Annotated in this window: 52 protein-coding genes; 35 read left to right on the top strand and 17 right to left on the bottom strand. The window is 67.0% G+C overall.

Annotation, left to right across the window (positions count from 1 at the left end; all coding sequences use genetic code 11):
• The first annotated feature begins 3 nt into the window (after positions 1-3).
• Together C265_RS11580 and C265_RS11575 are read left to right on the top strand one after the other, a co-directional pair.
• On the top strand, positions 4-2,121 hold the full coding sequence (locus tag C265_RS11580) for an FUSC family protein (protein ID WP_010813473.1): 2,118 nt from the start codon (positions 4-6) through the stop codon (positions 2,119-2,121).
• Between the two features lie 112 nt (positions 2,122-2,233).
• Positions 2,234-2,512 (top strand): DUF1488 domain-containing protein, encoded by a 279-nt coding sequence (locus C265_RS11575; RefSeq protein ID WP_010813472.1) that lies wholly within the window; start codon positions 2,234-2,236, stop codon positions 2,510-2,512.
• Between the two features lie 54 nt (positions 2,513-2,566).
• On the opposite strand, the gene C265_RS11570 is transcribed toward C265_RS11575, so the two are convergent.
• Complete coding sequence (locus tag C265_RS11570; RefSeq protein ID WP_010813471.1) at positions 2,567-3,037, bottom strand: universal stress protein; 471 nt, start codon at positions 3,035-3,037, stop codon at positions 2,567-2,569.
• Positions 3,038-3,241: 204 nt separating this feature from the next.
• On the opposite strand from C265_RS11570, the gene paaA reads away from it, so the two are divergent.
• From paaA to C265_RS11535, 7 genes are all read left to right on the top strand, one after another.
• Positions 3,242-4,261, top strand: a complete 1,020-nt coding sequence (gene paaA, locus C265_RS11565) for a 1,2-phenylacetyl-CoA epoxidase subunit PaaA (RefSeq protein ID WP_010813470.1) — start codon at positions 3,242-3,244, stop codon at positions 4,259-4,261.
• Positions 4,262-4,288: 27 nt separating this feature from the next.
• Entirely contained in the window at positions 4,289-4,576 is a 288-nt protein-coding gene (gene paaB / locus C265_RS11560; protein WP_010813469.1) for a 1,2-phenylacetyl-CoA epoxidase subunit PaaB, read from the top strand.
• 10 nt (positions 4,577-4,586) lie between these two features.
• Positions 4,587-5,438, top strand: a complete 852-nt coding sequence (paaC, locus tag C265_RS11555) for a 1,2-phenylacetyl-CoA epoxidase subunit PaaC (RefSeq protein WP_010813468.1) — start codon at positions 4,587-4,589, stop codon at positions 5,436-5,438.
• 31 nt (positions 5,439-5,469) lie between these two features.
• Positions 5,470-6,030, top strand: a complete 561-nt coding sequence (paaD, locus tag C265_RS11550) for a 1,2-phenylacetyl-CoA epoxidase subunit PaaD (protein WP_011616170.1) — start codon at positions 5,470-5,472, stop codon at positions 6,028-6,030.
• A 27-nt stretch (positions 6,031-6,057) separates the two neighbouring features.
• On the top strand, positions 6,058-7,143 hold the full coding sequence (gene paaE, locus C265_RS11545) for a 1,2-phenylacetyl-CoA epoxidase subunit PaaE (protein WP_010813466.1): 1,086 nt from the start codon (positions 6,058-6,060) through the stop codon (positions 7,141-7,143).
• Between the two features lie 194 nt (positions 7,144-7,337).
• Complete coding sequence (locus C265_RS11540) at positions 7,338-8,141, top strand: DUF1835 domain-containing protein (RefSeq protein WP_010813465.1); 804 nt, start codon at positions 7,338-7,340, stop codon at positions 8,139-8,141.
• Positions 8,142-8,149: 8 nt separating this feature from the next.
• Positions 8,150-8,767, top strand: coding sequence for a TetR/AcrR family transcriptional regulator (locus C265_RS11535; RefSeq protein ID WP_010813464.1), 618 nt, complete (start codon positions 8,150-8,152; stop codon positions 8,765-8,767).
• Between the two features lie 27 nt (positions 8,768-8,794).
• On the opposite strand, the gene kefC is transcribed toward C265_RS11535, so the two are convergent.
• The gene (gene kefC / locus C265_RS11530) at positions 8,795-10,609 is read right to left on the bottom strand and encodes a glutathione-regulated potassium-efflux system protein KefC (protein WP_010813463.1); all 1,815 of its coding nucleotides are present in this window, start codon (positions 10,607-10,609) and stop codon (positions 8,795-8,797) included.
• Positions 10,606-11,160, bottom strand: a complete 555-nt coding sequence (locus C265_RS11525) for an NAD(P)H-dependent oxidoreductase (RefSeq protein ID WP_010813462.1) — start codon at positions 11,158-11,160, stop codon at positions 10,606-10,608. The genes kefC and C265_RS11525 overlap by 4 nt, the downstream gene beginning before the upstream one ends.
• Before the next feature lie 333 nt (positions 11,161-11,493).
• Between C265_RS11525 and C265_RS11520 the strand changes: the two genes are divergently transcribed.
• On the top strand, positions 11,494-12,192 hold the full coding sequence (locus C265_RS11520) for a GNAT family N-acetyltransferase (RefSeq protein WP_010813461.1): 699 nt from the start codon (positions 11,494-11,496) through the stop codon (positions 12,190-12,192).
• A 97-nt stretch (positions 12,193-12,289) separates the two neighbouring features.
• Here the strand turns inward: C265_RS11520 and C265_RS11515 are convergent, their stop codons facing one another.
• The 5 genes from C265_RS11515 to C265_RS11495 all read right to left on the bottom strand — a co-directional run bounded on the left by C265_RS11515 (position 12,290) and on the right by C265_RS11495 (position 16,529).
• Positions 12,290-12,784 (bottom strand): Lrp/AsnC family transcriptional regulator, encoded by a 495-nt coding sequence (locus C265_RS11515; protein ID WP_010813460.1) that lies wholly within the window; start codon positions 12,782-12,784, stop codon positions 12,290-12,292.
• Between the two features lie 404 nt (positions 12,785-13,188).
• A complete protein-coding gene (locus tag C265_RS11510) occupies positions 13,189-13,794 on the bottom strand; it encodes an EF-hand domain-containing protein (RefSeq protein ID WP_010813459.1) in 606 nt (201 codons plus the stop codon).
• 152 nt (positions 13,795-13,946) lie between these two features.
• Positions 13,947-14,648 carry a type II secretion system protein N gene (locus C265_RS11505; RefSeq protein ID WP_010813458.1) on the bottom strand — a complete coding sequence of 234 codons (702 nt, stop codon included), beginning with the start codon at positions 14,646-14,648 and terminating at the stop codon, positions 13,947-13,949.
• A 114-nt stretch (positions 14,649-14,762) separates the two neighbouring features.
• A complete protein-coding gene (locus tag C265_RS11500; protein ID WP_010813457.1) occupies positions 14,763-15,983 on the bottom strand; it encodes a globin domain-containing protein in 1,221 nt (406 codons plus the stop codon).
• 93 nt (positions 15,984-16,076) lie between these two features.
• A complete protein-coding gene (locus C265_RS11495; protein ID WP_010813456.1) occupies positions 16,077-16,529 on the bottom strand; it encodes an Rrf2 family transcriptional regulator in 453 nt (150 codons plus the stop codon).
• Positions 16,530-16,747: 218 nt separating this feature from the next.
• Here C265_RS11495 and gspG point away from each other — a divergent pair, with 218 nt between their 5' ends.
• From gspG to gspF, 11 genes are all read left to right on the top strand, one after another.
• Positions 16,748-17,215 (top strand): type II secretion system major pseudopilin GspG, encoded by a 468-nt coding sequence (gene gspG / locus C265_RS11490; protein ID WP_010813455.1) that lies wholly within the window; start codon positions 16,748-16,750, stop codon positions 17,213-17,215.
• A 29-nt stretch (positions 17,216-17,244) separates the two neighbouring features.
• Positions 17,245-17,745 (top strand): GspH/FimT family pseudopilin, encoded by a 501-nt coding sequence (locus tag C265_RS11485; RefSeq protein ID WP_010813454.1) that lies wholly within the window; start codon positions 17,245-17,247, stop codon positions 17,743-17,745.
• Positions 17,742-18,164, top strand: coding sequence for a type II secretion system minor pseudopilin GspI (gene gspI / locus C265_RS11480; RefSeq protein ID WP_011616178.1), 423 nt, complete (start codon positions 17,742-17,744; stop codon positions 18,162-18,164). Before C265_RS11485 ends, gspI begins: the two co-directional genes overlap by 4 nt.
• Positions 18,142-18,846, top strand: a complete 705-nt coding sequence (locus C265_RS11475; protein ID WP_010813452.1) for a type II secretion system protein J — start codon at positions 18,142-18,144, stop codon at positions 18,844-18,846. Before gspI ends, C265_RS11475 begins: the two co-directional genes overlap by 23 nt.
• A complete protein-coding gene (gspK, locus tag C265_RS11470; RefSeq protein WP_010813451.1) occupies positions 18,843-19,883 on the top strand; it encodes a type II secretion system minor pseudopilin GspK in 1,041 nt (346 codons plus the stop codon). The genes C265_RS11475 and gspK overlap by 4 nt, the downstream gene beginning before the upstream one ends.
• Positions 19,884-20,153: 270 nt before the next feature.
• Positions 20,154-21,581 (top strand): type II secretion system protein GspL, encoded by a 1,428-nt coding sequence (gene gspL / locus C265_RS11465; RefSeq protein ID WP_010813450.1) that lies wholly within the window; start codon positions 20,154-20,156, stop codon positions 21,579-21,581.
• Positions 21,582-21,599: 18 nt separating this feature from the next.
• Complete coding sequence (locus C265_RS11460) at positions 21,600-22,208, top strand: type II secretion system protein M (protein ID WP_052181617.1); 609 nt, start codon at positions 21,600-21,602, stop codon at positions 22,206-22,208.
• Positions 22,208-23,017 carry a type II secretion system protein N gene (locus tag C265_RS11455; RefSeq protein ID WP_010813448.1) on the top strand — a complete coding sequence of 270 codons (810 nt, stop codon included), beginning with the start codon at positions 22,208-22,210 and terminating at the stop codon, positions 23,015-23,017. The genes C265_RS11460 and C265_RS11455 overlap by 1 nt, the downstream gene beginning before the upstream one ends.
• Before the next feature lie 34 nt (positions 23,018-23,051).
• Positions 23,052-25,490, top strand: coding sequence for a type II secretion system secretin GspD (gspD, locus tag C265_RS11450; protein WP_010813447.1), 2,439 nt, complete (start codon positions 23,052-23,054; stop codon positions 25,488-25,490).
• Positions 25,491-25,498: 8 nt separating this feature from the next.
• Entirely contained in the window at positions 25,499-27,052 is a 1,554-nt protein-coding gene (gspE, locus tag C265_RS11445; RefSeq protein ID WP_010813446.1) for a type II secretion system ATPase GspE, read from the top strand.
• Between the two features lie 15 nt (positions 27,053-27,067).
• A complete protein-coding gene (gene gspF / locus C265_RS11440) occupies positions 27,068-28,285 on the top strand; it encodes a type II secretion system inner membrane protein GspF (RefSeq protein WP_010813445.1) in 1,218 nt (405 codons plus the stop codon).
• A gap of 81 nt (positions 28,286-28,366) precedes the next feature.
• Here the strand turns inward: gspF and C265_RS11435 are convergent, their stop codons facing one another.
• Positions 28,367-29,620, bottom strand: coding sequence for an NYN domain-containing protein (locus tag C265_RS11435; RefSeq protein WP_037024168.1), 1,254 nt, complete (start codon positions 29,618-29,620; stop codon positions 28,367-28,369).
• Positions 29,621-29,967: 347 nt separating this feature from the next.
• On the opposite strand from C265_RS11435, the gene C265_RS11430 reads away from it, so the two are divergent.
• Complete coding sequence (locus C265_RS11430; protein ID WP_010813443.1) at positions 29,968-33,561, top strand: indolepyruvate ferredoxin oxidoreductase family protein; 3,594 nt, start codon at positions 29,968-29,970, stop codon at positions 33,559-33,561.
• A 56-nt stretch (positions 33,562-33,617) separates the two neighbouring features.
• On the opposite strand, the gene C265_RS11425 is transcribed toward C265_RS11430, so the two are convergent.
• A complete protein-coding gene (locus C265_RS11425; RefSeq protein ID WP_010813442.1) occupies positions 33,618-34,229 on the bottom strand; it encodes an HD domain-containing protein in 612 nt (203 codons plus the stop codon).
• A gap of 138 nt (positions 34,230-34,367) precedes the next feature.
• Here C265_RS11425 and C265_RS11420 point away from each other — a divergent pair, with 138 nt between their 5' ends.
• From C265_RS11420 to C265_RS11400, 5 genes are all read left to right on the top strand, one after another.
• Complete coding sequence (locus C265_RS11420; RefSeq protein ID WP_010813441.1) at positions 34,368-34,787, top strand: GNAT family acetyltransferase; 420 nt, start codon at positions 34,368-34,370, stop codon at positions 34,785-34,787.
• A 32-nt stretch (positions 34,788-34,819) separates the two neighbouring features.
• Positions 34,820-35,170, top strand: a complete 351-nt coding sequence (locus C265_RS11415; RefSeq protein WP_010813440.1) for a GFA family protein — start codon at positions 34,820-34,822, stop codon at positions 35,168-35,170.
• A gap of 7 nt (positions 35,171-35,177) precedes the next feature.
• Entirely contained in the window at positions 35,178-35,597 is a 420-nt protein-coding gene (locus C265_RS11410; RefSeq protein WP_010813439.1) for a VOC family protein, read from the top strand.
• A 98-nt stretch (positions 35,598-35,695) separates the two neighbouring features.
• On the top strand, positions 35,696-36,985 hold the full coding sequence (locus C265_RS11405; protein WP_010813438.1) for an MFS transporter: 1,290 nt from the start codon (positions 35,696-35,698) through the stop codon (positions 36,983-36,985).
• Positions 36,986-37,072: 87 nt separating this feature from the next.
• Positions 37,073-38,296 (top strand): MFS transporter, encoded by a 1,224-nt coding sequence (locus tag C265_RS11400; RefSeq protein WP_037024166.1) that lies wholly within the window; start codon positions 37,073-37,075, stop codon positions 38,294-38,296.
• 6 nt (positions 38,297-38,302) lie between these two features.
• Here C265_RS11400 and C265_RS11395 read toward each other — a convergent pair whose 3' ends face one another.
• Complete coding sequence (locus tag C265_RS11395) at positions 38,303-39,187, bottom strand: class III extradiol ring-cleavage dioxygenase (protein WP_010813436.1); 885 nt, start codon at positions 39,185-39,187, stop codon at positions 38,303-38,305.
• 232 nt (positions 39,188-39,419) lie between these two features.
• On the opposite strand from C265_RS11395, the gene C265_RS11390 reads away from it, so the two are divergent.
• Positions 39,420-39,794, top strand: a complete 375-nt coding sequence (locus tag C265_RS11390) for a hypothetical protein (protein ID WP_011616191.1) — start codon at positions 39,420-39,422, stop codon at positions 39,792-39,794.
• 142 nt (positions 39,795-39,936) lie between these two features.
• Positions 39,937-40,953, top strand: a complete 1,017-nt coding sequence (locus tag C265_RS11385) for a hypothetical protein (protein ID WP_371258348.1) — start codon at positions 39,937-39,939, stop codon at positions 40,951-40,953.
• 59 nt (positions 40,954-41,012) lie between these two features.
• On the opposite strand, the gene C265_RS11380 is transcribed toward C265_RS11385, so the two are convergent.
• On the bottom strand, positions 41,013-41,369 hold the full coding sequence (locus tag C265_RS11380) for a hypothetical protein (protein WP_010813433.1): 357 nt from the start codon (positions 41,367-41,369) through the stop codon (positions 41,013-41,015).
• A 105-nt stretch (positions 41,370-41,474) separates the two neighbouring features.
• Here C265_RS11380 and C265_RS11375 point away from each other — a divergent pair, with 105 nt between their 5' ends.
• Entirely contained in the window at positions 41,475-42,092 is a 618-nt protein-coding gene (locus C265_RS11375) for a DNA-3-methyladenine glycosylase I (RefSeq protein WP_010813432.1), read from the top strand.
• Positions 42,093-42,476: 384 nt separating this feature from the next.
• Here C265_RS11375 and C265_RS11370 read toward each other — a convergent pair whose 3' ends face one another.
• On the bottom strand, positions 42,477-43,448 hold the full coding sequence (locus C265_RS11370; RefSeq protein ID WP_010813431.1) for a cation diffusion facilitator family transporter: 972 nt from the start codon (positions 43,446-43,448) through the stop codon (positions 42,477-42,479).
• A gap of 150 nt (positions 43,449-43,598) precedes the next feature.
• On the opposite strand from C265_RS11370, the gene C265_RS11365 reads away from it, so the two are divergent.
• Positions 43,599-43,850 carry a hypothetical protein gene (locus C265_RS11365; protein WP_010813430.1) on the top strand — a complete coding sequence of 84 codons (252 nt, stop codon included), beginning with the start codon at positions 43,599-43,601 and terminating at the stop codon, positions 43,848-43,850.
• Between the two features lie 57 nt (positions 43,851-43,907).
• On the opposite strand, the gene C265_RS11360 is transcribed toward C265_RS11365, so the two are convergent.
• Positions 43,908-44,585 carry an aspartate/glutamate racemase family protein gene (locus C265_RS11360; protein WP_010813429.1) on the bottom strand — a complete coding sequence of 226 codons (678 nt, stop codon included), beginning with the start codon at positions 44,583-44,585 and terminating at the stop codon, positions 43,908-43,910.
• 393 nt (positions 44,586-44,978) lie between these two features.
• Between C265_RS11360 and C265_RS31375 the strand changes: the two genes are divergently transcribed.
• The 3 genes from C265_RS31375 to C265_RS11345 all read left to right on the top strand — a co-directional run bounded on the left by C265_RS31375 (position 44,979) and on the right by C265_RS11345 (position 48,011).
• Positions 44,979-46,112, top strand: a complete 1,134-nt coding sequence (locus tag C265_RS31375; protein ID WP_081645121.1) for a site-specific integrase — start codon at positions 44,979-44,981, stop codon at positions 46,110-46,112.
• A gap of 139 nt (positions 46,113-46,251) precedes the next feature.
• On the top strand, positions 46,252-47,367 hold the full coding sequence (locus C265_RS11350; RefSeq protein WP_010813427.1) for a DUF262 domain-containing protein: 1,116 nt from the start codon (positions 46,252-46,254) through the stop codon (positions 47,365-47,367).
• Positions 47,364-48,011 carry an MAE_28990/MAE_18760 family HEPN-like nuclease gene (locus C265_RS11345; protein WP_010813426.1) on the top strand — a complete coding sequence of 216 codons (648 nt, stop codon included), beginning with the start codon at positions 47,364-47,366 and terminating at the stop codon, positions 48,009-48,011. The genes C265_RS11350 and C265_RS11345 overlap by 4 nt, the downstream gene beginning before the upstream one ends.
• Positions 48,012-48,811: 800 nt before the next feature.
• Here the strand turns inward: C265_RS11345 and C265_RS11340 are convergent.
• On the bottom strand, positions 48,812-51,550 hold the full coding sequence (locus C265_RS11340; protein ID WP_010813425.1) for a hypothetical protein: 2,739 nt from the start codon (positions 51,548-51,550) through the stop codon (positions 48,812-48,814).
• The gene (gene rdrA / locus C265_RS11335; RefSeq protein ID WP_144062245.1) at positions 51,550-54,246 is read right to left on the bottom strand and encodes an antiviral RADAR system adenosine triphosphatase RdrA; all 2,697 of its coding nucleotides are present in this window, start codon (positions 54,244-54,246) and stop codon (positions 51,550-51,552) included. Before rdrA ends, C265_RS11340 begins: the two co-directional genes overlap by 1 nt.
• Positions 54,247-55,131: 885 nt before the next feature.
• Here rdrA and C265_RS30985 point away from each other — a divergent pair.
• Complete coding sequence (locus C265_RS30985; protein WP_010813423.1) at positions 55,132-55,761, top strand: hypothetical protein; 630 nt, start codon at positions 55,132-55,134, stop codon at positions 55,759-55,761.
• A 347-nt stretch (positions 55,762-56,108) separates the two neighbouring features.
• Here the strand turns inward: C265_RS30985 and C265_RS11320 are convergent.
• The coding region (locus C265_RS11320; RefSeq protein ID WP_010813422.1) for an integrase core domain-containing protein at positions 56,109-56,367 on the bottom strand (259 nt) is incomplete at its 5' end.

The following is a 56,367-nucleotide window of genomic DNA, read 5'->3' as shown; positions in this document are numbered from 1 at the left end:
CGCATGTTCGACTCCGCCCTCCTTGCCCGCTACTGGCCTGACCCCGTCCTGCTCCGGCGCGGGATCATCTATGCACTGTCGTTCCTGGCCCTTGCCGGTATTGGCTGGCTGACCGGGGATGCAGGCTACCTGTGGTCGGCAACGGCCTCGATCTGGACCTGCCTGGCAGACCGGCAAGGCACGGCGTCGGCACGGCTATCCAGCCTGGGAGCGGTCGGCATTGGCGGGGCGGTAGCCAGCGCGCTGGGCGCGGCCGTCGCGCCTTCGCCCTGGCTGGCCGTACTGGTCGTGATGGCAGGAGGGCTTGCCGCAGGTCTGGCAGAGACGCGCGGCCCGGCCAGTGCGCTGGCGGCCAAGCTGCTCTATGTCGTGCTGGTGGCCGCGTGCCTGCAGCCTGCGGCCGGGCCTGAGCTCGCCGTGCAGGCCCTGCAAAGCGGGCTCGACTTCCTGCGCGGCGGCGTGTTCGCGTGCCTGGCTTGCCTGGCATTGATCCCGTCGACCCGCGACGACCGGCCACGCACCGAGATCGTGGCCGCATACGACGCGCTGGTCCGGCTCGCCACGGCACTCGCCGACACCCGCCACGGCAATGACCTCGCCACCTGCAAGCAGGACATCCGCAACCGCATCGAGGCTGCGCGCGGGGCCATCGAGGCCCGACGCAGCCTGCGCGACCCCAGCACGCTCCTGCACTATGGCTATGCCGTGGGTGTCGCCGACGCCCTGTTTGCGCTGCTGATCGTCGCGGGCGAGCTGCGCGAGCGCGCCGGCACCGCCCATGGCTTGCCGATGCAGCCGCCGTTGCGTCATATCGCACGCTGCATCGCCGACGCCCGCGAGCAAGTTGGCCAGGCCCTGGCGCGGCACGCGCCCGACCTGCCGGCATTGAGCGCGGCGCTGCGCCACGAACTGCGGCGCCTGACCGCGCCCGTGGCAAATGCCAGCGCCCCGCCCCCCTACCAGTCGGCACTATCCGCCCTGGCGCGCCATCCGGATTTCGACCGATGGCGCGCAAGCTTCCGCTGGCCGCGGCGCGGCATCGGGCACGGGCTGGCCCAGATGCTGCGCGGGCTGGCCGACCACGCCGCAGGCGATGCGCTGGCCACGCGCCACGCCCTGCGCCTGGCGCTGGCCGGCAGCCTCAGCCTGCTGCCGGCGCAGTGGTGGCGGCTGGACCATGGCTATTGGGTGGCGGTGACCGTGATCATGGTGCTCAGCCCCCAGTTGCAGACTACCCGGCAGGTTTCCGTGAAACGCTTTGCGGGCTCGCTGGCTGGCGCATTGTGCGCCTGTGTGATCGGCCTGCTCCATCCGGCGCCGGTGGTGGCGCTGGGCATCAGCGCGGCCTTCCTGGCCGGAGCCTATGCCAGCCGCCTTGCCGGGCAGCCCGGGGCGTTCGCGTTCTGCCTGACGCCGGCCGTGATCCTGTTCTCATGGGTGGGCGCGCCGGCCCTCGACAGCAGCCACTTTGCCGCGCTGCGCGGCATCGATACCGCGCTGGGCTGCCTGATCGCGCTGGCCACGTACTATGTGCTGGCACCGCGCGTGGAGATGTCGCGTGTGTTCCGCCATGCCGTCGACGCGGCGGCGGTCAACGCGGTCTACCTGCGAGCCGCCTTCGCGGCCAGCCGCGTGGCTGAGGCCGCGACGCCGCCTGCCGTGCCGCGGCTGGAAGCCTTGCGCATTGCCGCCGGACGGGCTTCCACCCGCGCCGAACTCACGCTGGCACAGACCGCCGGCGCGCTGGCGCCGGACTATACCGGGGCCTACCAGCGCGTGCATGCGAGCGCACGCCGCATGGCCGCGCTGGCCGGCGTGGTGCGAGCCGGGGTGGAGTCGGGCGTTTTCACGCTTCCCGCCGGGGCTGAAGTGCGCGCACTCCTGACGCAGCTGGAAGCCCAACTGGCCGAGCTGGCGATGCGGCCGGGCCTGGCAGACGCTGCCGGCGACACCGAGCGGCCCGCGCTGCCACCCGCTGGCGCGCTCGACGCCTTCCTGGCGGAACAGGCCGACTACGCCGCCGCGCATATCGCCGCCGCCCATGCCGCGGTGGCGGACCTGCGCACGCTGGGCGCGGCCGCGCGCAAGCCGCCGGTGCGCCGGCGGGCGCACAGCGGCTGAGAGGCATCAAGAAAGAAGCTTGCCGGCCCGGCCAGCGTACCGGCCGGGCTTTACGGAACGCGGCAATGGCCTATATTGATCTAATACGCTCGCCGCCAGCACGAGGCACGCCATGTCCGACATCACGTTCCCTCGCAGCCTCCCGACCTACTGCGCAGCCAGCCTCACGCTGTCCTGCCCCGCCACGGTCAACGGCAGTCCCACCCTGTATTCCGTCACCGCCGAGGCCCTCGAGGCCCATTTCGGCGCGCGTTCGCCGCGCGAGGAAGACCTGGTCGCAGCCTTCACCAGCAACCGCCAGCGCATCGAGCGCCTGGCCGAAAGCATGTTCGAGCTGACCGAGGCGCGCGAGATCGTGCTGCGCAGCGGCCATTTCCGCTTCGCCGGCTGAGTCCCGTCGGCTGCCCTGGCGTCCCCGATGGGGGCCACGATTTCATTCGGCCGTTCAGTCAGCCTTCGCCTCGCCGCGCACCAGCAGCACCGGCATGGTGGACTGGCGTATCACCGCCTCGGCCACGCTGCCCAGCACCAGACGGCGCACGCCGCGGCGTCCGTGCGTGCCGATCACCAGCAGGTCGGCGCCCCATTGGCACGCGGCCTCGTTGATCGAGGCCCCCATGTCGCCTAGCACCGGCGCTTCGGTCACCAGCCGGGTTTCATGCGCCACGCCGGCCGCGGCCAGCCGCTGCGAGGCGGCCTGCAGCGCGCGCTGCCCGCTTTCCTCGAACGCCTTCTGCAGCTGGCTCGGATCGTAGTACCCGGCATCGAACATGGGCGTGCCGGTGTCCACGACATAGAGCGCCAGCACGGTGGCGCCGCCCGGAGCCGCCACGCGTATGGCTTCGCCCAGCGCCAGGTCGGACGTGCTGCTGCCGTCCACGGCCACCACGATCTTGCTGTATGCCGCGCTAGTCATAGGAATTGCCTCCGTTGGAAAGGGATGGCGGCGGTAACGCCGCCTGACTTCGATACTACACGTGCGGCAGCCGCCACGAGGCGAGCGGGATCAAGCCACGGCCACGGTAGCGGGCCTTCCCTTAAATTGACCGACCGGTCGGCATATATATAATAGGGCCAGCACTGCCCGCGATCCGGGCGGCATCCCGTCAGAGGAGACACCATGTACACGCAGAGTCTTGACCTGCCCGGCCAGCACGCCGATACGGCACCGGCCAGCGCGCCCCAGGACGAAGCCGCCCGCCAGGCCGCGTTCGACGCCTGCATGGCCGCCGACGGCAAGATCGAGCCGCAGGACTGGATGCCGCAGGCCTACCGCAAGACCCTGGTGCGCCAGATCTCGCAGCATGCGCACTCGGAGATCGTCGGCATGCTGCCGGAGGGCAACTGGATCAGCCGGGCCCCGTCGCTCAAGCGCAAGGCCATCCTGCTGGCCAAGGTGCAGGATGAAGGCGGCCATGGGCTCTACCTGTATTCCGCCGCCGAGACGCTCGACGCCTCGCGCGATGACCTGGTCGACGCGCTGCACAGCGGCAAGGCCAAGTATTCGTCGATCTTCAACTACCCGACGCTGACCTGGGCCGACGTGGGCGTGATCGGCTGGCTGGTCGACGGCGCGGCGATCATGAACCAGATCCCGCTGTGCCGCTGCTCGTACGGCCCGTATGCGCGCGCCATGATCCGCATCTGCAAGGAAGAGTCGTTCCACCAGCGCCAGGGCTTCGACGCGCTGCTGGCGATGATGCGCGGCACCGAGGCCCAGCGCGAGATGGTGCAGGACGCGGTCGACCGCTGGTGGTTCCCGGTGCTGATGATGTTCGGCCCGCCCGACGCGGCCTCGACCAACAGCGCCCAGACCATGGCCTGGGGCATCAAACGCATCTCCAACGACGACCTGCGCCAGAAGTTTGTCGATGCCACGGTCGAGCAGGCCCGCGTGCTGGGCGTGACCCTGCCCGACCCCGGCCTGCAATGGAATGCCGAGCGCGCCCACTATGACTACAGCCCGCTGGACTGGGATGAGTTCTGGCGTGTGATCAACGGCGACGGCCCCTGCAACAAGGAGCGCCTGGCCACCCGCGTGAAAGCGCACGAGGACGGCGCCTGGGTGCGCGAGGCCGCGCTGGCGCACGCCGCCAAGGTGGCCGAACGCGAAGCCCGCGCCAGCCGCGCCGCGGCCTGACAACACGCCCGAGGACGGAGACAAACGATGCAACGCAAGGAATGGCCGCTGTGGGAAGTGTTCGTACGCAGCAAGCAAGGCCTGGAACACAAGCATTGCGGCAGCCTGCATGCCGCCGACGCGCAGCAGGCGCTGCACATGGCGCGCGACGTCTATACGCGGCGCCAGGAAGGCGTGTCGATCTGGGTGGTGCCGTCAGCGTCCATCACCGCGAGCGTGCCCGAGGAAAAGCCGGAGCTGTTCGACCCGATGGCCGACAAGATCTACCGGCACCCGACGTTCTACCAGCTGCCCGACGAAGTCAACCACATGTAAGGCCCGCACCATGACTGCGTCCCCACAGCCGACCGCGCCCGCCTCGCTCGACCACCTGCCGCCGGCACGCACTGCGGGCTTGCGCTACGTGCTGCGCCTGGCCGACAACGCCCTGGTCCTGGGCCAGCGCAACGCCGAATGGTGTGGCCACGGCCCGGTGCTGGAAGAAGACATCGCGCTGGCCAACATCAGCCTGGACCTGATCGGCCAGGCACGGCTGCTGTACGGCCGCGCCGGCGAACTGGAAGGCGAGCTGACCGGCCTGCCCCGCCATGAGGACGACTACACCTACTGGCGTGCCGAGCGCGACTTCCGCAACTGGACGCTGCTGGAGCTGCCGCACCGCGGCCCGCTGGCCGGCAACGCCGCAGCCGAGCGCGACTACGCCGTCACCATCATGCGCAACTTCCTGTACAGCGCGCTGATGGTCGAGCTGTGGGAAGCATTACTGGCCAGCCGCGACGACCAGCTGGCCGCGATCGCCGCCAAGTCGGTCAAGGAAGCGCGCTACCACCTGCACCACGCGGCTGGCTGGGTAGTGCGCCTGGGCGACGGCACCGAGGCATCGCACGCGCGCATGCAGCGCGCGCTGGAGCACCTTCTGCCCTATATGAACGAGTGCTTTGCCGAGGACGCGGTCGAAACCGAGGCCGCCACGCAGGGCATCGGCGTGGTCACGGCCACGCTGCGCCCGGCCTGGGACGCCACCGTCGCCGAGACGCTGCAGGCCGCCACGCTGGACTTGCCCCAGGCCACGAGCTTTGTCTCGACCGGCAAGCACGGCGTGCACTCCGAACACATGAGCTACCTGCTGGGCGAGATGCAGGGGCTGGCGCGGGCCCATCCGGGCGCGCAATGGTAAGCGCCCGCTTCGGCGCAAAGGGTTGACCAACATGAACATCGCCGCCCTCCCCCTGCGCAACGACCGCGCCACCGACGGCCGCATCGCGCGTGCATGGGCGGCGCTGGGGGCGGTGCCGGACCCGGAGATCCCGGTGGTATCGATCCGCGACCTGGGCATCCTGCGAGATGTTCTGACCGCCGCCGACGGCGCGCTTGAGATCGTCATCACGCCCACCTATTCCGGCTGCCCGGCGATGTCGCAGATCGCCGAGGACATCGGCCGGGCGCTGGACGGCGCCGGGCTGGCGCCGTGGCGCATCCGCACCGTGCTGGCGCCGGCCTGGACCACCGACTGGATCACCCCGGCCGCGCGCGAGCGCCTGCGCGCCTTCGGCATAGCACCGCCGGGCCAGTGCGGCACGCCGGCCGCGGCGCAGCCGCTGCGCTTTGTGCCTCGCGCCGCCCGCGCGGGCGCGCCCGATGCCGTGGCCTGCCCGCGCTGCGGCAGCATGCATACGCAGGAAATCTCGCGCTTTGCCTCGACCGCCTGCAAGGCGCTGTACCGGTGCCTGGACTGCCGCGAGCCGTTCGACTATTTCAAACCTTACTGAGCCCCGCCGGGCCGAAGCCAGGCTGCCATGACTCCACAGTTCCATCCGCTGCGCGTGGCGCAGGTGCGCCCCGAGACCGCCGACACGATTTCGATCGCCTTCGAGGTGCCGGACGCGCTGCGCGACGCCTACCGCTTCACCCAGGGCCAGTTCCTGACGCTGAAGGCGCCGGTCGAAGGCAAGGACCTGCGCCGCTCCTACTCGATCTGCTCGGCCGTGCAGGACTACGACGCGCACGGCGAGCTGCGCGTGGCGGTCAAGCTGGTCGAGGACGGACTCTTTTCCACGCACCTGCATGATTCCATCGCCCCGGGCCAGGTGATCGACGTGATGACCCCCGACGGTCGCTTTCACGTGCCGCTCGATGCCGGCGCCGCGCGCCACTACGTGGCATTTGCCGCCGGCAGCGGCATCACGCCGGTGCTGTCGCTGATCCGCACCACGCTGCAGGCCGAGCCGCACAGCCGCTTCACGCTGGTCTATGGCAACCGCAACGTCGACAGCATCATCTTCTCCGAGGCGCTGGAAGACCTGAAGAACCAGTACCTGGCGCGTTTCACGCTCTACCACGTGCTGTCGCGCCAGCCGCAGGAGGTGGACCTGCTGCATGGCCGGCTCGACCATGCCCGCGTGACCGCCTTCCTGCAGACCCTGATCCCCGTGGAAGACATCGACGCGGCCTTTGTCTGCGGGCCGGCCTCGATGATCGACGAGTCCGAGGCGGCGCTGCGCGACGCGGGCGTCGACCCGCACCGCATCCACGCCGAGCGCTTCGGTGTGCCGCTGGCCCAGGCCAGGCGCAAGCCGGCCCCGGCGCACGCCAACCATGCCGGCACCGCCGAGCTGGTGGTGGTGCTCGACGGCAAGCAGCACAGCATGCGCCTGCCGCTGGAAGACGCCGTGCTGGACACCGCGCTGGCAGCCGGCCTGGACCTGCCTTTTGCCTGCAAGAGCGGCGTCTGTTGCACCTGCCGCGCCAAGGTGCTGGAGGGCCAGGTGGACATGGAAAAGAACTACACGCTCGAGCCGTGGGAGATGGAAAAGGGCTTCGTGCTCACCTGCCAGGCGCGGGCGCTGACGCCGCGGGTGGTAGTCAGCTACGACGAACGCTGATCCGGGCACGCCGGGGCGTGTGTATTCAGACAATTGCCGACATTGGCCAGCACCGGCCGTGACTACAATGGCGGCAGGCGGCTTCGGGCTGGCGCGATGCTTGCAGGACAGTGACCGGGCGGGCGGCGATCGCGCCTGTCGCACCGCCGCCGCGGCGGTGCCAGCGAACCGTCCACCCATATACAATCACGGCCATGCAATATATCCACGTCGTCAACGGTGATGTAGCAGGCACGACCCTGCGCCAGGCCCTGGCCCAGGCTGCGCGGCCGGACCCTGTCGTGGTGCTGCGCGACGACCTGGCGGTAGGCCCGCTGGCCGACATCGACAGCACCGGCCTGATCCGCTCCGGCTTCTGGCAGCGGGTCGCCCCGCATACCGACATCGATTTCGGCGCCGAGATGCGCCAGGCGCTGGACCAGCTCCAGGGACTGCGCCAGGACAACATGGAAGTGGCCATCTGGCACGGCCAGAGCGCGGCTGACCAGCTGATGCTGCGCCGGGTGGTGTTCCACCTGTACCAGGCGCCGCAGCGGATCAATGAAGTCGCCATGGACCTGCGCGAGCTGGAAATGCCCGCGCAGGGCAACCTGGCGGCGATCGGCATGTACACGCCCGCGCGGCTGGCGCGGCGCTTTTCCACCATCGCCCCGGTCTCGGTGCTGCGCCTGGGCCGCCTCGGCTACGAGTGGCAGCAGAACGTCAAGGAAAACGCCGACGTGCGGCTCTGGAAGGGCAACACGCTGGTGCCGGCGGCCTACCACACCATCGACGAGATCATCATGGAACGCGCCCCGTCCGAGTGGACGCCCGCGGCGCAGATGGTGGGCAGCGTGATGGGCGCGATCGAGGGTCTGCTGGCCAGCGACTGGTTCGTGTTCTGGCGCTGCCGCGAGCTGATCGCCATGGGCCAGCTGGTGCTGCGCGGCAATGCTGACTCGCTCGATACCTGCGAACTGCGCCGCCATCTCGGCAGCGGTGGCACCGGCGGCGAATAAACGAGAATATGGCCCGTACCAAGGCACCCGATTTCGAGGCGCAGCGCGAGCAGATCCTGGACCTGGCCGCCGCCGCCTTTGCCAACAGCAGCTACCCCAGCACCTCGATGGCCGACCTGGCCGCCGCCTGCGGCACCTCCAAGGCGCGGCTGTACCACTATTACGAGAGCAAGGAAGCGATCCTGTTCGACCTGCTGGACCGCTACACGCGCCGGCTGATGCTGCTCGTCACTGAAGTGGAGGCCGACGCCGAGCGCCACGCGCGCACCGACAAGGAAGCCTTCGGCAACCTGATCCGCGCCTTCCTGGCCGAGTACGAGACCTCGCAGACGCGCCATATCGCGCTGATCAACGACGTCAAGTTCCTGGCCGAGACCCAGCGCGACCTGATCCTGGGCCGCGAGCGCGACGTGGTCGCGGCGTTCTCGCGCCTGCTGCGCCGGGCCTACCCGGAGCGCGTCACGCGCGAGAACCAGACCGCGCTGACCATGACCATCTTCGGCATGATCAACTGGACCTTCACCTGGCTCAAGCCGGGCGGCCGGTTGTCCTATGCAGAGTTTGCCGAGATGGTGGTCGACCTGCTCGAAGGCGGCCTGCCCGGCCGGGCCGCGGCCGCGCGCTGACGCGGCGCTGGCCCGCCGCCCTGCCGCTCACATCCACTCGGCCTCTTCGCGCTGACGCCGCTGCTCGCGGTCCTGGCGGAACATCTCTTCCAGTTCGTCGCGCGCCTGGCGCGCCAGCGAGACCAGCTTCTTCTGGTCGGTGTAGTGCGGATAGAAGCGGTCGATCGCCTGGATGTTGTGGCGCCGGAAACGCAGTGCCACGTTGCGGGCCTCGGCCGGATCGAAACCCAGCCCCTCCAGCACGCGGCGGCCCAGCATCAGCGAGCCCTCGAACATCTCGCGCTCGAACAGGTGCACGCCGCGGTCCTTGAGCTGGTAGACATGTGACACATGGCGCGCCCGGGCGTAGATCTGCAGTTCGGGAAAGCGCTGGCGCACGCGGTCGATCAGTTCCAGGCTTTCGTCCATGCCGTCGATCGCCACCACCAGGATGCGCGCGTCGGCAATGCCCGCGGCCTCCAGCAGGTCCAGCCGGGTGGCGTCGCCATAGAAGACCTTGAAGCCGTACTGGCGCAGGAACTCGATCTGGTCGGGGTCGTGGTCCAGCACCGTCACGCCCACGCCCTGGGTGTACAGCAGGCGGCCGACGATCTGGCCGAAGCGCCCGAAACCGGCGATCAGCACCGGATTGTGCTGCGGCGTGATGGCCTCGTCCGGGCGGGCCTTGCCGCTGCCCAGGCGCGGCGCCACCAGCCGGTCATAGGCCAGCAGCAGCAAGGGCGTGGCCACCATCGACAGCGCCACCACCAGCACCAGCAGGGCCTCGGTCTCGCGCGGCAGCAGGCCGGCGGTGCCGGCCACGCCGAACACCACGAAAGCGAACTCACCGCCCTGCGAGATCAGCAGCGCAAACAGCAGCCGCTGCCCGCGGGCGATGGCAAAATACCGCGCCAGCAGCGCCAGCACCGCGGTCTTGGCAACCACGAAGGCGGCCACCAGACCCAGCACCAGCCAGGGCGAGTGTGCCAGCACGGCAAAGTCGATCGACATGCCGACAGCCATGAAGAACAGGCCCAGCAGCAGGCCCTTGAATGGCTCCAGGTCGGCCTCGAGCGCATGGCGGTATTCCGAATCGGCCAGCAGCACGCCAGCCACGAAGGTGCCCAGCGCCATCGACAAGCCCACCGCGTCCATCATCAACGCAATGCCCACCACCAGCAGCAGCGCAAACGCCGTGAACATCTCGCGCATGTCGGTGCGGGCGATAAAGCGCAGCGCCGGGCGCACCAGGTAGCGGCCGCCGACCACCACCGCACCGATCACCGCCACCGCCTTGCCCGCCGCCAGCCAGCCGGCCGCGCCCGGACCCGCGCCTGCGGCGCCCTGCGTGGCCAGCAGCGGCAACAGCGCGATCATCGGGATCGCGGCGATGTCCTGGAACAGCAGGATGCCGAAGCTGGCGGCCCCCGCCGGCGTGCCGAACAGGTTGCGCTCGGTCAGTGTCGCCAGCGCGATCGCGGTGGACGACAACGCCAGTCCCAGGCCCGCCACCAGCGCCACCTGCCACGGCGCGCCCGCCAGCGCCGCGACCGCGCCGATCACCAGCGCGCACGCAGCCAGCTGCGCGCCGCCGTAGCCAAAGATGCTCCGCCGCAGCGCCCACAGCTTGCGCGGCTCCAGCTCCAGGCCGATGACGAACATCATCAACACCACGCCGAACTCGGAGAAATGCAGGATCGATTCGACATTGGTCACCAGGCGCAACGCAAACGGCCCGATCGCCGCCCCCGCCAGCAGGTAGCCCAGCACCGCGCCCAGGCCACTGCGCCGCGCCAGCGGCACCGCCACCACCGCCGCCACCAGGAACACCAGCAGCGCAATCAGGAAGTCGTGCTGGTTCATGCCTGTCCCCCCGCCGGCGCGGCGCCGGTGCCCAGCCGCCCGCAGACGTGGGCGATATGCTCGGCCAGCGCCTGGGCATCGGCATTGTTGGCGTCGTGCAGCACCACCGGCGGGAGCCAGCTCATGCCGCACAGCAAGGCGGTCTGTTCCAGCGGCAGCAGGAAGTCCCCGATCGGGTGGCCATGGGTGCCGTCCGGCCCGTAGGAATCGGCGGTGCCGCCGGTGCTCACCACCGCCAGCAAGGACTTGCCACGCAGCGCAGTGCCGCCGGGGCCATAGGCCCAGCCTGGCTCCAGCACCTCGTCGAGCCACAGCTTGAGCAGCGCCGGCACGCTGTACCAGCGCACCGGGAACTGCAGCACGATGGTGTCGGAGACCGACAGCACGCGCTGCTCGGCGACGACATCGATGTCATAGTCGACATAGCTGCGGTAGAGATCGCGTACCTGTACCTGCGGCAGCGCGGCCAAGGCATCGGCCAGCGGACGGTTGACGCGCGAACGGCTGGGCGTGGGGTGCGCGTAGATCACAACAATTGGGGGCTCGGTCATCAAAGGCGATCGGCTGGGCAAGGGGAAGTCAGACGGAGATGCGGGAGAACGCGGGATTGCGGCGTTGCACCAAATCCACATCTGGCACCACGCAACAATTCATCACATTTTCTCAAGCTTTTGATTTTATTCGATTTTTATTGATGCTGTGGTGAGACGGCGGCTTGCTGCGACGCGGGAAGCTTACGCCGAACTGACAATTCCACTACAATACTTTTGGCTCCGCATCAAGATGGTGTTTCCCCGAATCCTGCACCGAAGCAGGGAAAAGTGCCTGGAAAAACACCAACGCAGTGCTATGTTTATCTGTGATTGCACCTGGAAGGAAATAACGTGAATCCGCTCGAACTGAGCAAGGCCGTCGGCGCACTGACCGACGAAGATCTGCGCAAGGCAGCCGAAGCCGCACAGGCCACCCACCGCGCCACCGTACTGGTGCGCGAGCTGGCGGCCCACCACCGCTCGCGCCTGCTGAAGCATTTCCTCGCCCTGGGCGAGGAGGATCGCCTGCTCCGTTTTGGCCAGTCCGTGGGCGACCACGTGATCGAAGCCTATGTCGACAGCATCGACTTCGACCATGACAGCGTGTTCGGCGTCTACGACGACAAGCTCGAACTGATCGGCGTGGGCCACTTCGCCAACCTGCGCGACAACGCCCAGGGCCGCGTGGCGGAGTTCGGCGTGTCGGTGTCGGGCAGCGCCCGCGGGCGCGGCATCGGCAGCGCGCTGTTCGAGCGTGCCGCGATCCACGGCCGCAATACCAATGTGCGCACGCTGTACATGCACTGCCTGTCGCGCAACGCGGCGATGATGCACATTGCCAAGAAGGCCGGCATGAAGGTCCAGTACGCCTACGGCGAGGCCGATGCCTACCTGGAACTGCCGCCGGCCGACACCGCCAGCCGCCTGACCGAAGCGCTGGACGAGCAGCTCGCCGACCTGGACTACGCGGTGCGCCGCAACCTGCGCGACGCGCGCCGCTTCGGGCTGCGCTTCTGGCGCACCATGGTGCCGCAGAAGCACACTGCCTGAGTCCGCTGAACTCCCCGGGCCCGCTCAATGCGGGTTCCACGCCAACGGCGCATCGCAACGATGCGCCGTTCTTGTTTGCGGCCTCAGGTTCGCCGTATCAAGCCGCGCCGCCCACCGGCAGCGCCGTGGTGTCCTTGATGCTTTCCAGCGCAAAGCTGGAGCGCACGTCGATCACCGACGGGTGCGCCAGCAACTGCTCCTGCATGAAGCGCGCGAAGTGTTCCATGTCTTCCACGTAGACCTTGAGCAGCAGGTCCATCTCGCCGGTCATGGCGTGGCACGCGGCCACCTCCGGCCAGACCGCGATCGAGGCGCGGAACAGGTCCAGCGGAGCCTTGCCCTTGGGCGCGCCGCCATGCTTTTCCAGCCGGACATTGATATAGGCCAGCAGGCCAAGTCCGATCTTGTTGGGCTCCAGCAGCGCTGCGTACTGCCGGATCACGCCGATCTCCTCCAGCCGCCGGATGCGGCGCAGGCAGGGGCTGGGCGACAGGTTGACGCGCTCGGCCACCTCCAGGTTGGTCAACCGGCCGTTGGTCTGCAGCACTTCCAGGATCTTCCGGTCGATCTTGTCCAACTCCACCTTGCTCACGATATTGTTGCTCCGCAATATGTTTATTGGCAATTTTTTTGCGCAAATTTAGCAAGCCGTGCACAAGTACGCAATTTTTTGTGAAATTACGTCCGATTCAGGGCCGATTCTGATGAGCCGGTAGCCTTATCGGTCACTCGCGCGGCAGCCGGTCGGGCTGGGCAGACCTGTGGGGTGGCGCCACCGCAAATCGCGGCCGCGCGCTCCGCCGGCCGGAAGCAGGCAAGGATGGTGCCAAGCCCGGCAAACAGGGAAGCGGCATTCTACGGGCGTTTGCGGGCGAGGTCAGATTCTTCCCAGTGCGCGCACAAGGCGAACAGGCAAAGAAAAAGCGCGCGAACCCTAAGGCTCGCGCGCTTGGTGAGGCCTGGCAAGGTCCGCTGGCGCGGCCCTGCCTGGGCCGGTCAGCCGCCGCTGGTGGACGGGGCGCCCGGTGCCGCGGGCGCCGGCTGGCTGCCCGGTGCCGCCTGGCCACGCGGGCCGCGGTCGCCGCGGTGCGAATGGTCGCGGTGCATCTTTTCCATGCCGGCGCGGATTTCGTCGCGGGTCAGCTTGCCGTCGCGGTTGGCGTCGAGCTGGTCGAAGCGCTTGGCCAGGCGCGGCAGGCCGGCGTTGGCCTCAGCCTTGGTCAGCGCGCCGTCGCCGTTCTTGTCGGCAGCCTTGAACTTCTCGTCGAACGCTGCCTGCATGCGCGCATGGCGCTCGGCCATGGTGGCCTTGCGGTGCGCGTCCATCTCGGCCTTGTCGATCTTGCCGTCGCGGTTGGTGTCGAGCTTGTTGAACCAGGCGTCGGCTTCCGCCTTGGAGATCGCGCCATCGCCGTCGGTATCGATTGCCTTCATCCACATGCCGCCACCGTGGTGGTGGTGGTGACCCATGCCGGGCTTGCCGGCTGGCGCAGCGGATGGTGCCGGGGCGCTGGCCTGGGCAAATGCGCCACCGGCGACCAGGAGGGCGGCCGATGCGGCCAGGAACTGCTTCAGGATCTGCGGCTTGTGATTGCGTTGCATGTCTTGCTCCTTTTCATCACGTTTGGCATGTACGGATTAGAACGCAGACGATGCGGGGAAGTTGGCGCTTTTAATACGATGTTACCGGGCTCACAGAAAGGCCCGCGCGCCGTAAGGGAACGCAAGCAAGCGCGAATATTTCGCGCCCGGAATCAGTCCTTCGGCGCCAGCTGGCCTTCGCCGGCCGCCTGCGGCGCCATCGCCGGCTGGTACTGGCGCGGATCGACCGGTTGCGGCTGCGGTTGGGCGGGCTGGGCCTGCTGCGCTGGCGCCTGGCCTTGCGGCTGCTGGGCCGGTGCGGCGGGCTGGCTCACCACCGGTGCCGGGGGCGGCATCGGCGTTGCCATCGGTGCCGCGGCGCCGGCGGGCGGCGTGGGCAAGGCACCGGCCGCTGCCGGTGCGCCGCGCGTGGCACCGGCCTGCAGCGGCAGCACGATTTCCTGGCGCACGCCGCTGCGCTCGATCACCACCGCACGCTGGCGGATCTCCGCCAGCCGGATCTGCGGCGACAGCTCGGCGCCGGCGCGCACCGCCTTGGGCGGGCCGCCATCGATCGACACGATTGCCGCGCCCGCGCCGCCATCCACCTCGGCCACCACGCCGATCAGCTGCACGTCGCGCGGGCCGCCCTGCGCCGAGCCGCCGAACAGCGTCGCGACCGCGCCGGTCTCGACCGCCTCGGTCTGGGCCACGCGCGCGCTCTGCGGCACCGGGATGGTACGCATAGCGCTGAAGGTCAGCACCCAGTAGGTGGCGAGCGCACACAGCGCGATAAACAGCACCAGGCTGGCCAGGCGCGGCAGCCAGGGCGCGGAGGCATCGAAGCGGAGCGAAGGCCGGAGGGACAGTTGCATGGGATCGGGACCCTGGATACCCACAAGGCGGGCAATGGCGCGTGAGCGCAGACGCGCCAAGCGTACCAGAGCCCCATGACACTGTCTGCCGTGCCGGTGCCGCGCCGCCGCCCCTTAGAGCAGGTCGTCGAGCAGGTCCGGCCCGAACACCTCGCGCTCGATATGCGCCACCGGCACACCTGCGCTGACCAGCGCATGGCGCTGCGCCTGCATGAAGCCGAGCGGTCCGCACAGGTAGAAGCTGCCGTCGACAAAGCGCTGCAGGTCAGGCTGGCGCAGCAGTTCGGCCACCGGCATGGTGCCGGCGTGGTCGTAGTCGCGACCGGCGACGTCGCCCGCTTGCGGGGTTTCATAGCTGATGTGCGTGGCCAGCTGCGGCAGGCGCTCGCGCGCCCATTGCAGGTCGGCGCGATGGGCGTGGTGGCGGCCGTCGCGCGCGGCATGGGCAAACAGCACCTGGCGCTGCGAGCCTTGCGCGGCCAGCGTGCGCAACACTGACAGCATCGGCGTGATGCCGATGCCGGCAGACAGCAGCACCAGCGGACGGCGGCCGTCCAGCGCAGGCGTGAACTCGCCGAACGGCGCGCTCACCTTGAGTTCAGTGCCCTCCTGGGCATTGGCGTGCAGCCAGTTGGACACCGCGCCGGCCGGGGTGGCGCGGTCGCCGGCCTCGCGCTTGACCGAGATGCGCCAGGTCGGCAGCCCGCTTTCGGCAGACAGCGAATACTGGCGCAGCTGGCGCTGGCCGTCGTCCAGGTGCGCCTCGACGCTGATGTACTGGCCTGGGCGGAACGCGCGCAGCGGCTGGCCGTCAGCGGCAGCCAGCGTCAGCGCCACCACCTGGTCGCCCTGCGCCTCGCGCCGCACCACGCGCACCGGCGTCAGCTCGCCGGCGGCCACGCCAGTGCGCTGGTACAGGCGCGCCTCGGCGGCGATCAGCTCGCCGGCCAGCAACCAGTAGGCCTCGTCCCAGGCGGCCAGCAGCGGCGGCGTGGCGGCCTCGCCCAGCACCGCGGAGATGGCGCCCAGCAGGTGGCGGCCGACGATCGGGTAGTGCGAAGGCGTCAGGCCCACGGCCGCATGCTTGTGGACGATGCGCTCGAGCACCGGCCCCAGCGCCGCCGCGTTATCGATATTGGCCGCATAGGCGAACACGGCCGAAGCCAGCGACTGCTGCTGGCTGCCGTTGGCCTGGTTGCCCATGTTGAACATCTGCGTCAGCTCGGGCCGGTCCGCGAACATCTCGCGGTAGAAATGCGTGGTGATGGCCAGGCCGTGCTCGCGCAGCACGGGGACGCTTGCATCGATATAGGGGCGGGAAGCGGCGGACAGCATCAGGAAACACTCCGTTTTAAATCATGCAAATTAAATGCATGTTTTTGCTCAAAATAAAACCGGCTCTCGCCGGCCCGCACGGACAGGATCCGCTCAGGCCGAACGCCGGTTCAGGAAATCGCGATGCAGGCGGATGATCGACTCGGCCGTCTGGCTGCCGGTGACATCGGCCAGCGTGAGGTCGTCCAGGGCAAGGTAGAAAGCTTGCTCGGCCACGTCCAGCGCGCGCTTCAGGCGGCAGTTGCCGTTCAGCGCACAGGGCGGGTTGTCGCAGTCGATCACCGCCTTGTGCCCTTCCAGCTCGCGCAGGATGGTGCCGATGGTCAGCCGCTCGGCGCCGGGGCCCAGTTGCAGGCCGCCGTGGCGGCCGCGCGTGGCACTGATCCAGCCCAGCTTCGACAGCCGCGCCGCCACCTTGACGAGGTGGTTGTGCGAGATGCCGAACTGCTGCCCCACCTCGGCAATGGTGATCGGCCGGCTGCCGTCGCCACGGGCGACGTACATCAGCAGGCGCAACGCATAGTCGGAAAAGCGGGTCAGTTGCATCGTGACGCCATCTTAAAAAAGATGCATCCAGGATGCAAGTTATTTGACTGCCGGATGCCAGTTCTTAGTAACTGTGATCCGGATCAGACTTTGCCGAGGTGCCGAAGGGGCCGCCCATAAAACAGTCATGTGGCGCCGGTTATACTGACTGGCGAACCCGGCCCGACGCCCCCTCACCGGTGCGGGCCCAGCCATTCAAGCCAAGAGGTCCACCGACGATGCGCAGATTCACTCCCCAGATTGCCAGCCCCGCCCGTTCCGTGCGTGCCCGCCGTGCGCGCGGCTTCACCCTGATCGAGATCATGGTCGTGATCGTGATCCTTGGCGTGCTGGCGGCGCTGGTGGTGCCCAAGATCATGAGCCGTCCGGACGAGGCCCGCATCGTGGCCGCGCGCCAGGACATCTCGTCGGTCATGCAGGCGCTCAAGCTGTATCGCCTGGACAACAGCCGCTACCCCACCACCGAGCAGGGCCTGGCCGCGCTGGTGGCCAAGCCCACCACCGAGCCCGTGCCCAACAACTGGAAGGGCGGCGGCTACCTGGAAAAGCTGCCCAAGGATCCCTGGGGCCATCCGTACCAGTACCTGAACCCGGGCGTGCGCGGCGAGATCGACGTGTTCAGCTTCGGCGCCGACGGCCAGGCCGGCGGCAACGGCAACGACGCCGACATCGGCAACTGGGAATAAGCCCAGCCCCGCCGCCGCCCCCTGCAACCATGACCACGGCGCCGCGCCGCCGCGCGCCCGGCCCCCGGCGCCGCGGCTTTACGCTGCTCGAGCTGCTGGTGGTCATGGTGATCGCCGGCATCGTGATCTCGCTGGTGGCGGTCAACGCCTCGCCCAATGAACGGAGCCGCGTGCTCGACGACGGCCAGCGCATCGCGCGGCTGTTCGAGCTGGCGCAGGAGGAGGCGCAGCTTGGCGCCCGCCCGCTCGCCTGGGAGGGCGATGCCAGCGGCTGGCGCTTCCTGGAATCGACCCCCAACGGCTGGATCCCCATGCGTACCGACGTGTTTGCCCCGGGCCACTGGCGCCTGGCGCTGGACCAGGTCATCGTCGCCGAAGGGGGCCGCAGCACCGGCACCAGCAGCCCGCCCCGGCTGATCTTCGGGCGCGAGCTGATCGATGCCCCGCAGCGGCTGATCCTGGTGCGCGGCGATATCCGCGTGGACATTGCCGGCGACGGCAGCGGCCGCTATTTCGCCAGCACGCCATGAAACCCTGCCCTCGCGCTTTGCCCCGGCCGGCCCGGCGCGGGCGCCACGCCGGCTTCACGCTGATCGAAGTGCTGGTGGCGCTGACCATCCTGGCGGTCGCGCTGACCGCGGCGATGCGCGCGATGGGCTCGATGGTCGATGCCAGCGCGTCGCTGCAGGCGCGCATGCTGGCCGAGTGGAGCGCCGAGAACCACCTGGCCGCGCTGCGCCTGGCCAAGACCTGGCCCGAGCCCGGCGTCAGCGGCTATGCCTGCCCGCAGGGCGGCACGCCGCTGTATTGCGAGCAAGCCGTCTCGGGCACGCCCAATCCCGTTTTCCGCCGCGTCGAGATCGCGGTCTACCCGTCCGCCACGGACAAGTCCGTACGCCTGGCATGGCTGGTCACCATAGTCCCCAATGAAACCCGCAACGTGCTCTGAGCGCCGCCGCCAGCGCCAGCCCGGCGGCTTCACGCTGCTGGAGATGCTGGTCGCCATCACGCTGCTGGCGGTGATGGCGGTGATCGGCTGGCGCGCGCTGGACAGCCTGACGCGCAGCCGCGAGCGCCTCACCGACCACGATGCGCGCCTGGACGCACTGAAGCTGCTCTACGGCCAGCTCCAGGCCGATTGCGAGCACCTGGCCAACCCCACGCTGCTGCAGGCCAGCCCGGTCGAGATCGGCCAGAACCGGCTGCTGCTGGTGCGCGACCGCCGCGACGAAGGCCAGCCGCCGACCTGGCAGGCGCTGTCGTACCAGCTCGACGGCAATACCCTGGTGCGCGTGGCCGCGCCGCCGGTGAACAGCCGCGCCGGCCTGCAGTCGGCCCTGCTGGCGCTGCGCCAGGGCGGCAGCAACACCGCGCAGGTGCGGCGCGTGCTGGCCGACGTGGACGGCATCAGCACGCGCGCATGGGTGGAGCCCGCCGGCTGGCAGGCCGACAGCGGGCGCATCCGCAACGTGCTGTTCACAGGCAACGCCGCCAGCGCCGTGGCCGCCTCCGCGCCCGGCGCCGCGCTGCCCAACACCGCGGTGCGCGCGGTGGAACTGACCATCTTCGCCCGCATGGGCGACGGCGACGCGCCGCGGCAGTTCCAGAAGATCTGCATGACCGGGCTATGAGGCAAGCCAGCCGCCCGCCTCGCCTGGCGCAGTTGCGCCGCCGCCCGCGCGGCGCGGCCGTGGTCACCGCGCTGCTGATCGTGACGCTGGCCGTGGTGGTGGTGTCCGGCATGCTGTGGCGCCAGCAGGTGCAGATCCGCGCCATCGAGAACCAGCGGCTGCTGGCCCAGGCCACCTGGATCGAGCGCGCCGCCGTGGACTGGGCGCGGCTGATCCTGCGCGACGACCAGCGCCGCACCAACGTCGACGAACTGGGCGAGCCGTGGGCGGTGCCGATCGCCGAGACACGGCTGTCGGACTTCCTCGGCGCGGCACTGCGCACCGACGTCGCGGGCGAGACCTCGTTCCTGTCGGGCCGCATCCTGGATGCGCAGGCGCGCCTGAACCTGGCCAACCTGGTGATATGGACCGCCACTGGCGGCGCAGACGGCAAGCCAGGCCGCGCGGCCTCGGTCGACCCGGCGGCGCTGGCCGCATACCGCCGCCTGCTGCAGACGGTCGGCCTGAACCCGGAGCTGGCCGAGACCACGGCGCGCTACATGCTGCAGGCCGCGCAGGGCGGCAATGCCAGCGGGCAGCCGGCGCCGCGCCCGCTGGACAGCGTGCAGGGGCTGATGGCGCTGCCCGGCTACACGCCGGAGATGGTGGCGGTGCTGGAGCCCTTTGTCACCGTGCTGCCCGAGCGCACGCCGGTCAACGCCAACACCGCCGAGGCCGAGGTGCTGGCCGCGGTCATCAACAAGCTGCCGCTGGAGCGCGCGCGCGAACTGGTGCGCCAGCGCGACCGCGCCCACTTCAACAACCTGGGCAACCTGCAGACCCAGCTGGCCGCGGTGGCACCGCAGGCGGATGCCGCCAACCTCGGCAACCTGCTCGACGTGCGCACGCACTACTTCCTGGTCTATGGACTGGTGCGGCACGAGCGCGCCACCCGGCTGCAGGTGTCGCTGGTCTTCCGCGGCGAGCCGCTGGGTACGGCCAACACCACCCGCGTGGTCTGGATCCAGGATGCGGACCGGCTGCCGGACCTGCGCTAGGCGGCGCCCACCAGGCCAGGCGACAGGCCGAATCTGCACGCGCAGGCAACCGGGGAGAATGGTATTGACGCGGTTTAGTCACACAGGCAAGGTATGCTGCGGCGCTGGCGCGAGCGTGGCACCAGCCTACCCGCCGCCGTCCGGCCTTCCTGGCCGCCCGCCGGCGTCCCCGCACCCCGGCATGTTTCCGACTCCGGGGCGATCCAGGGCGCATCCCAACCGGCCATGCGCCTGCCCGAGCCGTTCCATTGACGCCAAAGCAAGGAAACCTTGAGCACCACCCTGTACGTCCGCCTGCCACACCGGCCGCATGACCAGCCGCAACCGTGGCAGTTCGGCACCCTGCCGTTCGCGCTGGTGCGCACTGCCACGGCCGATACGGCGCGGCGTGGCCAGGCCCGTGCGACGCCGGAAGTGTTGCGCGAAGGCCACGCCCGCATCGCTGACCTGCCCGCGGCCGAGCGCCTGGTGCTGATCCTCGCCGCCAGCGACGTACTGCTGACCACCGCCAGCGTGCCGCCGCTGCCGCCCGCCCGTTTGAAACAGGCGCTGCCCAACCTGGTCGAGGACGCGCTCGCGACCGAGGCGCAGCCGTGCCATATCGGCGTGGGCCCTGCCCTCGACGGCAGCACCGCGCGCGGACCGCGCCAGCGGCTGCTGATGGTGGCCGACCGCGCCTGGCTGCGCGCCGTGCTCGACGCCTTTGCCGAACACCGCCACCGGCGCCGCCATGTGCTGGCCGCGCAGCTGTGCGTGCCGCTGGCTTCCGCCGCTGAAGCCGGCACCGAGCCGTCACTGGCGAGCGCCGACGCGCCGCCGCCGGCGGCCGCGCTGGTGGTCGAAGCCGCCGCCAGCGCCCTCGCCCGGAGCGGCGAGTTGGGCGATGAGTTAGGCGGCGAGCTGCCCGGCACCGGCTCCGACGCCGCGCGCCAGTGGCAGCTGACCGTGCGCACCGGCGCACACGCCGGCTACGGGTTGCTGCTGGGCGACGATGCCTTGGCCGCGTGGCAGGCGCTTGCACCCGCCGGCACCTGGTATGCCGATGCCGACGCTGCCGCCGCGGCGCCGGTGCCCGACCTGCGCCAGGCCGCCCGCGCCAGCTGGCAGCTGTGGATCGAAGGCGCGCAGGAATGCCTGCGCGAGCCGGCGCTGGACCTGGCGCAGTTTGAATTCGCGCAGGGCCGGGCCGACCGCTGGAACCTGGTGGCATGGCGCGTGCCGCTGGCATTGCTGGCGGGCATCGTGCTGGTGCAGGTCATTGGCATGAACACGCACTGGCTGCTGTTGCGGCGCGAGCAGCAGCGGCTGGAAGCCGCGCAGCTGCAGGCGCTGCGCGGCGCCTTCCCGCAGATCCAGACCGTGCTCGACGCGCCGCTGCAGATGCGGCGGCAGGTCGAGCAGCTGCGCACCGCCAGCGGCCGCAGCACGCCGGAAGACTTCCTGCCGCTGGCCGACCGCTTTGCCCAGGCCGCGCGCAGGCTGCCGCCCGACGCGCTGCAGGCGCTGGAGTACCGCGGCCGCATGCTGGTGGTGACGCTCAAGCCGGGCACGGACACGGCCGGACTGCGCAGCGCCGCGCGCCAGGCCGGGCTGCAGATGGAAGAAGACAAGGCCGGAGGTGCCGCTGGCAGTACCAGCAGCAGCGCAGGCACCCCGGTGACGCCCGGCTCGCGCTGGACCGTCAGGCCCGGCCTGTAAGCGGGCCCACCAGCAAGCATGAATCCGATGAAAGACACAGCCCGAAGCCAGACGCCACGCGCCAGCCGGCCAGGCGCGACCTCTGCGCTGCGCACGCGCCTGGCGCGGCTGCGCCCGTCCGTGCCGCAGGCGTGGCAGGAGCGCTTCAACGCCTTCTGGTCGGCGCGCAACCCGCGCGAACAGGCCATCCTGGCCGGCGGCGGCGCCCTGCTGGCGCTGGTGATCGGCTACCTGGTGCTGTGGGAACCGGCCGCCGACGGCCGCGAGCGCCTGGCGCGCAACCTGCCCAAGCTGCGCGCCGACCTGGCCGAAATGGAATCCCTGGCGCAGGAAGCCCGCGGCCTGAAGGCCACGCCGGCGCCGGCGCTGCGCGGCGACGCGCTCACGCAGGCGCTGCAGGACAGCCTGGGCCAGCACGGCCTGAAGGCGACCCGGCTGGCCGCCGGCGCCGACAACAGCGTGCAGGTGCAGCTGGACAAGGTGCCGTTCGGCGCGGTCAGCGGCTGGCTGCAGGACGTGCGCCAGCAGCAGCGCATGAAGGTGATCGACGCCCGTATCGTCTATGTCGGCGCCACGGCGCTGGTGAACGTCAGCGCGACCCTGCAGGGTCCGGGCGGCCGCAGCTGATGGTACGGCTGGAAACGCTGCGCCTGCCGCGCCGCAAGCTGCGCCAGCCGGCCGCAGGGCGGCGCCTGCGCTGGCTGGGGCTTGGCCTGGCGAGCGCCGCGGTGACCGTGGTGGCGATGCTGCCGGCGGCATGGATCGCCGCGCGCGTGGCCACGCAGACGCAGGGACGGGTACTGCTGGCCGATGCCAGCGGCTCGCTCTGGCATGGCAGCGCCACGCTGGCGCTGTCGGCCGGCGCCGGCAGCCAGACCGCGACCGTGCTGCCGGGCCGGCTGCAATGGACGCTGGCGTTCTGGCCGCTGCTGGGCGGCAGCGCGCGCCTGGTGGTGAGCCACTCCGAGGCCATGGCCGCGCCGGTCGCCATCACCGTGACACCCGGCGGCTGGAGCGCACAGGCAGGCGCCATGCGGCTGCCCGCGGCGCTGCTCGAAGGCATCGGCGCGCCGTTCAATACGCTGCGCCCGGACGGCCTGATGCGCGTGGACTGGTCCACGCTGCAGGGCCGCTTTTCGGGCCAGGGCATGAGCGGCCATATGACGCTGCGCATCGAACAGGTGTCGTCGGCCGTGAGCCGGCTGCGCCCGCTGGGCAGCTACCGCGCCGAACTCGACTGGACCGGCGAGGGCGGCGGCAAGCTGCAGCTGAGCACCATCGCCGGGCCGCTGCACCTGGAGGGCAGCGGCACGCTGGGGCGGCAGGCGCGCTTCGAGGGCACCGCGCACGCCGAGCCCGAAGCGGCAACCCAACTGACCAGCCTGCTGAGCCTGCTGGGACGACGAGACAACCATGTGACAAGGCTGCGCTTCTGATGCCAGGCCAATCCAGGAGCGCCCGGAAATGACTATGAAAACCCACGCCATCCGACCTGTTTTCCATACCGCCTGCGCCCGCGCCGTGGCCCTGCTGTGCGGGCTCTCGCTGCTGGCGCCCGCGCCGCTGTGGGCCCAGTCCGGCGCGCGCACCGGCACCCCGCCCGCGCCACCCGACATCACGCCGTCCAACCGCGACCAGGTAGTGCTGAACTTCGTCAACGCCGACCTGGATTCGGTGATCAAGGCGGTCGGCCAGGCCACCGGCAAGAACTTCGTGATCGACCCGCGCGTGAAGGGCACGGTCAACCTGGTCACCGAGCAGCCGGTCTCGCGCGCGCAGGCGCTGCAGACGCTGGGTTCGGTGCTGCGCATGCAGGGCTATGCCATGGTCGAGAGCAACGGCTTCACCAAGGTCGTGCCCGAGGCCGACGCCAAGCTGCAGGGCTCGCCCACCGTGATCGGCGCCAGCCCCAGCCGCGGCGACCAGGTGGTGACGCAGGTATTCCGGCTGAACTATGAATCGGCCAACAACCTGGTGCCGGTGCTGCGGCCGATGATCGCGCCCAACAACACCATCACCGCCTACCCGGCCAACAACACGCTGGTCATCACCGACTACGCCGACAACCTGCGCCGGCTGGCGCGCATCATCGCCGCGGTCGATGCGCCGGCCTCGGGCGAGGTCGAGCTGGTGCCGCTCAAGCATGCGCTGGCCAGCGATACCGCGGCGGTGCTGCAGAAGCTGCTCGACCCCGCCGCCGCGGGCGCCGCCGGCGGCGGCGCACCGGGAGCCGATGCCAGCCTGCGCACCTCGGTGGTGGCGGAGCCGCGCAGCAATTCGCTGATGATCCGCGCCACCAGCCGCGCGCGCCTGCAGCAGGCGCGCCACCTGATCGAGAAGCTCGACCAGCCCTATGCACGCCCGGGCAATATCTGGGTAGTGCCGCTGAAGAACGCCGATGCGGTCAAGCTGGCGGCCACGCTGCGCGCCATCGTCGCCGCCGACAGCAGCTTCGCCAGCGCCACCCAGCCCGGCGGGCAGGCCGGCGGCATCGGCGGCGCGGCGGGCATGACCAATGTCTCGACGCCTGCCGGCGGGCAGTTCACCGGCGGCGCCACCGGCACCCAGGCCGGCATGCGCGGCGGCACCGGCGCGTCCGGAGGCACGGGCGGCGCCTATGGCAACTCGGCCTTCGCCGCGTCGTTCGGCACCAGCACCCAGCCGACCACCGGCGGCATCATCCAGGCCGACCCGTCCACCAACTCGCTCATCATCACCGCCAGCGAACCGGTCTACCGCAACCTGCGCGGCGTCATCGACGACCTCGACGCGCGCCGCGCGCAGGTCTACATCGAATCGATGATCGTCGAGGTGACCTCCACGCAGGCCAGCGAGCTTGGCATCCAGTGGCAGGGCCTGATCAGCTCGCCGGGCGGCAACAACAACGTCTTTGCCGGCACCAACTTCGGCACCGGCGGACAGAACATCCTGAACCTGACCCTGGCCGGGGCGCTGGCCGACAGCAACCGCACCGCCGGCATCGCCGCGGCGCAGGGGCTGGTGCAAGACATCGGCGGCCTCAACCTGGGCATCGTCAACAAGGCCATGGGGCTGGGCGCGCTGTTGCGCGCGCTGGGTTCCAACGGCAGCGTCAACCTGCTGTCCACGCCGAACCTGATCACGCTGGAGAACGAGGAAGCCAAGATCCTGATCGGCCAGAACATCCCGATCACCACCGGCTCCTATGCCCAGACCGGCGGCGCGGCCTCGGTCACGCCGTTCCAGACCTTCGACCGCAAGGACGTGGGCATCACGCTGCGGGTGAAGCCGCAGATCACCGACGGCGGGCTGGTGAAGATGCAGATCTTCCAGGAGTCGTCGAACGTGGTGCAGGCAACCGCCAACCTGATCCAGGGCCCGACCACCAATGTGCGCTCGATCGAGACCAATGTGCTGGTCGACGACGGCCAGATCATCGTGCTGGGCGGCCTGATCGAGGACTCGTACGGCGACGGCGTGCAGAAGGTGCCGCTGCTGGGCGACATCCCATGGATCGGCGGCCTGTTCCGCTACGAGAACAAGAACCGCGCCAAGACCAACCTGCTGGTGTTCCTGCGCCCCTATGTGATGCGCACGGCCGGCGCCGCCGACCGCCTGACGCAGGACCGCTACGACTATATGCGCGCGCAGCAGCAGGGCTTTGTTTCGCCTAACATGATGGTGCGTGATACCAACACGCCGTTGCTGCCGCCGGCCGACGCCCCGTCCACGCCGTTCGTCGATCCGCGTGCAAACGGTCCGCTTGCCGCCCCGCTGCCGCTGCAGCAGACCCTTCCGCAGAATGCCCCGCAGCCCGGCGTGCCGGGCCAGCCACAGCCCATGCAGCCGGCACCGCAGCAGCTGCCGCAACCACCGGCGAACGCATCCCAGCCGCTGAACCCGCGCGGCGAGTCTGCGCTCCAGAACTAAGCCCCGACATGGCCAGCGAAGTCCAAACTGCCCTGCCCGCCGGCACCAGCGCGCCGGCCGAGACCCTGGAGCCGCCCTCGCCGTTGGCGGCGCGGCTGGTCTCGTACGGCTTTGCGCGCGAGGCGCCGCTGCTGGTCGCGCACCAGCGCCCTGACGGACTGGAAGTCTGGGTGACCCGCGCCACCTCTCCGACCGCGCTGGCCGAGGTCGCGCGCGTGCATGGCGCGCTGCGCCTGCGCGTGCTGGAGCCCGACGCGCTGGAGCGCGCCATGGCCGATGCCTACAACCGCCAGGACGCCGGCAGCGCCGCGCAGGTGGTGGGCGAGGTCGAAGGCGAAGTCGACCTGTCGCGCCTGATGCAGGACATCCCGGCGGTGGAGGACCTGCTTGAATCCGAGGACGACGCGCCGATCATCCGCATGATCAATGCGCTGCTGACACAGGCCGCGCGCGAAGGCGCCTCGGATATCCATATCGAGCCGTTCGAGTCGTCGTCGGTGGTGCGCTTCCGCGTCGACGGCACGCTGCGCGACGTGGTGCGGCCGAAAAAGGCGCTGCACGGCGCGCTGATCTCGCGCATCAAGATCATGGCGCAGCTCGACATCGCCGAGAAACGCCTGCCGCAGGACGGCCGCATCACGCTGCGCGTGGGCGGGCGCCCGGTCGACGTGCGGGTCTCGACCCTGCCCACCGGCCATGGCGAGCGCGCGGTGCTGCGCCTGCTGGACAAGGAAGCAGGCCGGCTCGACCTGGCCAAGCTGGGCATGGCGCCCGGCACGCTGCGCGGCTTCGACCACCTGATCCGCCAGCCGCACGGCATCGTGCTGGTGACCGGGCCGACCGGCTCGGGCAAGACCACCACGCTGTATGCGGCGCTGTCGCGGCTGGATGCGCGCACCACCAACATCATGACGGTCGAAGACCCGATCGAGTACGACCTGGACGGCATCGGCCAGACCCAGGTCAACGCGCGCATCGACATGACCTTCGGCAAGGCCCTGCGCGCGATCCTGCGCCAGGACCCGGACGTGGTCATGATCGGCGAAATCCGCGACCTGGAAACCGCGCAGATCGCGGTGCAGGCCTCGCTGACCGGCCACCTGGTGCTGGCCACGCTGCACACCAACGACTCGGCCTCGGCGGTGACGCGGCTGGTCGACATGGGGATCGAGCCGTTCCTGCTGTCGTCGTCGCTGCTGGGCGTGCTGGCGCAGCGGCTGGTACGCCGCCTGTGCCAGCACTGCAAGCGCGAGGAAGTGATCGAGGTCACTGCCGCCGAGGCCGAGGTGCTGCACGCGCAGGGCAAGCCGCTGCAGACCGTGTGGCACCCGGTGGGCTGCGACAAGTGCGGCCAGTCCGGGTACCAGGGGCGCATGGGCGTCTATGAGCTGCTGACCGTCGGTGACGAGATCCGCACCATGATCCACCGGCAGGCGCCGGAGTCCGAGATCAAGCAGGTGGCACTGGCGCACGGCATGCACACCATGCGCGGCGACGCGCAGCGCTGGATCGACAGCGGCGCGACCTCGCTTGAGGAAGTGCTGCGCGTGACGCGCGACTAAAGCGGAGCCGCCCGGATGCCAGCCTTCCGCTATGAAGCCGCCGACGCCGCCGGCAAGACCGACCGCGGCGTGATCGAGGCCGACAGCCCGCGCCAGGCGCGTTCGCAGCTGCGCGCGCGCGGGCTGACACCGCTGACCGTCGACCCGCTCGCCGGTGCCGGCCTGGCGCCGCGCAGCGGCAGCCAGCTGTTTGCGCGCAAGCTGTCGACGCAGGAACAGGCGCTGTTCACGCGCCAGCTGGCCAGCCTGATCGTGGCGGGGCTGCCGCTGGACGAGGCGCTGGGGGCACTGGCCGACCAGGCCGAGCGCGCCTATGTGCACGAGCTGCTGGCCGGCATCCGCGCCGAGGTGATGGGCGGCAGCTCGCTGTCGGTGGCGCTGGCCCAGCATCCGCGCGACTTCCCCGACATCTACCGTGCGCTGGTCTCGGCCGGCGAGCACTCCGGCCACCTGGGACTGGTGCTGGAGCGGCTGGCGGGCTATATCGAGTCGCGCAATACCCTGACCTCCAAGATCCGGCTGGCCTTCACCTACCCCGCCATCGTCACGGTGGTGGCATTCGCCATCGTGATCTTCCTGCTGTCGTACGTGGTGCCGCAGGTGGTGAGCGTGTTCGCCAATACCAAGCAGAAGCTGCCGATGCTGACCATCATCATGCTGGCGCTGTCGGACTTCGTCCGGAACTGGTGGTGGGCAGCGCTGGCGGTGCTGGCGGCGGCAGCGTTCACGATCCGCAGCGTGCTGAAGCAGCCCGCGGTGCGGCTGGAATGGCACCGCTGGCTGCTGACCGCGCCGCTGCTGGGCAAGCTGATCCGCGGCTACAACACCGCGCGCTTCGCCGGCACGCTGGCGATCCTGGTGTCGGCCGGCGTGCCGATCCTGCGCAGCCTGCAGGCGGCGGGCGAGACGCTGACCAACGAGGCGCTGCGCGCCAACGTGGAAGACGCCAACACGCGCGTGCGCGAAGGCGCCTCGCTGGCGCGCGCGCTGGCGGCGCAGAATCAGTTCCCGCCGGTGCTGGTGCACCTGATCCGCTCCGGCGAGGCCACCGGCAATCTGCCGGTGATGCTGGACCGCGCCGCGCAGGGCGAGGCGCAGGAACTGGAACGCCGCACGCTGTTCCTGACCAGCCTGCTGGAGCCGCTGCTGATCCTGACCATGGGCGTGGTGGTGCTGCTGATCGTGCTGGCGGTGCTGATGCCGATCATCGAGATCAACCAGCTGGTGCGGTAAGGACCTCTGCCAAAGAAAACGCCGGCGCGAAGCCGGCGTTTTCTTTGGCGGGCAGGGCCGGCATGGCGCCGGCCGGCCACATCACTCCGCTTTCTTGGCCGGGCGCTTGCGCGTCTTCCTGGCCGGTGCCCGGGCGGGCGCCGCCTCGGCAGTGGCTGCCTCCGGCTGGGGCTGGGCCTCTGGCTGCGGTTCAACCTGCGCCGACAGCACTGTCGTGCCCGGCGCGGCAAAGATCGACTGGTCGATCGGCCACGGGGTTTCGCTCAGCGTCACGTCGGGGCGGCGCGTGGCGCGCTTGCGTGCGGGGCGGGCCTTGGACTCAGCCTGCGGCGCTGCCTCCGCCGCCGGCTCGGCCACTTCGGCGGCGACGACGGAAAGCTCGATCTCGGGTTCGCGCACTGGCACAGGCTCAGGCGCCGCCTCTGGCTGGGCCACGGCGGGCGCAGGCGGATCCGCGGGCACGGGCGCCGGTGCCGGCTGGCGGCGTGCTTCAGGCTGCGCCGGACGCTGCTGCTGTTGCGGTTGCGACTGCTGCTGGCCGCGGCCATCGCCCTCGCCACCGCCCTTGGCGCGCTTCTTCAGGCGCACCCAGATGGTCTTGTTGTTGCCGCCGTTGCGGGTCTCGACTTCGAACAGGCCGGTGGCCTGCACCAGCTCCGAAAGCTTGCCGTACCCGTAGTTGCGCGAATCGAATTCCGGCGCCTGCTTGGCGATGTGGTTGCCCATGCTGCCCAGCGTCAGCCAGCCATCCTCGTCCGACACCGCCTGCGCCGCACTCTGCAGCAGGCGCACCAGGCGCGAATCCTGGCGCAGCTCGCCGGTGCTGCGCTTGCGCGTGGGCGCGGCAGCCCCGTCGACGCCTTCGGTCCCTTCCGTATCCGCATCGGCGCGCAGGACGTCGGAGTAGATGAACTTGTCGCAGGCGGTGACAAAGGGCTTGGGGGTCTTGCGCTCGCCAAAGCCGTACACGGTCAGCCCCTGCTCGCGGATGCGCGAGGCCAGCCGGGTGAAGTCGCTGTCGCTGGAAACGATGCAGAAGCCGTCGAAGCGCCCGGTGTACAGCAGGTCCATGGCGTCGATGATCATGGCGCTGTCGGTAGCGTTCTTGCCCACGGTGTAGCGGAACTGCTGGATCGGCTGGATCGAGTGCGACAACAGCCGCTCCTTCCATCCGGCCAGGTTGGGCCGGGTCCAGTCGCCGTAGATGCGCTTGACGGCGGCCACGCCGTACTTGGCGACCTCGGCCAGCAGGCCTTCGACGATGGCGGGCGCCGCGTTGTCGGCATCGATCAGCACGGCCAGGGTCGCGGTGCCCTGGCGGGGGGAATTGGTCATGTTCAGGTAGTCACTGGTTTGCCCGTCCCATGCGTGCATCAGGACGGCAATCGGAAATCAGGTTGCACCAGGCTGGCTGTGCAGATGTGGCGCATCGCAGGCAGCCCGGCAGCGGCACGGGCCATCTCGATGCAACGCAGTGTACACGCGAACCCCTGTCCATACGGGAAATCACGGGCACGGCGGGCACGCTTTGTGCTGCATTGCAAGGTACCGCCGATTTTGTGGCGGTGCTACCATGCCGCGCAGAGACACGACCGTCCAACACCTTCACAAGAGGTCATGAGGCGGTCGCCCACAACTGTAGGTGTCGGTGATCCCGACAGCACGCCCATAGAGGAGCACCTATGAATGCCCCCCTGACCTCCCCGGTCAGCGACGCCATCCGCCGCGCGCTCGAAAACGTTTCCCTCGAAGACAAATACACGCTGGAGCGTGGCCGCATCTATATCAGCGGCACGCAGGCCCTGGTACGCCTGCCGATGCTGCAGCAGGAGCGCGACCGCGCCGCCGGGCTGAACACCGCCGGCTTTATCTCCGGCTACCGGGGCTCGCCGCTGGGCGCGCTCGACCTGTCGCTGTGGAAGGCCAAGAAGCACCTTGCCGCGCACAACATCGTGTTCCAGGCTGGCCTCAACGAGGACCTGGCCGCGACTTCGGTATGGGGGTCGCAGCAGGTGAACATGTATCCGGACGCCAAGTTCGATGGCGTGTTCGGCATGTGGTACGGCAAGGGGCCGGGCGTGGACCGCACCGGTGACGTGTTCAAGCACGCGAACTCGGCGGGATCGTCGAAGCACGGCGGCGTGCTGGTGCTGGCCGGTGACGACCACTCGGCCAAGTCCTCGACGCTGGCGCACCAGTCCGAGCACATCTTCAAGGCCTGTGGCCTGCCGGTGCTGTACCCGTCGAACGTGCAGGAATACCTGGACTACGGCCTGCACGGCTGGGCCATGAGCCGCTACTCCGGCCTGTGGGTGGCGATGAAGTGCGTGACCGACGTGGTGGAATCGTCGGCCTCGGTGGAGCTGGATCCGCACCGCGTGCAGATCGTGCTGCCGGACGACTTCATCATGCCGCCGGGCGGCCTGAACATCCGCTGGCCGGACCCGCCGCTGGAACAGGAAGCGCGCCTGCTCGACTACAAGTGGTACGCGGGTCTGGCCTATGTGCGGGCCAACAAGATCGACCGCATCGAAATCGATTCGCCGCACGCGCGCTTCGGCATCATGACCGGCGGCAAGGCTTACCTGGACACGCGCCAGGCGCTGGCCGACCTGGGCCTGGACGATGCCACCTGCTCGCAGATCGGCATCCGCCTGTACAAGGTCGGCTGCGTGTGGCCGCTGGAGGCGCATGGGGCGCGCGCCTTTGCCGAAGGCCTGCAGGAAATCCTGGTGGTCGAAGAGAAGCGCCAGATTATGGAGTACGCGCTAAAGGAAGAGCTGTACAACTGGCGCGACGACGTGCGCCCCAAGGTCTACGGCAAGTTCGACGAAAAGGACAACGCGGGCGGCGAATGGTCGATCCCGCAAAGCAACTGGCTGCTGCCGGCGCACTATGAGCTGTCGCCGGCGATCATCGCCAAGGCCATCGCCACCCGGCTGGACAAGTTCGAGCTGCCGATCGACGTGCGCGCGCGCATCACCGCGCGCCTGGCCATCATCGAGGCCAAGGAAAAGGCGCTGGCCACGCCGCGCGTGACGGCGGAGCGCAAGCCGTGGTTCTGCTCGGGCTGCCCGCACAACACCTCGACCAATGTGCCCGAAGGCTCGCGCGCGCTGGCTGGCATCGGCTGCCACTACATGACGGTGTGGATGGACCGCAATACCAGCACCTTCAGCCAGATGGGCGGCGAAGGCGTGGCGTGGATCGGCCAGGCGCCGTTCGCTGGCGACAAGCATGTGTTCGCCAACCTGGGCGACGGCACCTACTTCCACTCCGGTCTATTGGCGATCCGCGCGTCGATCGCGGCCAACGTCAACATCACCTACAAGATCCTGTACAACGATGCGGTGGCGATGACCGGCGGCCAGCCGGTGGACGGCCAGTTGTCGGTGCGGGACATCGCCTGGCAGGTGCATAGCGAAGGCGCGAAGAAGATCGTCATCGTCAGCGACCAGCCGGAGAAGTACAACGGCGCGATCAAGCTGCCCGAAGGCATCGCCATCCATCACCGCGATCAGCTCGACAGCGTGCAGCGTGAGCTGCGTGAGGTGCCGGGCTGCTCCATCCTGATCTACGACCAGACCTGCGCCACCGAGAAGCGCCGCCGCCGCAAGCGCGGCACGATGGAGGATCCGCAACGCCGCGCCTTTATCAACGACGCGGTGTGCGAAGGCTGCGGCGACTGCTCGGTCAAGTCCAACTGCCTGTCGGTGGAACCGCTGGAAACGGATTTCGGCACCAAGCGCCAGATCAACCAGTCGTCGTGCAACAAGGACTTCTCGTGCGTGAACGGCTTCTGTCCGAGCTTTGTCACGGCCGAAGGCGCGCAGGTGCGCAAGCCCGAGCAGCACGGCGTGTCGATGAACACCCTGCCCGCGCTGCCAGAGCCTGAGCTGCCGCCGATCCGCCGCGCCTACGGCATCCTGGTGACCGGCGTGGGCGGCACCGGCGTGGTGACCATCGGCGGCCTGCTCGGCATGGCCGCGCACCTGGAGAACAAGGGCGTCACCGTGCTCGACATGGCGGGCCTGGCGCAGAAAGGCGGCGCGGTGCTGTCGCACGTGCAGCTGGCCGCGCGCCCGGACGACCTGCACGCCACCCGTATCGCCATGGGCGAGGCGGACCTGGTGATCGGCTGCGATGCGATCGTGTCGGCCACCGACGAAGTCATCTCCAAGACCCAGGCCGGCCGCACCCGCGCCGTGGTCAACACCGCGCAGACGCCGACCGCCGACTTCATCAAGAACCCGAAGTGGCAGTTCCCCGGCCTGTCGGCCGAGCAGGATGTGCGCACCGCGGTGGGCGAGAAGTGCGAGTTCATCAACGCCTCGGGTCTCGCCGTGGCGCTGCTGGGCGACGCGATCTACACCAACCCGCTGGTGCTCGGCTATGCCTGGCAGAAGGGCTGGATCCCGCTGACGCTGCAGGCGCTGGAGCGCGCCATCGAACTCAACGGCGTCGCTGTCGAGAAGAACAAGGCCGCGTTCGACTGGGGCCGGCATATGGCGCACGACCCCGAGCACGTGCTGTCGCTGACCGGCAAGCTGAAGAACACCGCCGAAGGCGCGGAAGTGGTCAAGCTGCCGACTTCCAGCGGTGCGATGCTGGAGAAGCTGATCGGCCGGCGCATGGAACACCTGACGGCCTACCAGGATGCCGCGTACGCGCGCACCTATCGCGAAGCCATCGACCGCGTGCGCGTGGCCGAGAGCACGCTGGCTGGCAGCGGCAAGGCCCTGCCGCTGACCGAGGCCGCGGCGCGCAACCTGGCCAAGCTGATGGCGTACAAGGACGAGTATGAGGTGGCGCGGCTCTACACCGATCCTGTCTTCCTCGACAAGCTGCGTGCGCAGTTCGAAGGCGAGCCGGGCAAGGACTACCAGCTCAACTTCTGGCTGGCACCGCCGCTGACCTCAAAGCGCGATGACAAGGGCCACCTGGTCAAGCGCAAGTTCGGGCCGTCGACGATGAAGCTGTTCCGCTTGCTGGCGAAGATGAAGGGCCTGCGCGGCGGCATGTTCGATATCTTCGGCAAGACCGATGAGCGCCGCACCGAGCGCGCGCTGATCGGCGAGTACCGCGCGCTGCTGGATGAGCTGGTGGCGGGCCTGAATGCGGCCAACTACGACACCGCGGTGACGCTGGCCAACCTTCCGGACGATATCCGTGGCTTCGGGCATGTGAAGGAAAACAACCTGAAGGCGGTACGCGGGCGCTGGGCCAAGCTGCTGGAGCAGTTCCGCCATCCGGAGACGGCGCAGCGCGCGGCCTGACTGGCCATGGCATGACACAACGGCCTCGCTTCGCATGAAGCGAGGCCGTTGTGCTTTCAGGGCTGTGCCAGCGTCGCTTCTCCCGGCTTCACATACATCGAGTTGCGCGGCTGCGCCAGCACGCGCCGCACCATCGGCTCGAAGAACGACAGCGGCAGCGTGTCGTAGTCCGTCATGAAGGCGGCACCGTCGTACTTGCGGCAGAACTCCGCGGTGCGCTCGAACAGCTCGGGCTGGCTGCGGTACTGCTCGCGCAGGTTGCGGTCCAGGCCGAGGTGATGGAAGAAGTAGTAGCCCTGGAACACGCCGTGCTTTTCCACCATCCACAGGTTCTCGGGGCTGACGAATGGCTTGAGGATGGCGGCGGCAATGTCGGGATGATTGAAGCTGCCGAGCGTATCGCCGATATCGTGCAGCAGCGCGCAAACCACGTATTCCTCGTCCTGGCCGTCGCGGTGCGCCAGTGTCGCGGTCTGCAGCGAATGCGTGAGCCGGTCCACGGGGAAGCCGCCGCAATCGCCATCCAGCAGGCGCAGGTGCGCCAGCACGCGATCCGGCAGCGCCCGCGCGAACGGCATGAACTCGGCGGAGATGGCGGCCCAGTCCTCGCGGGTGCCGTGTTCCATATGGCTGAAGGTGGCGCGTGCAGGCGCGTGGGTGTCGCTCATGCGGGTCTCCTTTGGTGGCAGCGTGCGCGATGGCCGCGCGTCGTCTCGTCATGTCTTGCAGGCATTGTGGCACCCGCAGCGGCGCTACACTGTCAAAAAGCTAACAATGTGCCGGCATATTGCGGCGCACCAACAAGCATGCTGATCCGTCCTTTCCGCCCGGAAGACCAATCCTGCGTCATTGCCTTGTGGCAGGCCTGCGGCCTGACCCGTCCGTGGAACGACCCGCAGCGCGATATCGCGCGCAAGCTGACCGAGCAGCCTGAACTGTTTCTGGTCGGCGACATCGACGGCCGACCCGTCGCCACTGCCATGGTGGGGTTCGACGGGCATCGCGGCTGGGTCTACTATCTGGCGGTACAGCCCGACCTGCAGGCCAAAGGGTACGGGCGCATGCTGATGGCGCATGCCGAGCAGTTGCTGATCGAGCGGGGCTGCCCCAAGATCAACTTGCTGGTACGCGCAGGCAACCGCGCCGTGATCGATTTCTACGACAAGCTGGGCTATGCGCCCGATGAAGTGGTCAGCCTGGGCAAACGACTGATTCCAGATATTTAGTGGGCACGCCGGACCGACCTCAAGGAGACGACATGACTTTCCACGGAAGCTGCCACTGCGGCGCCATTGCCTTCGAGGTGGAGGCCGACGGCATCCCCAGCGTGATCCGCTGCAACTGCTCGATCTGCCGCCGGCGCGGCCACCTGCTGTGGTTCGTGCCGCGCGCGACGTTCAAGCTGGAAACGCCGGAGAGCAATGCCTCCACCTACCGCTTCAACACCATGAAGATCGCGCACCGCTTCTGCCCGGTGTGCGGCTGCGGTCCGTATGCGGACGGGCAGGACAAGGACGGCAAGCCGATGGCCGCAGTCAATGTGCGCTGCCTGGACAATGTCGACCTGGACAGCCTGAAGGTCATCGACTACGACGGACTGCACCACTGAGGCCGCCATGTTCCGCATCCTGGGCATCGACCACCTGGTGTTGCGCAGCGCCGACGTGGACGCGCTGCGGCGCTTCTATGTCGAGGTGCTCGGCTGCAGCGTTGAGCGCGAGCAAACCGAGCTGGGCCTGACGCAGCTGCGCGCGGGCAGCGGGCTGATCGACCTGGTCGCGCTCGACGGCCCGCTCGGCCGCGCCGGCGGCGCCGGACCGGGAGCGCAGGGCCGCAACCTGGACCATTTCTGCCTGCGCATCGACCCGTTCGATGCCGACGCGGTGCGGGCGCACCTGGCGCGGCATGGCGTGGACGCCGGCGAGGTGGCGCAGCGCTTCGGCGCCGAAGGCAAGGGACCGTCGCTCTATGTGAGCGATCCGGACGGCAACGTGGTCGAGCTCAAGGGACCGCCCGCGCCGGTGACCGCACAGTAACGCGCGTGCCCCGTGCGCGCAGTGCGCGCGGGATCGCTACAATTTCCGACTGGCCCAACGCGCCGCCGTCTATGGCGACTACCCCCGCCGGGCCCGCCATGACAACAATAGAAGCCAGCTCCGACGCGGACGCCGCCAGCACCGACCCAGACGCCAGCCCGGCACGCACCGGACCCGCGCACCCCGCCACGCCGCCGCGCCGGCTGGTCTGGATCCTCGGCCTGACCGAGACCATCTCCTGGGGCACGCTGTTCTTCGCCTTCACCGTTTTCATCGACCCCATGATCCGCAGCCTGGGCTGGTCCAAGCCCTTCCTGGCGGGCGGCTATTCGCTGGGGCTGCTGGTATGGGCGCTGTGCTCGTTCGCGGTGGGGCGGCTGCTGGACCGCGCGCCGGCGCGCAAGGTGATGGGCGCGGGCTCGGTGCTGGCCGGGCTGGGCCTGCTGCTGTGGGCATGGACGCCGTCGCAGCCGGTGTTCCTGCTGATGTGGGTGCCGATCGGGCTGGCCATGGCGACCACGCTGTACGAGCCCGCCTTCGTGGTGCTGCGCCAGGCCTATGGCGACCAGTACCAGAAGCCGATCGTGGTGGTCACGCTGATGGCCGGCTTTGCCAGCACGATCTTCGTGCCGCTGGCGCAATGGCTGGTGATCCATCTGGGCTGGCGCCCGACGCTGATCGGCTTCGCCGCGCTCAACCTGCTGGTCTGCGCGCCGCTGCACGCGCGCATGCGCTACGCGCTGCATCCCACCTATTCCGGAATGACCCCCGCCGACGGCCAGGCCGGCAGCCGCGACATTGCCCGCGCCACGCTGCGCCAGCCGGTGTTCTGGGCGGTGGTGCTGGCCTTTACCGCGACCGCGGTGGTGGCCTCGCTGCTGGGCGCGCACCTGATCCCGATGCTGACAGAGAAGGGCATGCCAGTGGCGCAGCAACTGGTGGTGGCGGCGCTGATCGGCCCGGCCCAGGTAGCGGGCCGCATGCTGATGATGCGCGCGGGGGTGCGCCACCCGGTGCGGCTGTCGCTGCCGGTCTATGCGCTGATGGGCGCCGGGCTGCTGTGCTTTGCGCTGGGGCACGGCGCCTGGCTGATGGTGGCCGCGGTGCTGTACGGCTGCGCCAACGGCGTCAACACCATGCTGCGCGCGATGGCCATGCCGGAACTGATCTCGCGCCATCACTACGCCACGCTCAACGGCCTGATGATGACGCCGGTGTTGCTGATGCAGGCCGCCGCGCCGTGGCTGGGCGCGCTGCTGTGGCGTGCCGCCGGCGGCTACTGGCTGATGCTGTGGGTGATGGTGGCGCTGGCGCTGGGCGCGCTGCTGGCCTTCGGCTACGCGCTGCACCGGCGCGGACTGCTGCGCGTGGATGGCGCCGGCCGGTAGCACGGCGTTGTCATACCCGCCTCACGCCGATGCGGGACAATGACGGCCTTTGCAGGGGCACCGCTGCCCCGCCTGCCGCACCCTCCCATGCCTGATCCGCACTCCCCGACGGCTTCCGCGTCCTTGCCGGCCGCGGTGTCGCGCGCCACGCGCGGCACCATGGCGCTGTTCTTCGTCAATGGCGCCACCTTTGCCACGTGGGGCGTGCATATTCCCACCATCAAGGCACGCTTCGGCCTGTCCGACGCGATGCTGTCGCTGGCGATGCTGGCCGTGGCCGGCGGCGCCATCCTGGCGATGGGCCCGGTCGGGCGCTGGGTGGCGCGCGCGGGCAGCGCACGGGCGTCGATGACGGGCGGGCTGCTGTTTGCGCTGGCCACGGTGGCGATCCTGGCGATGCCGTCGTTCTGGCTGCTGCTGCCCGCGCTGGTGGCGTTCGGCATGGCCAATGCGGCCTTCGATGTCGCCATGAACGCACAGGCCGCCACGGTCGAGGCCAGCCGCACGCGGCCGGTGATGTCGGCGCTGCACGGCATGTTCAGCCTGGGCGGCATGGCCGGTGCGGGCGCGGGCGGCCTGATGCTGTCGCTGGACGTGGCGCCGCTGGCACATGCGGCGATGATGGCAGGCGTGACCGCGGCGGTGGCGCTGGGTACGCTGCCCGGGCTGCTGTCGGACCATCCGGTGCTGCCATCGGCGGCCCACCACCGCGACCACGCGGTGCGCGCGCTGTGGCTGCTGGGCCTGCTGGCGTTCCTGGGCCTGGTCGGCGAAGGCGCGATGTACGACTGGACCAGCGTCTATATGCGCGACGTGGCGCAGGCCCCGGATGGCTGGATCAGCCTGGGCTACGCCGCGTTCTCGGGCGGGATGGCGTGCGGACGCTTCGGCGGCGACCGCCTGCGCGCGCGCCTGGGCGACGGCGCCACGCTGACTGGCAGTGCCTGGCTGGGCTTTGGCGGCATTGCGCTGGCGCTGCTGGTGCCGCTGCCGCTAGCCGCGCTGGCGGGCTTTACGCTGATGGGGCTGGGCGCGGCCAATATGGTGCCGATCTTCTTCGTTGCCGCGTCGCGGCTGCCGGGCGTGGCGCCGGCCGAAGCAATTTCGCGCGTGGCGCGCTTTGCCTACCTGGGGCTGCTGCTGGGGCCGGTGCTGATCGGCGGGGTCGCGCACCTGTCCAACCTGCGCATCGGGCTGGCGCTGGTGGCGCTGACCATGGGCTGGATCGCGCTTGCGGGCGCGCGCTCGGCACGGCGCTACCTGCCGGCGCGCGCCGGCACGCCGGCGGCGCACGCCCCGGCCGAACGGTAAGGCGCGTCAGGCCGCCGCGCGCAGCGGCGCGCCGGCGCCCAGGCCCTCGAACACGAAGCTGTCCATGGCGAGCACGCCATAGGTCACCTCATCGGCAACCCGCGATACGCTGGCCGGCGCCGGCCCTGCGCCACTGGCAGCCTGCGGCCCCAAGGCCGCGCCCAGCGCCACGAAGAACGGCAGCAGGTGCTCGTCGGTCGGGTGCGCGCGGCGCGCATACGGCGCCTGGGCGCGGTAGTCGGCAATGCGGCTGGTATCGCCGCTGGCCAGGGCCTCGTCGAGGGCTTCCGCCATCCAGCCGCGGAAGGCTTCCACATACGGCTCGGCCTGCGGCCCATGCTGGTCGCGCCGGCCGCCGCCAAACACTTCCTGCAGGTTGTGCGTGAAGCTGCCGGAGGCCAGCACCAGCACGCCCTCGTCGCGCAGCGGGGCCAGCGCGCGGCCGATCTCGATCTGCGTTGCGGGCGACAGGTAGGGGTTCAGCGCCAGCTGCACCACCGGCACGTCGGCATCCGGGAAGAAGTGGCGCATCGGCATCCAGGCGCCGTGGTCCAGCGGGCGTTCGTCGTCCTGGCCGACAAACCCGGCACCGGGGACCGCTGCCGCCTCGACCAGGGCCTTGACCCGCCCGGCCAGCGCCGGCGAACCCGGGGCGTCGTAGCGCAGTGCGTACAGCTCGCGCGGGAAGCCGCCGAAATCGTGCCAGGCTTCCTGGCGCTCGCGGCTGGAGACAGCCAGCGTGCTGTAGATCCAGTGCGCCGAGATCACCAGCACCGCGCGCGGGCGCCGGGTGCGCAGTTGCCCGCCCAGCGCATCGAAGGCGGCGCCGGTGGGGCCGGGATCGATGGCGAGCATCGGGGAACCGTGGGAGATGTAGAGCGAGGGAAGCATGGCAGGACCACCTTCAAACTGTTTGTGTACCTGCAACCAGTTTGGCAAAGATCCGCGCTGGGCACGGGCGCCATTTGCGGACACGTCGTGCAAAAAAGTTGAACGGCCGGGCCCAGCGTGGCGTGGCGCACACAGCGCCTCGGTCACCGGCAACGCAGCCAGGGGCGATCGGCCTATGATGCAACCGTGAGCCCCCGGCGGTGTCGTCGGGCGGGGCTCCTGCAACGCCTTGATGCCACCGGCACGCCCCGCGCGCCATGCGTGGCCGGAGACTTCGGTGGTACCGCGCATCCCGCGCCGCCCCGGGCGGCACCCTCCCTTCCTGGCCCACTGGTGGCAACCGGGCGTCTACGGCAGCGTGCCCGCCGTCGCCCTGTGGATCCTGGCGCGCCTGCCGGCCGGCTTGCTGGCATCGCTGGCCGGCACGCCCGCTGCGGCAACCTGGCTGAACCATGCCGGCGACACCGTGTTCGTGACCGGCTGGGCCGCCAGTGCGCTGCTGCTGTGGCTCACGCGCCGCCGGCCGGCGCCCACCCATCCGGCCATGCCGGCTACGCCGCCCTCCCCGCCCTCCGGACCGTCGACCCGGCGCCATCCGGCCGCATGACCGGCGCCGCGCCGATTTAAGGCGGCAGCAGTCCGATCTGAAAGATTTCGCGCGACGCTCCCTCACAATCCTGCGCCGCTAGAATGCGCGGGAGATTGCCGCACGGCAGCGCGCTGCGGCACTGACTGCACAGAGATTGTCCATGTCCGCACGCCAGCGACACCGCCGGTTCCACCCCGCGCCTAGCCGCCGCTCGCGGCCCCTTTGGCGGGCGGCCCTGGCCGCCATGGGCGCGGCGGCGCTGCTGGCAGCCGGCGCGGCACATGCCCAGAGCGCGCCCGGACTGCGCCTGGCCGGGGCCAATGTGCAGCGGCACGCCAACGCGGTGCTGTCGCTGATGGCGTACTCGGTGGTGCCGGACCTTACCTCCAGCTCGCTGTCGATCAACAACACCAGCACCGACGATCCCGGCATCGTCATGTCGCAGCTGGGCGGCGGCTTCACCATCAGCAAGTCGTTCCCGCTCTACCTGGAAGGCGCCATCGCCTACAGCCGCTACGATCCCACCTTCATTGCCACCAATGGCGCCGAATCCCGCGCCATCCCGACCCGCTGGAACACCTTTTCCGGCACCATCGGCGTGGGCTGGGACTTTCCGCTGACGGCCAACAAGGAACTGGTGTTCCGGCCGATCTTCAACGCCTCGCTGGGCAATGTCTCCAGCGACCTGTCAATCGGCAAGTTCGCGGTCGAGCAGGTCACCGACCGCCAGCTCAACTTCCTCGACGGCGGCAGCCTGAATGCCTACGGGCTGGGCGGGTCGGTGATGCTGGACTGGGAGCACTACCGCGAGAACTACGAGATCGACGTGGAACTGCGCTACACCAATATCCACCTGCAGAGCTTCGGCGGCACGTCCAGCGCGGTCACGGGCACGGCCACGGCGCAGACCGCCAACCTGTGGGCGCGCTGGCGGGCCCCGACCGGGATGCATGCGTTCGACCGGCCGGTACGATACGTGCTTGAGCTATCACATTCGCACTATCTTGGCAGCCAGGCCGGCATCCTCGGCTTCAACTACCTGACCACGCTCGGCACCGGGCTGGAACTGGACACCAGCGCGCACGAGGTCTTTGTCACGCGGATCCGGGCAGTGTTGCGCTATGTGTTCGGCAACAACGTGTCGGGCGTCTCGCTGGGGCTGGCGGTCAGCTTCTGAGCCTGGCCTGGCCTTATTGGGTTGGCGCCGAACCAAACAGTGCGCGCGGACAACCCAACCTAGCTCGCCTCGTGCTCGTCCCGGTGGATATTGATCACATGCCGAGCCTCGAAGCACAGCGGCATGCCCGGGTTCATCTCCTCGGTGCAATACGGCTGGTTATCGAGCTCGCCGGTATAAAGGCTGCCCTCGCGCCCGGTAACGATCACCCACATCCGCTCCACGTGAACCTCTTCGCTGCCCGTCTCGTCCGCGACCAGGATGCGGAAGATCAGCTTGACCAGCTGGCCGGGTGCGAGTGCATCACGCTCCTCGCGCGGCGGCATCCAGAAGGTCTCGGGATGGGCGGCGGCGATGGGCTCGGCGTCGTCGAGCTCCCATCCGTCTTCGTCCAGGGTTGTCAATCGCATGTCCATTTTCAGCCTTCCGCAATCTCTCAGGTGCGGGCATGATCGCAGCAAATGCGCCGGTCGGCGAGAGCCTGGCCGGCGTGCGGGACTTTCAACAGGGAACATGTACCCATGACAAGCAAGAAGGAAGCAGCGGTGCGCTGCGGCTGGTGCGGCACGCTGGAGGACTATTGCCACTACCACGACACCGAGTGGGGCTTTCCGGTCGCCGACGACCGCCGGCTGTTCGAGAAGCTGTGCCTGGAAGGCTTCCAGTCCGGCCTGAGCTGGCTGACCATCCTGCGCAAGCGCGAGGCCTTCCGCAAGGCATTTGCCAATTTCGACATCGAAAAGGTGGCGCGCTTCGGCGAGCGCGATATTGCGCGCCTGCTCGGCGACGCCGGCATCGTGCGCCACCGCGGCAAGATCGAGGCGGCCATCAACAATGCGCAGCGGGCCCGCGAACTGCTGGAGACGGAATCATCGCTGGCCGCCTACTTCTGGCGCTTCGAGCCCGATCCGGCCAGCCGGCCCAAAGTGCTGACACCCGAGGTGCTGCGAACCATGGCGACCTCGCCGGAATCCACGGCGCTGTCAAAGGACCTGAAGAAGCGCGGCTGGCGCTTTGTCGGCCCCACCACCATGTACGCGCTGATGCAGGCGATGGGGCTGGTCAATGACCACCAGGAAGGCTGCACGACCCGTGCCGAGGTACTGGCTGCACGCAAGGTGTTCAAGGTGCCGCGCTAGCGTTGCGTGGACGTATACCCGGCGCGCCAGGTATACGCCGGCGCACCAGCGCCATGGCCCGCGTAAACGTCAGGCCAATGCGAACAGCGCAACGGTCCTGTCTATGTCTTTAATATTGTTTACGTATGTAAACATAGTAGTAGTAGGTAAACCAGGCATCAGGCCGTGGATAAGTCACCTTTCCCCTTTTGGCTCAGGGACTTGCAGCAAAGATAACCACTGCGGGATAACCCTGATTCGCCGGGATAGCGCGGCAGTCACGTATACGTCGGCAGTGCGGGCGTCTGAGTTATCCGTATACGTCCCACAAGGCGCCCCCAGGCGGGGCACAGCTTGTCCGGCCGGTTATCCCCAGCAACCGGCAAAGATGTCCACAGGCCGGGCTCAGGCAGCGCTGGCCTGGCTGCTCATGTATACGACGGGATCGACGTGCGTCATCACGTTGAGCACGTGATGGTTCTCCAGGGTGCGGCGCCGGGCTTCGACCGCGATCGCATGCCCCTGCGCCACCGTCAGCGCGGCATCGATCTCCAGGTGCACGTCAACCAGCACCTGGTCGCCCATCTTGCGGGTGCGCAGGTCGTGCAGGCCCAGCACGCCGGGCGTGCCCAGCATGGTCGCGCGGATCGCCGCGACGGTTTCCTCGTCGGCCGCGCGGTCCATCAGGTCGTTAAGCGCATCCCAGCCGAAACGCAGGCCCATGCGCGCAACCATCAGCCCGACCACGATGGCCGCCACCGGGTCGAGCATGTGGTAGCCCAGAAGGTTGCCGCCAATACCCAGCGCCACCACCAGCGACGAGGCCGCATCCGAGCGCGCATGCCAGGCATTGGCCACCAGCATGCCCGAGCGCACGCGCCGCGCCACCGCGAGCATGTAGCGGAACAGCAGTTCCTTGGACACCAGCGCGACCAGCGCCACCCACAAGGCCACTGGCTGCACCGGCTGCAGGCTGGCCGGGTGCTGCAATTTGTCCACCGCCGCCCACAGCATGCCTGCCCCCACCGCCAGCAGCAGCACGCCGAGTGCCAGCGACGCCGCGGTCTCGAAGCGCAGGTGGCCGTACTGGTGGTGGGCGTCCGGATCCTTGCGGCTCTGCCAGGCGGCCAGCAGCACCACGAAGTCGGACAGCAGGTCCGAGAGGGAATGCGCGGCGTCGGCGATCAGCGCCTGCGAGCCAGAGATGACACCGGCCACCGCCTGCGCGGCGGTCAGGCCGATATTGACGGCCACGCTGACCAGCGTGCTGCGCCGGCCAGCCCGGTGGCGCGCGTCGGCCTCGGCCGGGCTGGCGGCGGTGGCGTCGTCCGGAAGGCCGGCGGATGCCGGCCGCAGAGGGTTGTGTTCCGATTCCATCGGGTGACTATAGCCCAACATCCGCGATAGGCGGATCGGGCCACGGCGGCGCTGCCGTGCCGATTTCGTAACAGCGCTGGCGAAGTTCTGGTGTCGCCTTTACCGTTACACAGGACGGGAACACCCGGACACTGCAAGGAGGACCCAACGATGGCGATTCGGTCACTTGCCTCGCACAGCACATCCCAGCTGCGCCGCCTGGTCGGACAGATGCAGGCGGAAGTCGATGCATTAGAGAACCTTTCCACCCCTGACGCCGATGCGCAAAGCCGCCTTGGCTATGCCATCGGCCGCCTGCGCGACGGCATCGAGGCAGTCGAGGACGCGCTGCAGTCGCTGCGCGCGCTGCAACAGGTACGGCCCTCGGCGATGAAGGCCCGCCGGCCAACCCGGGTGGCCTAGCCTACCCGCGCCTGCACGCTGGCGCGACCCAGCTCCTTGTTGTCCCCATGGGCCGGCTTACGCCGCCGGGCAATAGCGCAGCGCCCGCGACATGGCCGCGCACGCCGCCGGCACCGGGCCGATGACGGGAATCGGAAAGCGCTGGCCCAGCGCCCGGGCGGCCTCGCCCAGCGGGCCGCCGCCGATGATCACGGCTTGCGCGCCGTCGGCTCGGATGCAGGTATCGACTGCGCCCGCCAGCAGGTCTTCCTGCTGCTGCGGCGCGCCGCCCAGCGCGCGCGGATCGCCCTCGGTGAAGCGCGTGCCCGTGAACAGCTCGTCCAACCCCTGCCGGCGCACGCTGGCGCTGATCGACGCCGCCAGCCGCGGCGTGGTGGTGGCGATGCCGAAGCGCCGCCGCCCGGCCGCGGCCGCGTGCATCGAGGCTTCGCCGATACCCACCACCGGCACTGACAGCTGCGCGCGCAGGGCCTCGATGCCGGGGTCGCCGAAGGCGCCGACGATCACGCCGTCGGCACCGCCGGCCAGGCGCAGCATGTCTGCATCACACATAGCCTCGGCGGCGACGGCAAGGTCGTCTTCATCGATGATCATCGGCGCCCCGCGCGAGACCGTCGCGCCGACCACGGCCGGCGGCGCGGCCATGGCCTGCGCGAACCAGGCGCGCGCGATCTCGACCATCATCTGCGTGGTGGCACTCGACGTATTCGGGTTGATCAGCAGGATGTGGCTCATGGATGTCTCTTGAGATTCAGGATTGCCAGCGCAGGGACATCGCCAGCGGGTGGCTCGATTTCCTGTTGGCTTGCATGGGATCGAACAAGGCCCCGGCGGGCGTAGGTTGGCGGCGGCAAAGGCGCGTACGCCTGTGCCGAGGAGTCAACGATAGCGTATGGCGGCTGCCAGCGCGAGATGACGGACAGCGCAGGCGGCAGAAACACAAAAGCCCCGGAAAGCGTTGGCTTTCCGGGGCTTTTGCGCGGGATATCTGGTGGACCGAAGGAGGATCGAACTCCCGACCTCTGCATTGCGAATGCAAAAATATCCATTGATGCATCAAGGCCTGTAGCCCAATGATGGCTTATTTGCCACAATACTGCCACAGTGAGCTAAAAGTACCAATGAGAAATGGCGAGCATTCGAAAGAGGGGCCAGTACCAATGGGAGGCACAGGTACGCCGGCGTGGCTATCCTGCCCAGAGCAAGACCTTCAGCACAAGAGCTGAGGCAGATGCTTGGGCGAGCGTGATCGAATCCGAGATGTCGCGCGGCGTATGGCTCAGTCGCAGTGAAGCAGAATCAACTACGCTCTATGAGGCGCTGACCCGGTACGAGGAAGAAATCTCTGCCGTAAAAAAGGGGGCCGGTCCTGAATCCTCAGTACTCAGGACCCTTAGGGAAGTCGAACTCGCTCGGCGTCCCATGGCGTCTATCCGCGGTGCCAACGTGGCGAGCCTCCGCGATGAATGGCTAAGAACCTACAGACCAGCGACGGTGCTCCGACGCTTGGCCCTGCTGTCTCACGTATTCAACATCGCCCGCAAGGAATGGGGCATGGAAAGTCTCTCGAACCCGGTTGAGCTAGTACGCAAGCCTCAACCCGACAACGCACGAACACGGCGAATTGCCGCAGGCTGCACGGTTGAAGCAGGAACTGGTGGGGACGACGCCGAGTCGAGTCGTGGCACGCAAGAAGGCGAACTTGAGCGGGTGGTGGCTGCCAGCGGTTCGGCATTGCTGCCATCTATTATCTGCGTGGCGGTCGAAACGGCCATGCGGCGAAGTGAAATCGTCGCCCTGCGCTGGGAGCATGTTGATTTGAAACGGCGTGTCGCGCACCTGCCAGCCACGAAGAACGGGAGCGCCCGGGATGTACCACTCTCCTCTCGTGCCGTTGCGGCGCTCCAAGCGCTGAAAGACGCCCAGGACAATGCAAGGGATGAATCAGGAGGCGGCGAAGGGGTCCCTACACCTGAAAGGGTATTTGAGATTCGCTGTGATGCCGTTACCAGGGCCTTTGAGCGAGCCGTAACTCGCGCCCGGAAGCGCTATATCGACGAATGCAACGCGGCCAAGCAGAGGCCAGATGGGAAGTTTCTATCCGACCTTCGCTTTCACGACTTGCGGCACGAAGCCACCTCGCGCCTAGCGTCGATTTTTCCCATGCACGAACTGACGAAGATCACCGGCCATAGAGACCCACGTATGCTAATGCGGTACTACCATCCTCACGTGGAAGACTTGGCGAAGCGGCTTGCCTAACGGTTGCCCGTTGGTCACATGCCGGAAGGCTCTACTAAAGCAGATTAGAATTGCGATTGACACTTCGTAATTCCAGTGTGCTGCCTTCGGCAGTCGCTTCACCGTCCTAATAGAGTGTTCTTGAAGGGATTTGCAAACAATGCTTTCTGAAGAAATTGAAAGGGCACAACGCCTCGTCCGGACAGACGCGTATCAGATGTCGATTGGCGAGATCGTGACCATGTACGAAGACGGCGAGATCATCATCGACCCGGAATTTCAGCGGCTTTTTCGATGGGACATTGGCCAGAAGTCGAAGCTAGTTGAATCCTTGCTGCTCGGCATACCGTTGCCTTCGATCTTCGTCTTTGAGAGGGCAGACGGTAGCTGGGAACTTATCGACGGCTTACAGCGAATCTCGACGATCCTCGAATTCATGGGCCGTCTGCGCGATCCCGGCGGTAACTTGCATTCACCTTCAATCCTCGAGGCGACGAAGTATCTACCGTCACTCCATAACGCAGTTTGGGAGGTATCTGAACGTATTTTGGATGTCCCCGCCGATGATCAGAGGTCCATCGATAAGACGCAGCAGCTCGCTATTCGCCGCGGGCGGCTAGGTGTCGAAATCCTGAAGCGGCCCAGCGACGACCAAACAAAGTTCGACCTTTTTCAGCGCCTTAATGCAGGAGGTTCACAGGCGAACGCCCAAGAGCTTAGAAACTGCATCATGTTGATGATTAACGGCGACTACTTCCGCGCCGTGAAAAATGCTGCTGAGCAGCCGTCCTTCCGGAGCGTGATCTCCGTCACCGAAGATCAGGCCGAAAGACAACGACATTTGGAGATGGCGGTGCGCTTCCTAGTGCATACGAAGGTGCCGTACGACGGTCGCCTCGATGTGGAAGAGTACATCGATGAAGGAATCGTAAGCTTGGCCCAAGAAGGCAATCAGGTCGGTGCCGCAGAGCTAATCAATCGAACCTTTCACCTGCTTGACGGGGTTGCGGGAAACAATGCTCTGCGCCGCGTAATCAATGGGGCAAACACTGGAAAGGTGGGTCTGGTTGGCTTGGAGGGCATTGCCGTCGGTGTGGCTAAGAACCTCGATGCAATCCTTGCACTCGGCCCGGACGCGGCAAACGATTTCGTAAGGGAGAAGATGCTGACGTTCTGGGCACAGCCCGAGACCGCGGGCTTCACTTCGCCAGGCCTACGGGGGACGATCCGAATCCAGCGAACCGTACCATTCGGTGAAGCCTGGTTTCGTCCATGAGCAAGCCTTACACCGAGGCCAATTTCTCGGCACAGATTACAGAGGACCGCAACTGGCGCATCAAGGAGATCTCTGACATCAAGGCAGCAATTCAGCGCGGCGACGATAGTTTGCGGAGAGTCCTGTTGCGAGCGCTGGTTGCCATCTGTTACGCGCATTGGGAGGGATATGTCAGGTTCTCTGGGAGGAAGTATCTTGAACACATTGCACTACGGCGCTTCCAGTACCGGGAGCTTGATAGGCAGTTTTTTCGAAACTATTTTCTTCCACGGCTGGCGGCCCTGTCCACATCAAAGACCAGTCTTACCGAGCGCTGTTCCCTTGTCGATGAGATCTTGAACGCATCTGACCGCCGTTTTAGCCAGGTAAACGACGATCTGATCAACACGAAGGCCAATCTAAACTTCGAAGTTTTCACCGATATTTGCCTCGTTTGCGGTGTGTCCGCGGAAGCATTCGCCGAAAAGGCGACCTTCATCGATGTAGTACTGTTGAAACGACGGAATTCCATCGCGCACGGCGAGGATACATTGATAGCAATTGATGATCTGGACACGATAGCTCAGGACACTATCGGACTGATGCGCGCGTTTGGCGATGCACTCGAGAATCGAGTCGTACTGCAGACCTATAAGGCTTTCTAGCCATGCGACTCGTGGCGCGTCGCGATCAGTTTTTCGTTGCTCCTCTGCTGTTGGTTTCGTCCGGAAGCTGGCTCTCGGCCGGAGACACGGCTACGAGCCTTCGCTTCTTGATGAAGCAACCGGTCTAGCCCCCTTTACACCAGTTGGCAGGGACGTGGCATCCGCTATGCCGTCGTGCCTCATTTGTCACGGGATCTGTCTCAGCTTGGGTTCCTTTGAGCGCCATCGGCGCGAATAGGAGAAGGTGAAGTTGGTAGCCGGCTTGCCGGTTAGCTAACTTCACCTATCTTGCCCGGCACGGAAGCGTGCTTTCTAGCTCACCTTCCCCTTGAAACGGGCATGCATTGCCTTTCTCAGATCTGACAAAGCGCAATTGGCCTCTAGCGGAGCCCAGTGTGGCAGCCTACAGGCCGCCACACTGGGCAAGGGGAAGGCACCGCCGAGATGCTCTCGCGTAAAGGCAAGGTAAAAGTAAGCAAGAAGAACGATCCAAACAAGGCTGAGGAAACGCTATGGGCTCCAGCCGGCCCATGTCGATTGGCTCGTTTCGACCCATTAGCCGTCCGGCCCAGCGTATGTAGATGGCGATTTGGGCCCCACAAGAGGACGCGCAAATTTTGTTCGGCCGTTGAACGCAGAGGTTTTTGCAGTTAGCTCATATTGGGGCGTCGCCGTTAGTAAGCTGGCGAATTGGCGTCTGGTAAGTTGAGCTTGGGTGATCTCGGTTCCACGGAGGCGGAAACTTCCATCTACCTTTTTAGGGCGCCTACTTGAGAGGTGTGCCTGGGGTTGCCCGGCGGCTAATGCACCTGATCGAAATGCTGAAGACCCAGGCTCCGTATATTCTCAATCCACTGATCCACCAGGGCCGGGTCATGGCCGCGATCAAGCGCTCCCTCGTGCATCAACTGAAATTCGAATCGCAGTGTGGTGGGAACGATACCCTGATCGTCGGTGTTGATGGTCACTGGCATGGCGATTTTGCGCAAGCCAAATGGATTGTGCTTGCCTAGGTCCGCCAGGCTTGGCGGATTCCACCGGTAGATGGGATGGTCGCTATGGGTTTCGATCTGGCCGATGTAGACGTTGGAGCTCGGATTGGCCTCGATGGACAGTCCTGCCTGCGCGTAGCGTTCGATGCGGTCGTCCTGCAATGCCAGCATGAACGTCATGTCAGCGTCATCGTCATGATCATGCATCTGGCTGTTTGCGTCGGCGCCGAGGGCGGCTTCAAGACGACGTTGTGCACGCGAAGCATGGCCGTGCCGCTGCGTTGTCAACCTCACCATGACCTCGCTCTCGCGCCGTTTCACAAGGGAGCTTCTCTCAGACCTTGCCCAATGGACATAGAGGCCCCCGGCGATGTCATTGCGCGGTGTGGCCAGTTCAGGTGAAATGATCGACCAATCAGGGACACCAACGTGCAATCTTGAATCGCCTACCAGCAGTTCATTGGGCTGGCTGAGTGCCTGATAGGCGCAATTCCGACGCAGTTCCCAAGCTTTGTAGAGCTCGGCGATCGGCGGGGCGAATGCCGTTTCCGGGCGCCAAGAGACGTGGGGAAGAAATCTGGCAATCCGTTGTTCCAGGCGGAGCAACACAGCGCGTGCTGATTGAAGTCTATGCTTATCAGCCAATTCCTTAGCGCGCTGCCACGCCCACACCAGATTGTCCACATGCTCGTCGAGCGGCACCAAGACGTCGCCATGACGATGAAGCCATTCCTTGGGAGGAATACCTAGCGCTAGGGCGTGCCCAAGTCTGTCACCCTGTTTCATCGCGCAGAACTGTACGGTCTCGTCAACATGCCGAAGGCCGGAAAGAGGATGCGCGTAGTCCTCGCCTGCGTGAACGCTCAAATGCAGCGCGGTTGGCGGGACCAGTCGATCTTGCCTTGGCGCTTTCCCCGGCTCCTGATGTCGAAGCCAACGCAGCATCGGTGCAAAGACGGTGATTGGCCAACCCGTCTCGTCTCCGGCAACATCAAGGCCACGAACGAAGTCCGCCGGCGCACGTTGATACGCCGGGTCTCCCGCCGCAGGGTCGAATGGGGGAGCGAGATTCCACACTGTCGTCGAACCCATCATGTCCTTCAGCGCGCGTGCTTCCTCCCAAAGCGCCTCCCGACGCTCATACCGAGATTTCGCACTGGTGCGATTCAAATGCAGGCAGAAGTGCCAGTTGTCCAGCGACTGAGCATCGATCCTGTTGCCGCTGGCCGCAGGCTTGCCCGTCCCTTGCAGGGCGTCAATGCGTTGGCTGGCGATCTGTGCAAATACCCTGGTGAAAGTTTCCTCGTATTCCCGTACGGAGATCTTAAGTTCGGCCTTGTCACCGGCAATGGCAAACAGGCGACGCACCGCCTCTCTCTGCGAAACATGTTTCCAGTTGGTGCCTTCCCGGGGCAGCGAGCGAAGGGCCGAAACGAAGTATCGCGTGACAAACCGTCGCAGGCCGCTGCCATCCATGATGAGCTCCCGGCGCAGCGCCATGATGTCCGCCAGGATCAGCAGCACGATCGCGCGCGTCACCACGGAGGACGTCTCGTTCCGATAGGTGCGCCATAGCAGGATAAAGAACCACATCCAGGCGTGTTGGGACTCCTCACGGCTGGCTGCGCCTGTCAGCTGCTTCGCCAGCCATTGGTCGCTGGCGACGATCTCTGTGATGACGAGGCCCTTGTCCTGCGTCTCCCAGTCCAGCTGCGGCCGAGCCATCACCGACTGCGCGTCGTCGGGAATGGCCTGCAGCAGCGCTTCTTCGTACGCGGGACGCTTCGGACCAGAACGCGCACTCGTAGCCTTCCAGTTCGTGATAAACGCCTTGCTCAAGCGTTGAATGCGGCGCAGGCGGGTCACCTGCTCCGGCTCGGCAGGTTCGGTAGGCTCTTCCTCGGGATCTGGGTTTTCTGGGCTCTCCGGATTCTGCGCCCGCGGCTTCAACGCGTCCGGCAACTGGCATCCATAAAGAACGAGGTGGGAAAGTACAAAGTCATCGCCAGTAATGCCGGTGAGGTGTGCATGATTCTCCGCAAAAGGCTGATCATCGAAAGCGGGACACACGAATAGCGTCGAGGCCTGCTCGACGCTATCCTTCAACATATCGACCGCATCATCTTTGGCGTGGGGAACAATCTCGGCAAGTTTCCAGGCCACCACAACGATCGGGTCGATTTCGGCGATCAACTCCGCATAGCGTTGTACGTGCTCGCTCCGAACATGGATCTGCGAACCGCGGTGCTCCATGAGTTCATCGAAGATGGTATCGAGCATCGGCATATCCGGTCGCTGAAGCCACCCCGAATGACACAGGCGCTGCGTGATTGCCTGGATCTCATTGAGGCGATGCCGCCTGCCGGTGCGCCGGTCGACATCATCCTGAATGGCCCGCTCCAGGGCGCGACTCAGGGAACCGGTCTTCAGACTCGTTTTCGTGCCAGATCGTGTCAGCGGAAGGAGATAGCGATGCAAGACATCCGCACTTGCAGCGCTCCCCAACAGCGCGGCAAGCACACGCTCAGGAACGGCTCGAAGCAACATCAGCGTACCTTCTTCGCCTGATCTACGAGTTCCGCGATCGCCCGATCGAGCGGCCTCAACATTGGATGGTTGGGGTAGTGCTCGGACATCTCCCGCCGAATCGATCGTCCATAGCGAGCCGGCGAGACATTCTGCGGCGCATTCTTTTTCAGCGCCTTGACAATGGAAGGTACGGTAATCCGGCTGCGATCTGCCGGGAGGCCCAGAACGCCCAACAGGTAGGTCCGACCGTCGGTCTTCTCGGGTGTGGAGGCAATGGCCTCGGCTTCGATCTGCTTTGCGGTATCTAGGGATACCGTGAACAGTCCCCGCAGCGGATGCTTTTCCAGCACCCACGTGGTGGAAATCACCGTTTCACCATGTACGGTTCCATTCTCGTCCTTGAGCAAGGGATGAATATTCTGCGTGTACAGATTGTTGCTTCTGAAATTGCCGTGTCGATTCAGAAGATTGACATTAGACAGTTCGAGCGGCAGATCAAATAGTGGCCCTTTCTCGAAGCTGGCGATCGCTGCCCAGAAGGCATGAAAGGCCGCGAGACCTGAAGCAACGACATCGTGAAGAGACTCCTTTCGCGGTTGTTCGTTGAGTTTCAGCGGGCGCGTAAATAGCGGCGCCTGATTGAGCGCCTTGTTCAAGGCGCAATAGACTAGCCATGGCGACAGTGCCAATCGGCGGACTTCAAATTTTTCCCGCCAATGGTTGATGGCCAGAAACAGAGACTCGATTGCTCGCATTCGATCTTCCTGATTGTCAACAAAATCGAAGTGCGCTTCATTCTCATACGGGAAATCGTCCTCGTTGCCCGCTTCCCCATCTTCCAAGGAGGATGTCTCAGAGTCATCGTCAACCGTGATATGGGCTGCTTTAGTTGCGGCAACGGCTACCGCGCTATGGAACGGCGCCGAGTTCAGGATGCGTTCAATGTCCTGTATCGTGACGTCCCTGACCAGACTGGTCACAACGAGTTCGAGAATCCGCCCGCTGCAGACCAATGTCGCTCGTTTGCTGGCGCTATAGAAATTGCGGTGCGTGATCAGGTCTACTATCACGCTTCCCAACGGAGCATTGAATCTTGCTTCGATGGCGCCGAAATTCTCGTCCCAGTGATCTGACACGACTGCGCGCCCGACCTCCGGTACAGCGAACGGCAGGACCGCCTCGTCTGCGAGGCCATCCACCCACGCATCGGGAAGACGCCCTTTCAGTCCAGGCTGCCAGTTCAGCGTCGCACGGGTCTCGATGGAGCGTAGATCGGGGTGACGGATCTGTTCGAGCGGGGCGAACAGTGGCGTGGCAAGCACGGAAGATGTGGGATGATCGCGCCAATGGCGAGCGGCCATCAGCACCAGGCAAACGGCCCCCGCGTTGGGTTCAAACCGAAAATGGTCAAGCAATACCGACTGCCAATGCTCCAGCGACAAATTGTTCGCCGCTTTGGCGGGCGACGGAAGAGTTCTTTCGCGGCGGTATGTCTGCGGAATCTCGCCACGACCACGGTAGACGATACGGCGCATCAGGTCTGTGACCGGATGCGGTGCGGTTTTGTTGTGAAACGCCCGAGCGACAGCGGGAATTTCGCTTCGCACGCGAGCCAGCAACTGGGACAAGGCGCGGACGGTCGGTACAGGAATCGGGAGCCGGCTGTTCTCATGATTGTTTACCGGACCCGCAAGCAAGGCTCTCAACCACGCCTCGAATTCGGGCAGCGATAGCCGTGGTTCGTTGCTTTTATCGCGGGGGGTCCCCAGCTTGATGGTCTCATCCTGCAGGAATGTGCCGACATCGGGCATCCGCAAGCGGCGATGCAAGGGCAGAATCTTGCGCAGGTATTCAACGGCAAGCGCGTCCGCGGTCACCTTGGTTTCGGCGACAAAGCCACGAATGTCCTTCGTTAGGCGACGAAACGCATCGCGCCAGGTCACGTCGTGATACAGGCGGAGATCGCCGCAGACGATAGGCAGTAAGGCCGGGCTTGCGAGATAGCGGCGTATTACCTCGAGATTCTCGAAGGCGCGATGCAGGGTGGTGTCGACGTCATCAATGGGCAGCACCAGCAGCCGCTTTCCCAGCAACGCGGCCGCCTTGGCGAAGAAATCATGGACTGCACTGACCAACTCCTGGTTTCCAATGAAGGAACGAAGGCGATCCAGTCCGACGCCTTCGCCCTGGGTTTCCTTCCCCGCTAGCGCCGTACCAAGTTTCTGGAGGCTGTCATACAAGGCTTGCCATCGGTCCGGGTTCTGGTTCCGCCCTTGCATGATGGCTTCGTCCCCCAGGACTGCGGCAACCACCACATTCAGGAACAGATCGTCGCCATCTTCCAGTTGCGACGGATCGATGGGTTTCAGGATATGCACCTCGTCAGCCAGGCCGGGGAAGCGCGCCCGCACATCTGGAGCGCGCAGATACTCCGGCAGGTTCACAATGACAGTAGTTTTCCCGGTCCCACGACTCCCATCCAGGAAGACGGTGGCATGTCCGCGTCCGTGCGAAAAGTGCTGGAGAGATTTGCTATCCACTGGCGGAGTACTCTCGACCCCAGGGGATTCCTGCGCCGACTCCTGCAAGAACTCGGCGAGTTGCGCATATATGCCCCTTGGCAGCAACTGGTCTACATACAGGTGACTCGCGCGTTCACCCTGTTGTAACGGAAAGTATATGGGCCCCTGCAGCAGATCCGATCCCGCTGGCATGATTCTCCCCTTACTGCGGAAATTGATAGAAATATTGACCTTCTTGACCGATCGGGCCCCGGCGCTTCTCTACGCTTCACACGCAGGTTGCCGGGGCCGAGGCTCCGGGCCCTATCAATCTGGCCGAACGCTTCGAATCGTCGATTGATGGCGTCTTTCAGTGATCTGGCGACTGCAGCAAACTTTTTGGTCGCGGCAGTTTATCTCAACATACGTAATACGGCGCGTTCCGCCGTTTGCTGATCCCTACTTTTCGGGGGGGGGCGTCGCCCATCGTGCCCCGCCCGGCGGACAGCCCGGACGCGCGTTCCCTGGGCGCTCCTTGAGCATCTCAGCCATCCCATGGCAGGCGCGAAGCCGATGGAGAGAGGCTAGAATCTTTGGTTGACGCTTCGGCACCTTGTGATTCGTGCTTGATTGCGTGTCTGTTCGTTTAGGCGTCAGGTTTGCCACTAGCAGCTTAAGGATTGCTGATGCGGCCGCAATCCAAAACGGCCACTTCACGATGTCTTTGCGAATGACCGAAAATGGCCAGAAGTGGGAGCCCAGATTTGCATATTTGATTGGCTAATTCTCAGCCATCCCCGCCCGCCGCAATTGATGCAGTGACCGACCCACACTTCCGGGGGTACGTGGTGGGCAGCTCAGCCCGATAGCATCGTCAGTCAACTGTCCCACGGGCGGATCAGCGGTCTAAGGACATGAAGCGCCGCCGACCTCTACGCCTTGAGCGCGTCGATTCGGCCATGGCGCCAACTTTGTCGAGGAGCGGGGGTGGGTGTTCAGGATCGAGACTATATGCATGAGCGGCGGGGCCGCTCCACGTCTGGTGGCACTTCCGGGGCCCGCAGCCCTCGACAGCGAAAGGCAGGGGACGAATGGCTCGTGGGCGGCACGCTCATCGGCGCCGCAGTCGTGCTGCTGTGTCTGCTCGCCGTACCGCTTTGGAAGCTTTTCGCCCCCAACGAGTGGCGTCAATCTGACAAGGCACAGACCATGCAGCCTGAAGCTTCACAATCCGAGCCCCTGGCTAATGCACTGCAGAACGTTCTGCCCAGCACTTCCGCGAAGAACGACCGTGTCCTTGACCTACTATCCGCTTCGAAACTAGTTCAGCCGTTTCCGGCTACAGGGTCAGTGGTGGCCTATCAGGAAATTGCAGGTCAGAAGCTGGCCGCGTTCACCGTTGATGCCACCGGCACTGGCGTGACCTTGCATGCGGTGAAGTTGGAGGAGTGGAACACGCGGCGTCCAGTGCTGATGACATTCGTCCCGGGAGGCTCCACGGCAAAGCTGGAAGTGCCGCTTGGGATCTACCGGATCAAGATTGCCAGCGGCGACACGTGGTACGGGATGGACGACCTGTTTGGCCCTAGCACGCGGGTGCAGACGGCGGAAAAGCCGCTGCAGTTCTACGCTGAGGGGAACACCATTACCGGGCACACCTTGCATCTGCAGACAGCAGCCGGCGGGAACAGATTTCCGACTGCTGAAGCGGCCCGGCGAGAGTTCTAGCGATTCGAGTGCCCCCAGTGCGATGGTTGGGTCAATTCCATGCCGACTACCCGCAGCAATTGCAATGCGTGGCCGAGATCAGGAGCCTTCCGACAGGCCCAGATAGCTCACCGGCATGACGTCATAGACGGAATTTCGCCCTGGTCGCGTTCGGGCGCTGCGTGGCAAGAATTTTAGCGGCTAAAAAATTGCGGCGGTGGCTGTTTGCCTCGCAGAGCAGGATTCCCGTTGAGCGCCCCTGGCGCGAATGAGGGAAAGTGAAGGAAGCCGGCCGGCTTGCCGGTTAGCTAACTTCACATATCCTGCCCTGAACCGCCCCGGTTTTCGTGGAGGCCCCTTGGCTTGAGTCAGGCCGACATGGCCTGCTGCTCAAGTTGGCAATAGTAGTTGGCCTCGTGCTCGGCCGGCGGCACATATCCCAGCGGTGCCATCAATCGATGATGGTTGAACCAGGACACCCATTCGAGCGTTGCCAGTTCCACGGACTCCTTGGTCTTCCAAGGTGCGCGGCGATGGATCAACTCAGCCTTGTATAGCCCGTCGATCGTCTCGGCCAGGGCATTGTCGTAGGAGTCGCCCTTGCTGCCCACCGAGGGCTCGATGCCG

Origin of the sequence: Cupriavidus sp. GA3-3 (assembly GCF_000389805.1) — a bacterium.
Lineage (GTDB): Bacteria > Pseudomonadota > Gammaproteobacteria > Burkholderiales > Burkholderiaceae > Cupriavidus > Cupriavidus necator_D.
This window is presented reverse-complemented; position numbering and strand designations above follow the sequence as displayed.

Bases quoted from the DNA above. Each gene is read 5' to 3' on its own strand.
- C265_RS11580 (WP_010813473.1), top strand. From the start codon at position 4: ATGTTCGACTCCGCCCTCCTTGCCCGCTACTGGCCTGACCCCGTCCTG.
- C265_RS11575 (WP_010813472.1), top strand. From the start codon at position 2,234: ATGTCCGACATCACGTTCCCTCGCAGCCTCCCGACCTACTGCGCAGCC.
- C265_RS11570 (WP_010813471.1), bottom strand. From the start codon at position 3,037: ATGACTAGCGCGGCATACAGCAAGATCGTGGTGGCCGTGGACGGCAGC.
- paaA (WP_010813470.1), top strand. From the start codon at position 3,242: ATGTACACGCAGAGTCTTGACCTGCCCGGCCAGCACGCCGATACGGCA.
- paaB (WP_010813469.1), top strand. From the start codon at position 4,289: ATGCAACGCAAGGAATGGCCGCTGTGGGAAGTGTTCGTACGCAGCAAG.
- paaC (WP_010813468.1), top strand. From the start codon at position 4,587: ATGACTGCGTCCCCACAGCCGACCGCGCCCGCCTCGCTCGACCACCTG.
- paaD (WP_011616170.1), top strand. From the start codon at position 5,470: ATGAACATCGCCGCCCTCCCCCTGCGCAACGACCGCGCCACCGACGGC.
- paaE (WP_010813466.1), top strand. From the start codon at position 6,058: ATGACTCCACAGTTCCATCCGCTGCGCGTGGCGCAGGTGCGCCCCGAG.
- C265_RS11540 (WP_010813465.1), top strand. From the start codon at position 7,338: ATGCAATATATCCACGTCGTCAACGGTGATGTAGCAGGCACGACCCTG.
- C265_RS11535 (WP_010813464.1), top strand. From the start codon at position 8,150: ATGGCCCGTACCAAGGCACCCGATTTCGAGGCGCAGCGCGAGCAGATC.
- kefC (WP_010813463.1), bottom strand. From the start codon at position 10,609: ATGAACCAGCACGACTTCCTGATTGCGCTGCTGGTGTTCCTGGTGGCG.
- C265_RS11525 (WP_010813462.1), bottom strand. From the start codon at position 11,160: ATGACCGAGCCCCCAATTGTTGTGATCTACGCGCACCCCACGCCCAGC.
- C265_RS11510 (WP_010813459.1), bottom strand. From the start codon at position 13,794: ATGCAACGCAATCACAAGCCGCAGATCCTGAAGCAGTTCCTGGCCGCA.
- C265_RS11505 (WP_010813458.1), bottom strand. From the start codon at position 14,648: ATGCAACTGTCCCTCCGGCCTTCGCTCCGCTTCGATGCCTCCGCGCCC.
- C265_RS11500 (WP_010813457.1), bottom strand. From the start codon at position 15,983: ATGCTGTCCGCCGCTTCCCGCCCCTATATCGATGCAAGCGTCCCCGTG.
- C265_RS11495 (WP_010813456.1), bottom strand. From the start codon at position 16,529: ATGCAACTGACCCGCTTTTCCGACTATGCGTTGCGCCTGCTGATGTAC.
- gspG (WP_010813455.1), top strand. From the start codon at position 16,748: ATGCGCAGATTCACTCCCCAGATTGCCAGCCCCGCCCGTTCCGTGCGT.
- C265_RS11485 (WP_010813454.1), top strand. From the start codon at position 17,245: ATGACCACGGCGCCGCGCCGCCGCGCGCCCGGCCCCCGGCGCCGCGGC.
- gspI (WP_011616178.1), top strand. From the start codon at position 17,742: ATGAAACCCTGCCCTCGCGCTTTGCCCCGGCCGGCCCGGCGCGGGCGC.
- C265_RS11475 (WP_010813452.1), top strand. From the start codon at position 18,142: ATGAAACCCGCAACGTGCTCTGAGCGCCGCCGCCAGCGCCAGCCCGGC.
- gspK (WP_010813451.1), top strand. From the start codon at position 18,843: ATGAGGCAAGCCAGCCGCCCGCCTCGCCTGGCGCAGTTGCGCCGCCGC.
- C265_RS11460 (WP_052181617.1), top strand. From the start codon at position 21,600: ATGAATCCGATGAAAGACACAGCCCGAAGCCAGACGCCACGCGCCAGC.
- C265_RS11455 (WP_010813448.1), top strand. From the start codon at position 22,208: ATGGTACGGCTGGAAACGCTGCGCCTGCCGCGCCGCAAGCTGCGCCAG.
- gspD (WP_010813447.1), top strand. From the start codon at position 23,052: ATGAAAACCCACGCCATCCGACCTGTTTTCCATACCGCCTGCGCCCGC.
- gspE (WP_010813446.1), top strand. From the start codon at position 25,499: ATGGCCAGCGAAGTCCAAACTGCCCTGCCCGCCGGCACCAGCGCGCCG.
- gspF (WP_010813445.1), top strand. From the start codon at position 27,068: ATGCCAGCCTTCCGCTATGAAGCCGCCGACGCCGCCGGCAAGACCGAC.
- C265_RS11435 (WP_037024168.1), bottom strand. From the start codon at position 29,620: ATGACCAATTCCCCCCGCCAGGGCACCGCGACCCTGGCCGTGCTGATC.
- C265_RS11430 (WP_010813443.1), top strand. From the start codon at position 29,968: ATGAATGCCCCCCTGACCTCCCCGGTCAGCGACGCCATCCGCCGCGCG.
- C265_RS11425 (WP_010813442.1), bottom strand. From the start codon at position 34,229: ATGAGCGACACCCACGCGCCTGCACGCGCCACCTTCAGCCATATGGAA.
- C265_RS11420 (WP_010813441.1), top strand. From the start codon at position 34,368: ATGCTGATCCGTCCTTTCCGCCCGGAAGACCAATCCTGCGTCATTGCC.
- C265_RS11415 (WP_010813440.1), top strand. From the start codon at position 34,820: ATGACTTTCCACGGAAGCTGCCACTGCGGCGCCATTGCCTTCGAGGTG.
- C265_RS11410 (WP_010813439.1), top strand. From the start codon at position 35,178: ATGTTCCGCATCCTGGGCATCGACCACCTGGTGTTGCGCAGCGCCGAC.
- C265_RS11405 (WP_010813438.1), top strand. From the start codon at position 35,696: ATGACAACAATAGAAGCCAGCTCCGACGCGGACGCCGCCAGCACCGAC.
- C265_RS11400 (WP_037024166.1), top strand. From the start codon at position 37,073: ATGCCTGATCCGCACTCCCCGACGGCTTCCGCGTCCTTGCCGGCCGCG.
- C265_RS11395 (WP_010813436.1), bottom strand. From the start codon at position 39,187: ATGCTTCCCTCGCTCTACATCTCCCACGGTTCCCCGATGCTCGCCATC.
- C265_RS11390 (WP_011616191.1), top strand. From the start codon at position 39,420: ATGCCACCGGCACGCCCCGCGCGCCATGCGTGGCCGGAGACTTCGGTG.
- C265_RS11385 (WP_371258348.1), top strand. From the start codon at position 39,937: ATGTCCGCACGCCAGCGACACCGCCGGTTCCACCCCGCGCCTAGCCGC.
- C265_RS11380 (WP_010813433.1), bottom strand. From the start codon at position 41,369: ATGGACATGCGATTGACAACCCTGGACGAAGACGGATGGGAGCTCGAC.
- C265_RS11375 (WP_010813432.1), top strand. From the start codon at position 41,475: ATGACAAGCAAGAAGGAAGCAGCGGTGCGCTGCGGCTGGTGCGGCACG.
- C265_RS11370 (WP_010813431.1), bottom strand. From the start codon at position 43,448: ATGGAATCGGAACACAACCCTCTGCGGCCGGCATCCGCCGGCCTTCCG.
- C265_RS11365 (WP_010813430.1), top strand. From the start codon at position 43,599: ATGGCGATTCGGTCACTTGCCTCGCACAGCACATCCCAGCTGCGCCGC.
- C265_RS11360 (WP_010813429.1), bottom strand. From the start codon at position 44,585: ATGAGCCACATCCTGCTGATCAACCCGAATACGTCGAGTGCCACCACG.
- C265_RS31375 (WP_081645121.1), top strand. From the start codon at position 44,979: ATGGCGAGCATTCGAAAGAGGGGCCAGTACCAATGGGAGGCACAGGTA.
- C265_RS11350 (WP_010813427.1), top strand. From the start codon at position 46,252: ATGCTTTCTGAAGAAATTGAAAGGGCACAACGCCTCGTCCGGACAGAC.
- C265_RS11345 (WP_010813426.1), top strand. From the start codon at position 47,364: ATGAGCAAGCCTTACACCGAGGCCAATTTCTCGGCACAGATTACAGAG.
- C265_RS11340 (WP_010813425.1), bottom strand. From the start codon at position 51,550: ATGTTGCTTCGAGCCGTTCCTGAGCGTGTGCTTGCCGCGCTGTTGGGG.
- rdrA (WP_144062245.1), bottom strand. From the start codon at position 54,246: ATGCCAGCGGGATCGGATCTGCTGCAGGGGCCCATATACTTTCCGTTA.